55 protein-coding genes, 1 tRNA gene and 1 pseudogene (2 of these 57 cut by a window edge) are annotated in these 57,671 nt (G+C 58.5%); 19 read left to right on the forward strand and 38 right to left on the reverse strand.

The window, feature by feature from the left end; translation table 11 throughout:
• A protein-coding gene (locus tag M5J06_RS02630; RefSeq protein ID WP_250223892.1) for an FAD-binding and (Fe-S)-binding domain-containing protein crosses the window boundary here: on the forward strand, positions 1 to 2,460 show its 3' portion. It extends 462 nt beyond the left edge of the window; 2,460 of the gene's 2,922 nt are visible here — the last part of the coding sequence; its start codon lies beyond the left edge, outside the window; it ends in the stop codon at positions 2,458 to 2,460.
• Positions 2,461 to 2,528: 68 nt separating this feature from the next.
• Here M5J06_RS02630 and M5J06_RS02635 read toward each other — a convergent pair whose 3' ends face one another.
• The 7 genes from M5J06_RS02635 to M5J06_RS02660 all read right to left on the reverse strand — a co-directional run bounded on the left by M5J06_RS02635 (position 2,529) and on the right by M5J06_RS02660 (position 9,356).
• A complete protein-coding gene (locus tag M5J06_RS02635; RefSeq protein WP_250223893.1) occupies positions 2,529 to 3,659 on the reverse strand; it encodes an ABC transporter ATP-binding protein in 1,131 nt (376 codons plus the stop codon).
• Positions 3,660 to 3,685: 26 nt separating this feature from the next.
• Positions 3,686 to 4,996: an ABC transporter substrate-binding protein gene (locus M5J06_RS02640; protein ID WP_250223894.1), complete on the reverse strand. Its 1,311-nt coding sequence runs from the start codon at positions 4,994 to 4,996 to the stop codon at positions 3,686 to 3,688.
• Positions 4,997 to 5,069: 73 nt separating this feature from the next.
• Entirely contained in the window at positions 5,070 to 6,041 is a 972-nt protein-coding gene (locus M5J06_RS02645) for a carbohydrate ABC transporter permease (RefSeq protein ID WP_144677133.1), read from the reverse strand.
• Positions 6,042 to 7,016: a carbohydrate ABC transporter permease gene (locus M5J06_RS02650; protein ID WP_070532765.1), complete on the reverse strand. Its 975-nt coding sequence runs from the start codon at positions 7,014 to 7,016 to the stop codon at positions 6,042 to 6,044.
• A 238-nt stretch (positions 7,017 to 7,254) separates the two neighbouring features.
• Complete coding sequence (locus tag M5J06_RS02655; RefSeq protein ID WP_250223895.1) at positions 7,255 to 7,710, reverse strand: glycerophosphodiester phosphodiesterase; 456 nt, start codon at positions 7,708 to 7,710, stop codon at positions 7,255 to 7,257.
• Entirely contained in the window at positions 7,650 to 7,973 is a 324-nt protein-coding gene (locus M5J06_RS12435; protein ID WP_367615186.1) for a glycerophosphodiester phosphodiesterase, read from the reverse strand. Before M5J06_RS12435 ends, M5J06_RS02655 begins: the two co-directional genes overlap by 61 nt.
• 60 nt (positions 7,974 to 8,033) lie before the next feature.
• Positions 8,034 to 9,356 carry a class I SAM-dependent methyltransferase gene (locus tag M5J06_RS02660; RefSeq protein WP_227485771.1) on the reverse strand — a complete coding sequence of 441 codons (1,323 nt, stop codon included), beginning with the start codon at positions 9,354 to 9,356 and terminating at the stop codon, positions 8,034 to 8,036.
• Positions 9,357 to 9,512: 156 nt separating this feature from the next.
• Between M5J06_RS02660 and M5J06_RS02665 the strand changes: the two genes are divergently transcribed.
• Entirely contained in the window at positions 9,513 to 10,856 is a 1,344-nt protein-coding gene (locus M5J06_RS02665) for an NAD(P)/FAD-dependent oxidoreductase (protein ID WP_070532759.1), read from the forward strand.
• A 98-nt stretch (positions 10,857 to 10,954) separates the two neighbouring features.
• Positions 10,955 to 11,791, forward strand: coding sequence for a bifunctional hydroxymethylpyrimidine kinase/phosphomethylpyrimidine kinase (gene thiD, locus M5J06_RS02670; RefSeq protein ID WP_250223896.1), 837 nt, complete (start codon positions 10,955 to 10,957; stop codon positions 11,789 to 11,791).
• Here the strand turns inward: thiD and M5J06_RS02675 are convergent.
• A complete protein-coding gene (locus M5J06_RS02675) occupies positions 11,788 to 12,390 on the reverse strand; it encodes a class I SAM-dependent methyltransferase (protein ID WP_070520425.1) in 603 nt (200 codons plus the stop codon). The genes thiD and M5J06_RS02675 overlap by 4 nt on opposite strands.
• Before the next feature lie 83 nt (positions 12,391 to 12,473).
• Between M5J06_RS02675 and corA the strand changes: the two genes are divergently transcribed.
• A complete protein-coding gene (gene corA / locus M5J06_RS02680) occupies positions 12,474 to 13,547 on the forward strand; it encodes a magnesium/cobalt transporter CorA (RefSeq protein ID WP_070532752.1) in 1,074 nt (357 codons plus the stop codon).
• Positions 13,548 to 13,551: 4 nt separating this feature from the next.
• On the opposite strand, the gene M5J06_RS02685 is transcribed toward corA, so the two are convergent.
• Entirely contained in the window at positions 13,552 to 13,998 is a 447-nt protein-coding gene (locus M5J06_RS02685; protein ID WP_070520420.1) for a PaaI family thioesterase, read from the reverse strand.
• 43 nt (positions 13,999 to 14,041) lie between these two features.
• Between M5J06_RS02685 and gnd the strand changes: the two genes are divergently transcribed.
• A complete protein-coding gene (gnd, locus tag M5J06_RS02690) occupies positions 14,042 to 15,499 on the forward strand; it encodes an NADP-dependent phosphogluconate dehydrogenase (protein WP_070520417.1) in 1,458 nt (485 codons plus the stop codon).
• A 109-nt stretch (positions 15,500 to 15,608) separates the two neighbouring features.
• Positions 15,609 to 16,709: an HNH endonuclease signature motif containing protein gene (locus tag M5J06_RS02695; RefSeq protein WP_250223897.1), complete on the forward strand. Its 1,101-nt coding sequence runs from the start codon at positions 15,609 to 15,611 to the stop codon at positions 16,707 to 16,709.
• Positions 16,710 to 16,940: 231 nt separating this feature from the next.
• Here M5J06_RS02695 and M5J06_RS02700 read toward each other — a convergent pair whose 3' ends face one another.
• On the reverse strand, positions 16,941 to 17,735 hold the full coding sequence (locus M5J06_RS02700; RefSeq protein WP_232748497.1) for a hypothetical protein: 795 nt from the start codon (positions 17,733 to 17,735) through the stop codon (positions 16,941 to 16,943).
• 115 nt (positions 17,736 to 17,850) lie between these two features.
• On the opposite strand from M5J06_RS02700, the gene M5J06_RS02705 reads away from it, so the two are divergent.
• From M5J06_RS02705 to M5J06_RS02715, 3 genes and pseudogenes are all read left to right on the forward strand, one after another.
• Positions 17,851 to 19,140 carry a DEAD/DEAH box helicase gene (locus M5J06_RS02705; protein ID WP_250223898.1) on the forward strand — a complete coding sequence of 430 codons (1,290 nt, stop codon included), beginning with the start codon at positions 17,851 to 17,853 and terminating at the stop codon, positions 19,138 to 19,140.
• Positions 19,137 to 19,987 (forward strand): annotated as a pseudogene (locus tag M5J06_RS02710) (3-methyladenine DNA glycosylase). The gene M5J06_RS02705 and the pseudogene M5J06_RS02710 overlap by 4 nt, the downstream one beginning before the upstream one ends.
• 55 nt (positions 19,988 to 20,042) lie before the next feature.
• A complete protein-coding gene (locus M5J06_RS02715) occupies positions 20,043 to 20,885 on the forward strand; it encodes a vWA domain-containing protein (RefSeq protein ID WP_250223899.1) in 843 nt (280 codons plus the stop codon).
• A 107-nt stretch (positions 20,886 to 20,992) separates the two neighbouring features.
• On the opposite strand, the gene M5J06_RS02720 is transcribed toward M5J06_RS02715, so the two are convergent.
• From M5J06_RS02720 to secA2, 5 genes are all read right to left on the reverse strand, one after another.
• Positions 20,993 to 21,553 carry a MerR family transcriptional regulator gene (locus M5J06_RS02720; RefSeq protein WP_154762730.1) on the reverse strand — a complete coding sequence of 187 codons (561 nt, stop codon included), beginning with the start codon at positions 21,551 to 21,553 and terminating at the stop codon, positions 20,993 to 20,995.
• Between the two features lie 300 nt (positions 21,554 to 21,853).
• Positions 21,854 to 22,447 carry a bifunctional nuclease family protein gene (locus M5J06_RS02725; RefSeq protein WP_250223900.1) on the reverse strand — a complete coding sequence of 198 codons (594 nt, stop codon included), beginning with the start codon at positions 22,445 to 22,447 and terminating at the stop codon, positions 21,854 to 21,856.
• A 101-nt stretch (positions 22,448 to 22,548) separates the two neighbouring features.
• Positions 22,549 to 23,304, reverse strand: coding sequence for a transcriptional regulator FtsR (ftsR, locus tag M5J06_RS02730; RefSeq protein WP_070563527.1), 756 nt, complete (start codon positions 23,302 to 23,304; stop codon positions 22,549 to 22,551).
• A 107-nt stretch (positions 23,305 to 23,411) separates the two neighbouring features.
• Complete coding sequence (odhI, locus tag M5J06_RS02735; protein WP_010186533.1) at positions 23,412 to 23,843, reverse strand: oxoglutarate dehydrogenase inhibitor Odhl; 432 nt, start codon at positions 23,841 to 23,843, stop codon at positions 23,412 to 23,414.
• An 87-nt stretch (positions 23,844 to 23,930) separates the two neighbouring features.
• Positions 23,931 to 26,222 carry an accessory Sec system translocase SecA2 gene (gene secA2 / locus M5J06_RS02740; protein ID WP_250223926.1) on the reverse strand — a complete coding sequence of 764 codons (2,292 nt, stop codon included), beginning with the start codon at positions 26,220 to 26,222 and terminating at the stop codon, positions 23,931 to 23,933.
• A gap of 96 nt (positions 26,223 to 26,318) precedes the next feature.
• On the opposite strand from secA2, the gene M5J06_RS02745 reads away from it, so the two are divergent.
• From M5J06_RS02745 to M5J06_RS02755, 3 genes are all read left to right on the forward strand, one after another.
• Positions 26,319 to 27,497 carry a bifunctional alpha/beta hydrolase/OsmC family protein gene (locus tag M5J06_RS02745; RefSeq protein ID WP_154737139.1) on the forward strand — a complete coding sequence of 393 codons (1,179 nt, stop codon included), beginning with the start codon at positions 26,319 to 26,321 and terminating at the stop codon, positions 27,495 to 27,497.
• 6 nt (positions 27,498 to 27,503) lie between these two features.
• Positions 27,504 to 27,902, forward strand: a complete 399-nt coding sequence (locus M5J06_RS02750; RefSeq protein WP_070624605.1) for a YchJ family protein — start codon at positions 27,504 to 27,506, stop codon at positions 27,900 to 27,902.
• An 87-nt stretch (positions 27,903 to 27,989) separates the two neighbouring features.
• Positions 27,990 to 28,063 (forward strand) — tRNA-Pro (locus M5J06_RS02755).
• A gap of 78 nt (positions 28,064 to 28,141) precedes the next feature.
• Here the strand turns inward: M5J06_RS02755 and M5J06_RS02760 are convergent.
• The 4 genes from M5J06_RS02760 to M5J06_RS02775 form a co-directional block, all read right to left on the reverse strand.
• Positions 28,142 to 29,242 (reverse strand): hypothetical protein, encoded by a 1,101-nt coding sequence (locus M5J06_RS02760; RefSeq protein WP_250223902.1) that lies wholly within the window; start codon positions 29,240 to 29,242, stop codon positions 28,142 to 28,144.
• A 401-nt stretch (positions 29,243 to 29,643) separates the two neighbouring features.
• Complete coding sequence (locus tag M5J06_RS02765; protein WP_250223903.1) at positions 29,644 to 31,317, reverse strand: prolipoprotein diacylglyceryl transferase; 1,674 nt, start codon at positions 31,315 to 31,317, stop codon at positions 29,644 to 29,646.
• Between the two features lie 416 nt (positions 31,318 to 31,733).
• On the reverse strand, positions 31,734 to 33,143 hold the full coding sequence (locus M5J06_RS02770) for a TetR/AcrR family transcriptional regulator (RefSeq protein WP_250223904.1): 1,410 nt from the start codon (positions 33,141 to 33,143) through the stop codon (positions 31,734 to 31,736).
• Positions 33,144 to 33,420: 277 nt separating this feature from the next.
• The gene (locus M5J06_RS02775; protein WP_070524820.1) at positions 33,421 to 33,600 is read right to left on the reverse strand and encodes an antitoxin; all 180 of its coding nucleotides are present in this window, start codon (positions 33,598 to 33,600) and stop codon (positions 33,421 to 33,423) included.
• A gap of 472 nt (positions 33,601 to 34,072) precedes the next feature.
• Between M5J06_RS02775 and M5J06_RS02780 the strand changes: the two genes are divergently transcribed.
• Positions 34,073 to 35,371, forward strand: a complete 1,299-nt coding sequence (locus tag M5J06_RS02780) for a site-specific DNA-methyltransferase (protein ID WP_083299174.1) — start codon at positions 34,073 to 34,075, stop codon at positions 35,369 to 35,371.
• Between the two features lie 18 nt (positions 35,372 to 35,389).
• On the opposite strand, the gene M5J06_RS02785 is transcribed toward M5J06_RS02780, so the two are convergent.
• Positions 35,390 to 36,172: a CE1 family esterase gene (locus tag M5J06_RS02785; protein WP_227486307.1), complete on the reverse strand. Its 783-nt coding sequence runs from the start codon at positions 36,170 to 36,172 to the stop codon at positions 35,390 to 35,392.
• Between the two features lie 94 nt (positions 36,173 to 36,266).
• Between M5J06_RS02785 and M5J06_RS02790 the strand changes: the two genes are divergently transcribed.
• The 6 genes from M5J06_RS02790 to M5J06_RS02815 all read left to right on the forward strand — a co-directional run bounded on the left by M5J06_RS02790 (position 36,267) and on the right by M5J06_RS02815 (position 40,876).
• On the forward strand, positions 36,267 to 36,470 hold the full coding sequence (locus M5J06_RS02790) for a hypothetical protein (protein ID WP_232748500.1): 204 nt from the start codon (positions 36,267 to 36,269) through the stop codon (positions 36,468 to 36,470).
• 13 nt (positions 36,471 to 36,483) lie between these two features.
• Positions 36,484 to 37,326, forward strand: a complete 843-nt coding sequence (locus tag M5J06_RS02795) for a class I SAM-dependent methyltransferase (RefSeq protein WP_083303794.1) — start codon at positions 36,484 to 36,486, stop codon at positions 37,324 to 37,326.
• Positions 37,327 to 37,414: 88 nt separating this feature from the next.
• Positions 37,415 to 38,353, forward strand: a complete 939-nt coding sequence (locus M5J06_RS02800; protein ID WP_250223905.1) for an ABC transporter ATP-binding protein — start codon at positions 37,415 to 37,417, stop codon at positions 38,351 to 38,353.
• 11 nt (positions 38,354 to 38,364) lie between these two features.
• Positions 38,365 to 39,162, forward strand: coding sequence for an ABC-2 transporter permease (locus tag M5J06_RS02805; RefSeq protein WP_070562617.1), 798 nt, complete (start codon positions 38,365 to 38,367; stop codon positions 39,160 to 39,162).
• Positions 39,159 to 40,265, forward strand: a complete 1,107-nt coding sequence (locus M5J06_RS02810; RefSeq protein WP_250223906.1) for a sensor histidine kinase — start codon at positions 39,159 to 39,161, stop codon at positions 40,263 to 40,265. The genes M5J06_RS02805 and M5J06_RS02810 overlap by 4 nt, the downstream gene beginning before the upstream one ends.
• A 2-nt stretch (positions 40,266 to 40,267) precedes the next feature.
• Positions 40,268 to 40,876: a response regulator transcription factor gene (locus M5J06_RS02815; protein ID WP_101736314.1), complete on the forward strand. Its 609-nt coding sequence runs from the start codon at positions 40,268 to 40,270 to the stop codon at positions 40,874 to 40,876.
• Positions 40,877 to 40,914: 38 nt separating this feature from the next.
• Here M5J06_RS02815 and der read toward each other — a convergent pair whose 3' ends face one another.
• From der to M5J06_RS02905, 18 genes are all read right to left on the reverse strand, one after another.
• Positions 40,915 to 42,528 carry a ribosome biogenesis GTPase Der gene (der, locus tag M5J06_RS02820; protein WP_250223907.1) on the reverse strand — a complete coding sequence of 538 codons (1,614 nt, stop codon included), beginning with the start codon at positions 42,526 to 42,528 and terminating at the stop codon, positions 40,915 to 40,917.
• Between the two features lies 1 nt (position 42,529).
• Positions 42,530 to 43,231: a (d)CMP kinase gene (gene cmk / locus M5J06_RS02825; protein WP_070562629.1), complete on the reverse strand. Its 702-nt coding sequence runs from the start codon at positions 43,229 to 43,231 to the stop codon at positions 42,530 to 42,532.
• Positions 43,231 to 44,148 (reverse strand): pseudouridine synthase, encoded by a 918-nt coding sequence (locus M5J06_RS02830; protein WP_070562633.1) that lies wholly within the window; start codon positions 44,146 to 44,148, stop codon positions 43,231 to 43,233. The genes cmk and M5J06_RS02830 overlap by 1 nt, the downstream gene beginning before the upstream one ends.
• Before the next feature lie 87 nt (positions 44,149 to 44,235).
• Positions 44,236 to 44,850, reverse strand: a complete 615-nt coding sequence (scpB, locus tag M5J06_RS02835; RefSeq protein ID WP_070562636.1) for an SMC-Scp complex subunit ScpB — start codon at positions 44,848 to 44,850, stop codon at positions 44,236 to 44,238.
• Positions 44,851 to 44,866: 16 nt separating this feature from the next.
• Positions 44,867 to 45,664: a segregation and condensation protein A gene (locus M5J06_RS02840; RefSeq protein WP_070562639.1), complete on the reverse strand. Its 798-nt coding sequence runs from the start codon at positions 45,662 to 45,664 to the stop codon at positions 44,867 to 44,869.
• Positions 45,665 to 45,673: 9 nt separating this feature from the next.
• On the reverse strand, positions 45,674 to 46,552 hold the full coding sequence (locus M5J06_RS02845) for a ParA family protein (protein ID WP_180952111.1): 879 nt from the start codon (positions 46,550 to 46,552) through the stop codon (positions 45,674 to 45,676).
• Between the two features lie 165 nt (positions 46,553 to 46,717).
• Positions 46,718 to 47,848 (reverse strand): hypothetical protein, encoded by a 1,131-nt coding sequence (locus M5J06_RS02850; protein WP_250223908.1) that lies wholly within the window; start codon positions 47,846 to 47,848, stop codon positions 46,718 to 46,720.
• Positions 47,849 to 47,894: 46 nt separating this feature from the next.
• Positions 47,895 to 48,773, reverse strand: coding sequence for a site-specific tyrosine recombinase XerD (xerD, locus tag M5J06_RS02855; RefSeq protein ID WP_070532589.1), 879 nt, complete (start codon positions 48,771 to 48,773; stop codon positions 47,895 to 47,897).
• Positions 48,774 to 48,814: 41 nt separating this feature from the next.
• Complete coding sequence (locus M5J06_RS02860; protein ID WP_250223909.1) at positions 48,815 to 49,453, reverse strand: NUDIX domain-containing protein; 639 nt, start codon at positions 49,451 to 49,453, stop codon at positions 48,815 to 48,817.
• Positions 49,454 to 50,413 carry a copper transporter gene (locus M5J06_RS02865; RefSeq protein WP_070524790.1) on the reverse strand — a complete coding sequence of 320 codons (960 nt, stop codon included), beginning with the start codon at positions 50,411 to 50,413 and terminating at the stop codon, positions 49,454 to 49,456.
• On the reverse strand, positions 50,413 to 51,597 hold the full coding sequence (gene steA / locus M5J06_RS02870; protein ID WP_070524788.1) for a putative cytokinetic ring protein SteA: 1,185 nt from the start codon (positions 51,595 to 51,597) through the stop codon (positions 50,413 to 50,415). The genes M5J06_RS02865 and steA overlap by 1 nt, the downstream gene beginning before the upstream one ends.
• Before the next feature lie 26 nt (positions 51,598 to 51,623).
• Entirely contained in the window at positions 51,624 to 53,300 is a 1,677-nt protein-coding gene (gene recN, locus M5J06_RS02875; protein ID WP_250223911.1) for a DNA repair protein RecN, read from the reverse strand.
• 38 nt (positions 53,301 to 53,338) lie between these two features.
• On the reverse strand, positions 53,339 to 54,250 hold the full coding sequence (locus M5J06_RS02880; protein WP_250223912.1) for an NAD kinase: 912 nt from the start codon (positions 54,248 to 54,250) through the stop codon (positions 53,339 to 53,341).
• Complete coding sequence (locus M5J06_RS02885) at positions 54,247 to 55,056, reverse strand: TlyA family RNA methyltransferase (RefSeq protein WP_250223913.1); 810 nt, start codon at positions 55,054 to 55,056, stop codon at positions 54,247 to 54,249. Before M5J06_RS02885 ends, M5J06_RS02880 begins: the two co-directional genes overlap by 4 nt.
• 39 nt (positions 55,057 to 55,095) lie before the next feature.
• Positions 55,096 to 55,257 carry a hypothetical protein gene (locus tag M5J06_RS02890; RefSeq protein WP_250223914.1) on the reverse strand — a complete coding sequence of 54 codons (162 nt, stop codon included), beginning with the start codon at positions 55,255 to 55,257 and terminating at the stop codon, positions 55,096 to 55,098.
• Positions 55,248 to 56,231, reverse strand: coding sequence for an HAD-IIA family hydrolase (locus tag M5J06_RS02895; RefSeq protein ID WP_250223915.1), 984 nt, complete (start codon positions 56,229 to 56,231; stop codon positions 55,248 to 55,250). Before M5J06_RS02895 ends, M5J06_RS02890 begins: the two co-directional genes overlap by 10 nt.
• On the reverse strand, positions 56,231 to 57,169 hold the full coding sequence (locus tag M5J06_RS02900) for a tetratricopeptide repeat protein (RefSeq protein ID WP_070685034.1): 939 nt from the start codon (positions 57,167 to 57,169) through the stop codon (positions 56,231 to 56,233). The genes M5J06_RS02895 and M5J06_RS02900 overlap by 1 nt, the downstream gene beginning before the upstream one ends.
• A gap of 131 nt (positions 57,170 to 57,300) precedes the next feature.
• On the reverse strand, positions 57,301 to 57,671 hold the 3' portion of the coding sequence (locus M5J06_RS02905) for a hypothetical protein (protein WP_250223916.1). The gene runs 460 nt beyond the window's last position; 371 of the gene's 831 nt are visible here — the last part of the coding sequence; the start codon falls outside the window, past its right edge; the stop codon is at positions 57,301 to 57,303.

The raw sequence follows: 57,671 nt of genomic DNA on the forward strand, positions 1-57,671 counted from the left end.
TTCATGCTGGGGCCGGACCCGGGTTCCACGTCCGTGTGCACCATCGGTGGCGTGCTGGCCGATAACTCCGGCGGCATGCGCTGTTCCTTGGAACGCGATAGCTACCACAGCATCGAAGAGCTCATCTTCGTCTTACCATCCGGCACCATCGTAGATACGTCTCGTGGGGACGAGGCCTTCCGCAAGCAGGAGCCAAAGCTCCACGCCGATCTGCTGGCCTTCCGCGACAAACTACGCGCCAACACCGAGATGGTGGAGTTCCTGCGCACCAAGTTCTCCATTCGCAACACCAACGGCCTGCGTATCGATGCTTTCCTCGACGAGGACGAGCCCGTGCACATCCTCAAGCGCCTCCTCATCGGCTCCGAGGGCATCTTCGGTGCTATTACCGAATCCGTCATCCGCACGGTGAAGCTACCGCGCGTGAAGGCCACGACATGGGTCGAGCTACCCAACCTTCGCGATGCCGCCAACTACGTGCACCCCATCATGGAGACCGGCGCGGAGGCCTGCGAGCTCCTAGTTGCCCCGGTGATGCGCCGCTCGGCCGAGCACTACTCCCACGCCCCGGAATCCTGGCGCAACCTCGATGACGATGCCGCAGCACTCCTCGTGGAGGTCGGCGGCAGCGACGAGGCAGACCTAGACAAAGCCATGGATCGCCTGCGCGCCGTGCTTGCCGACGCCCCACTACTGCGCCCCCTCGAATTCCTCACCACCGCAGAAGGTATGCGCGGCGCGTGGGAGCTACGCAACGGCCTCTACGGGCTGCTGGGTGCGGATCGCCCGAATGGCACGGCTTATATCACCGAGGATGTCTGCTTCCCACCCTCCCAGGTCGGCGAGGCTGCAGCGGACCTGTTGGACTTGCAGGCCAAGTACGGCTACCCGGAATCCGTCATGGGGCACGCTGCCTTTGGCAACCTGCACTTCTTCTTCACCCCGCGCTTCGACGTTGAGGAGGAGCGCGAGTCTTATGCCGCGTTCTTGGATGATTTGGCTGAGCTGGTCATTGATAAGTACCAAGGCTCGATGAAGGCCGAGCACGGCACTGGCGTCAACATGGCGCCCTTCCTGGAGCACGAGTGGGGCACGGAGGCCTTCGAGCTCTTCTGGGAAGTCAAGAACATGATCGATCCCAAGGGCATCCTCGCACCGAACGTAAAGCTCACGCGCGACCAGACCATTCACCTGCGCAACTTCAAGTCCTTCCCCAAGGTCGAAAGTGAGATCAACCCCTGCGTGGAGTGCGGCTTCTGCGAGCCTGTCTGCCCCTCCCGCCACGCCACGGTGACCCCACGCCAGCGCATCGTCTTGCGCCGCGAGATGGCTCGGCAGGAAGAAGGCTCGGAGGTCTTGGCGCAGCTGCAGAAGGAGTATCAGTACGACGCCGTCGACATGTGCGCGGCCGACGGCACGTGTTCTATCCCCTGCCCGATCAGCATCGATACCGGTGCCGTCATGAAGAAGCTACGCTCTCAGCAGGCAACCCCCGCCCGCGAAAAGGTGGCGCTCACGACGGCACAGCGCTGGGAGCTGGTGGAAAAGCTCGCCCGCGCTGGCATCGTCTCCGCCAACAAGGTTCCTCACAAGCCTCTGGAACTGGGGGCCAACATGGCGCGTAACGTGGTGGCCCCCGACTTGCTGCCGACCGTCCCAGGCCCACTTCCGAAGGCCGCATCGCGTCTGCCGGAAACTCCGCGCGAGGGTGCTGGTGCACTTTACTTCCCGGCCTGCATCAATCGCATCTTCGGCCGTCCTGCTGGGGCAGCTAAGGATTCGGTAGACCTCCCGCGCGCCATTGTGGAGCTTGGTCGCCGGGCTGGCCAGCCAGTGTGGATCCCCGAAGATGTCGCGGGCGATTGCTGCGGCACCCCGTGGTCATCCAAGGGCTACAAAGAGGGATTTGAATATCAAGCTCAAAAGATAGTTCGCGATCTCTGGCACTGGTCGGAGCACGGCCGCCTGCCCATCGTGGTTGACGCGGCAAGCTGCACCCACGGGCTGCTCGACTCGGTTCCGGAGGTGCTCTCCCCCGCCGACCGCGAGCTCTGGGAGGACTTAAAAATCCTCGATGTCGTGGAGTGGTTGCGTGATGAAATTGCACCACACCTGCCAATCGTGAAGAGCATGGGCAGCATCGCCGTCCACCCGACGTGCTCGACAGATCACATGGGGATTAGCCAGGACCTCCTTGACTTGGCCAACCTCTGCGGAGACGCCCAGATCCCTGAGGGGGCACAGTGCTGTGGCTCCGCTGGCGACCGCGTCATGCTTCACCCGGAGCTTGTTGAGTCCGCTACCCGCGAGGAGCGCGCTTCTCTCGACGCCGAACACTTCGACACGTACGTCTCTGATAACCGCACCTGCGAGATGGGTCTAGAAATGATTGCGGGCAAGACCTATGACTCAATCGCGGTGCTCCTTGAGCGCGCGTCTCGACCGGTCGTCACTCCATAGCACCATGCCGGTGGCGGCACCCCTCATGGGAGTCCTGCCACCGGCACGTTAGTTGTGGTGGAAGCAGCTTAGAGATAGTCGTAATTGATTTCGGTGTCTGGGGCGAAGAACACGCAACCTCCCTTAATCGGGCGCAGGTAAATCGTGTCGCCTTGTCGCACGTCAACGCCTCGGGGCACCTTCACTGAAATACGGTCACCACGGACTGCGATGACGTCATCCGCCGACTCCTCTGGGCCGCCGTAGACGTACAACTCGGAGCCAAGGTGCTCCACAATGTCGACCCGAACTGGTAGCCCATACTGCTCACCAGGTTGGTTCACGCCAACGATTTCCCAATTCTCTGGCCGCACTCCCACGATGACGCGATCTGCGGCCACCTTCGCGGCCTGCTCCGCTGGCATGAAATAGTCCAGGGCATGGTCTTTGCCGCCGACGACGCGACCGTCGACGAAGGGGACGTTGTCGATGAGAGTCATAGCCGGCGAACCGATAAACGTCGCCACGAAAGTGTTGCCAGGGTTTTCATACAACGTGTTGGGCGCGTCAACCTGTTGAATAATGCCTTGTTTGAGGACGCACACGCGGTCCCCCATGGTCATTGCCTCAGTCTGGTCGTGGGTGACGTAGACCGTGGTGGTGTTGAGCTCGCGCTGCAGCTGCAGGATCTGCGCACGCGTCGATACGCGCAGCTTCGCATCCAAGTTGGACAGCGGCTCATCCATGAGAAAGACCTTGGGCTGGCGGACGATGGCGCGTCCCATGGCCACGCGCTGACGCTGGCCGCCCGACATCGCGGAAGGCTTGCGATCAATGAGGTCTTCCAGTTCCAACATCTTGGCGGCATTATTAACGCGCTTTTCGATGGTTGCCTTATCCACCTTGGCGTTCTGCAAAGCAAAGGCCATGTTCTGGCGCGCTGTCATGTTGGGGTACAGCGCATAGGATTGGAACACCATAGCTACATCGCGATCCCGCGAGCGGGCTTCAGTAACGTCAACCCCGTCGATGAAGATCTGGCCTTCGTCGATTGGCTCAAGGCCAGCGAGCATGCGCAATGTCGTAGATTTGCCGCAGCCCGAAGGCCCGACGAGTACTAGGAACTCGCCGTCCTTGATATCTAGGTTTATGCGGCTAACCGCCGGGGGCTTCTTCGGATCATAAATCCTGGAAGCTTGACGGAATTCAACTGTAGCCATGGTGTCCTTTCAAACTATCCGAAGTGTTACTTGAGCTTCGGGGTGATGTCGCGGTCGATAACGCTCTGGGTCTCCTTCTGCAGGTCACCGAAAGCGGTCTCCACGTCCTCATTGCCCACGGTGATGCGATCGAGAACGCCACCGATGCGCTGGCCGCCGCCTGGTACGAAGACGCGAGCATAGTCCTGCGGCTTGGTGTTCTCGTTGAGCTGCTCGATAGCGGTCTGCGCGTTCGGGTTCTCCTCCAAGAACTTCTTCTCTTCCGGATCGTCCAAGGCGTCCTTGCGCACCGGCATATAGCCCGTCTTCTGGGAGAACTTGATGGTGTTCTCGGTATTAGTCAGGAAGTCAATGAACTTAACCGCGTTAGCCTTGCGCTCGTCAGAAATGCCAGCCGGCACAGCCAGTCCGGCACCGCCAGTCGCTGCCGAAGGACCAGGGCCCGGCAGGTAAGTGGTGATGAACGGAATCGTTGCCGTCTCCTTCAGGCCACCCAAGGAACCGGTGGACTCCAACAGACCAGAGGCCTTGCCGGAGCCGAATGCGACGGTCGGGTCAGTGGAGATTTCGATGTGGCCTACCTTGACCTGGTCCTGGAGGAACTTACCTGCCTCGATGGACTCCTTCGAGGTAAAGTTCGGTTCCCACTCATCAGAGTAAGAACCACCGAAGGCCCAAATCATGCCCTGGAAGTACCAGTCGAGATAGCTGGAGCCGTCCGGAACAGTAACAGCCGGCTTGTTGAGCTTGTCCTTGATCTTGGTAGCCCACTCGTCGAACTCTTCCCAGTCCTTCGGGCCACGATCGGTAGGAAGCCCCGCTGCCTTGAGGTCATCGGTGTTCCAATACATCAGGTTCGTGGATCGGGAGTACGGCACACCGTAGTGCTTGTCCTTGTACTTGTAGTCCTCACGCAGGGTATCGACGTAGCTCTCCGAGTCAATGTCGTTCATCTCCCAGAGGTCATCGAGCGGCGTGGTGGCCTCATTCAGTGCGAAGTTGAACCAGGTGACGTCGGAGGCAACGAGGACGTCAGGCAGATCGCCGCCTGCGAGGGCAGCATTGAAGCGCTGCGCAACTTCCTCATAGTTGGATCCCGCGGTGACCAGTTCAACCTTGAGATCCGGGTTTTCCTTCTCAAATTCATCAATGAGCTCTTGCTCTAAGTCGCGCGAGGATCCCGGGTGATTGGACCAGAAAGTGATGGTGTTGGCATCGCCGTCATCTTTCGAGCCGTTGCTTGCGGTGGTCGATCCACCTGCACAAGCGGTCAAGGACACGGTGGTCAGTAGTGCCGCGCAGGCAGCGACGATGCGAGTAGTGGTCTTACGAGACATGGGGAGGTTCTCCTTTGGAGGTGAAGAGTTGGGGACTTGATTGAGTTGGGCATAGAGACAGCAGGCAGACGGACTAGCCTTTGACTGCGCCCGCAGTCAAACCCTTGATCATCGGCTTCTGGAGTATGAGGAAGATGATGATCATGGGCAGGGTTGTCAACACCGTACCGGCCATCACCGGCGCCCAGTTTGTGACGCCTTCCGCATCCTGCAAGCGGGTCAGGCCCACCGGCAGCGTGGCTGCAGCCGGTGTATCCGTAATCAGGAAGGGCCACAGGTATTGGTTCCATTCATTGACCACGGTGATGAGGACGAACGCGGACAGCGTTGGCCATGACATCGGCAGGACCACTCGGAACAAGGTGGTAAAGAAACCTGCTCCGTCCATGCGAGCGGCCTCGAGAATTTCCGGGGGCAATGACTGGAAGTGATTGCGCATGAGGAAGGCACCGAACGCCACGCCCGCCAGTGGGATGATGACGCCAGCGTAGGTATCTCTCCAACCCCACGACGCAACCAACGAGTAGTTCGAAATAATGGTGATCTGGTTGGGAACCATCAGCGAGGCGATGATAAGCAGGAACAGTAGGTTTCGGCCGGGGAAACGAATGAATGCGAAGGCATAGGCAGTCAGAACGCCGAGGACTACCTCTACCACCGTCAGGATCAGAGTGATGATGACGGAGTTTTTCAGGTAGCTCGAGAAGCCAGAGGTCTGCCAGACGTAGGAATAGTTCTCCGCCTTGAAAGGATTAGGCCAGAAGGAAATTGGATCCGAATACACGTCCTGGAAAGACTTGAAGCTGGTGATGAAAATAAAGTACAGCGGCACCATAATCATCAGCACTGTCAGTACCAAGGCGATGTAGCCGATGACCTTCGTCGCTGGATGACTGTGATCAATTGGCTCGCCTTTGCGTTTTCGCTGGGCATCAGTAATGACCGGCGCTGCGAGGGATTGGGAGCCAGGAACGGGCGGCAGTTCGCCTTTGGCTTGCGGGAGACCTACCTGGACGGAAGCCGGAATTGCGCGTCTTTCGGACATTTACTTATCCATCCTTTCCTGCAACTTAATCTGCAGCACCGTAATGACAAGCACTACGAGGAACATGATGGTAGCTACTGCTGCGCCATAGCCGGCACGGTTGTTGATGAAGGTCTCCTGGTACACCTGGAAGACCATTGTGGAAGTTCCGTAGCCGAACGGTCCACCACCGGTCATCGCATTGATGATGTCGAAGACCTGGAAGGAATTGAGCAGCACGGTAATCAGCAAGAAGAAGGTGGTGCCGCGAAGCTGCGGCAGGACCACACGGAAGAAGTGTCGCGCGGCCGGGGTGCCGTCAATCTCCGATGCTTCGTCAAGATCACGGCGCCGTCCTTGCAAGGCAGCCAGATAGATAACGAAGACGTAGCCTACGTTTTTCCAAATATAGGTCACCGTAATCATGAACAGCGCCCAATTCTGTTGTTGGTAAAAGTTCGGCACATCAACCCCGATGATCCCCAAGAAGTATTGGATGAGGCCGTAGTTGGGATCGAAGACAAACTGGAAGGCCACGCCAATCGCCGCGCCTGCGATGACGTAGGGAGCGAAGACCATCGAACGCACCGCAGCGCGACCAAAAAGCTTTTGGTCCAGCAGCAATGCCAGAGCCAGTCCCAAAACCATCGAACCGGCCACCGCGAAGAAAGTAAAAACGACAGTGTTGAACACCACGCGTCCGGTATCCGGTGCTTGGAACCAGTCGATGTAGTTCTGAAGACCGACAAAGGTCATCGTCGGCGATGAAATATTCCAGTTAAAGAAAGAGATGCGAATGTTATCGACCAACGGCCGATAAGTGAAAAGAACGAGAAGGAGAAGGTTCGGGCCAACGAGCAATGCCGCAAGACCGATCTGTTTCCAATCGAGCTTCCGTTTGCGTGGATGACGCGCGAAGTCCTCGGAGACGACCGGCTTCTCAGTGACTGCAGGGATCGCAGCCGTTAGCCCGCTTGCCGGGGTGGAAATTGCCATGCAGAAGAAACTAGACCAAGGCAGTAAACAAAAAGTTTATTGAAAGTATTGACTTGATAAACAGCAGGAAAATTTCCGGAGCCGAGCACTCGAAAACCCGTGCTGCGCGTGGGGAACATCACAAGCAACACAATGGAAGACCTCACATCACGTCGCGTCAATGAGAGAACTCCGCCATCAATTTAGATAGACCATTTCGGTCCATGACGGATCAGATGAGGATGTAGCCTAACGCTGGCTAACTGCGCGAAAGCACGTCGATTGCCAGCTCTGGCAGGTCGGTTGACATGAGCGATACTCCGTTTTCGCGGCACCACTCCATGTCCTTCGGCAGGTTCACCGTCCACACGTAGGACGGGGCATCAACACCGACAAAGAAGTCGGCGTCCCTCCGCGCTTGGTGAATCGAAGGCCCAAATCCCGTTGCACCCTCGAGCATTTCCGGGACTCCCTCATCAGGTTCAAGGAGAAGGAATGACCGCAAGGACGGCAAGAAGTATCGAAACCGAGCAATTGCTTCGGGGTTGAAGGAGATCAGGCTAAACCGTGGGTCGGCATCGAGCTGTCGGCCGCGTAGGACTTCCGCTACCGATTCTTCAAGGCGTGCACCAAAAGGAGACGGATGCTTCGTCTCTATGAGCAGCTGCTTTCCAGGGTATGACATGACGAGGTCCACGAGTTCGTCGAGAAGCATGATGCGTTGCGGATCCCGTGGGTACCGAAATTGAGTGTGCGCAGCTCCTCTAGGGTCATGTCGCCAACAGCGCCGGCGCCATTCGACGTCCTGTCCACCGTCTGATCGTGGATAACTACGACTTCTCCGTCTTTGGTTAGGTTGACGTCGCACTCCACACCAGCCACGTCGAGTTTGAGGGCTTCTTCGAAGGACCGGAATGTGTTTTCGGGGTACCAGCCGTTATAACCTCGGTGCGCGATAATTCTTGGGCACTCCGACATACTCTTATCCTCCGGGCGGCAAAGTGAATTGTGACGTTGGCGCCGCCCCAGTGTAGACCGCTAACGCCGGCCGCCGCGGTGGCGGTGGGTCGCCACCACGTGCACGGCATCCAGCATGCCCAGGCTGAGCAACGCCTCGCGCAGGGCAAATTGGAAGGTCCACAGGCGTCGAAAGACCTGATCGAACCCGGCTGCCCCGGCTTCGCGGTGGCGGCCATCGAAAAAGCTGCGCTGGTAGCGAAGCGTTTCGAGGTAGTGGCTTCCGGTGTGGGTTTGCGCGATGATTCGCAGGTTGGAGCGCTTATCGAAGAGCCTATGGGTTTCTTCCAACGACGGGTATTCCAAGCCAGGCCAGATATAGGCACGCAGAACCTGAATCGCCGAACGAGCCGCCGGAGTCATGGCATCCGTGGCAAAAAGCGAAGCTAAAGCCAGACGCCCGCCACTGACCAGCGAGCGGTCCAGCATCTCGACATATCGGCGGCGTTCCGGCGGCGAAAGCGTCTCCAGCTTTTCGACGCTCACTATCGCGTCATACCGCCCGCGCCACTTCTTTGGGTTAGGCAAGGCCGTCTCTATGCCCTGCACGTGAACCGAATCAGCGGCACCTTCGAGAAGCAGTTGCTCGTCGAAAAGCGCCTTCTGCTCCGTGTCGCCCGTAAGCACGTCCACCGTAGCGCGCCGGGCCACCGCCTGAACCGCTACTTGCAGCCCAGTGGCTGGGTAGACCAGGAGGTGGGTTCCGGCGCCGGTGCGGGTGGCGTCGAGAAGCCACTGCGCAGCGCGACGCTGTGCGTCGCCCAAGTCCTCGCGGTCCGTTGATGCCGGCTCGGTCACCGTGGTTACATCGACGAAGTGCTCTTTGGGTTCTTTTCTGCCCGCACGCGCGCTATAGCTACGCACCGCCTCGCGCACCGTAGTGGGTACGCCACTTGCAAAAATGCCGCCCGAATGGCTCAACGAGTCACCTGCGTACAGTTTCACAACGTCAAGTGGTAGTTCACCAGGGCTCGATGTCTCCACGGCAAGCTCCTTGGCCTTCGGCCGATAACCCACCTCCACCAGCCGCGTGAGGACTTTGACAAGGCGCTCAGAATCGGGAGTTGTCCACTCGCCTGCCATATAAGACTCGGCCAGGCCCAGCCAGCCCGAATCGGCGGTGCGGGAGAAAAGGGCGTCGTGAAGCACGGTGACATCTGGGTCTTCGCCTTCCAGCTCTACCCCAGCCTTGGAACAGGCCTGCGCGAACTCCGCCTCAGCCCGGCCAGCTTTCATACGCAGTAGGCGCGGTGAAGGGACAGTAGCCACGCCGGGCCACACCGCAGCATCGATCGAAGCCAAGTGGGGATACACGCTCAAGTCAGCCTTCCTCATCGCACGCATGTGTCCTCCCAGACTAAAGCCAACGGGGCCCGCGCGGGTGGAGGCGCGGCCCAAAAAGCCAGTTAATAACCCATAAAGTATGCATGTACCGCTAGAAAGGTTTAGACTGACTCGGGTAAAATAATCTGGCTTTCTTAAGGAAGGTAATCAAACACCATGGCGCAAACTCCCCACCGTCCTAGTAACGGCCGCCACCACGTCGTTGTTATCGGTGCCGGCTTCGGCGGTATCAACGCCGTCAAGAAGCTCAAGGACGCGGATGTTGAGATCACCCTCATCGACAAGAAGAACCACCACCTCTTCCAGCCGATGCTCTACCAGGTAGCCACCGGCGTCATTTCCGCCGGCGAAATCGCCCCGTCTACGCGTCAGATCTTGCGTCACCAGGACAACGTTAACTTTGTCAACGGTGAGGTCACCGACGTCAATATCAAGGATCAGACCGTCACCGCGGAACTCGATGGCGCTGTTCGTACCTACGGCTACGACTCCCTCATTGTGGCAGCCGGCGCTGGCCAGTCTTACTTCGGCAACGACCACTTCGCCGAGTATGCCCCGGGCATGAAGACGCTGGATGATGCCCTAGAGATCCGCTCCCGCATTATCTCCGCTTTTGAGAAGGCGGAGCTGGAAGAGGATCCTGCAAAGCGCGAGAAGCTGCTGACCTTCGTCATCGTGGGCGCTGGCCCGACCGGCGTTGAGCTGACCGGCCAGATTGCCGAGCTGGCACAGCGCACCTTTGCTGGCGAATACTCCAACTTCGGTTCCTCCTCCGCCAAGATTTACCTCTTGGACGGCGCTCCGCAGGTCCTTCCGCCATTTGGCAAGCGCCTCGGCCGCAAGGCTCAGCGCACGCTGGAGAAGCTGGGCGTTGACGTGCGCCTCAACGCCATGGTTACCAACGTCACCGCTGACGCCGTCACCTACAAGAACATGAAGACCGAGGAAGAGGTCACCATCGAGGCCGCGACCAAGATCTGGTCCGCAGGTGTCGCCGCTTCCCCGTTGGGCAAGCTCATCGCCGACCAGGCTGGCGTGGAATCCGACCGTGCCGGCCGCGTCTCCGTCAACGAGGACCTCACGGTTGGCGAGTACAAGAACGTCTACATCGTCGGCGACATGATTTCCCTCAACCGCCTTCCGGGCGTGGCCCAGGTGGCCATCCAGGGCGGCAACCACGTGGGCAAGCTCATCGAAGCCAAGATCGATGAAGAGTCCACCGCGAACGAAGCCGAGCCGTTCGAGTACTTTGACAAGGGCTCCATGGCCGTCATTTCCCGCTTCAACGCCGTCGTCAAGCTGGGCAAGACCGAGTTTGCAGGCTTCCCGGCGTGGATCTCCTGGCTCGGCCTGCACATCTTCTACATCGTTGGCTTCCGCAGCCGTACCCTCGTGGCGCTGCACTGGATCCTCAACGCCTTCTCGCGCGACCGCGGCAACCTGGAAATCACCCAGCAGCAGCGCGTCGCTCGCAACGTCATTGACCGCGACCTTCACTAGGTTCTACGCTCTTTAAGGGAGAGAGGAATCACCCTCTCTCCTTTTCTTTGACCACATACGGTAGAACGGAAGAAGTCCCTAGCGTAAAGGAGAAAACCGTGAACCGTCCTGCCCTTCCTCGCGTCCTCAGCATTGCTGGCACCGATCCCACGGGAGGGGCGGGAATTCACGCTGACCTTAAGTCCTTTGAGGCGGCCGGCGCCTATGGCATGGCAGTGGTGACGGCCCTCGTCGCGCAAAACACGCAAGGGGTGCGCGCCATCCACACCCCTCCGGTGGAATTCCTGCGCGAACAACTGACAAGTGTGAAGGAGGACGTGACTATCGACGCCCTCAAGATCGGCATGCTGGGCTCGGTGTCCATCACCGAAACGGTGAGCGAGTTCGTCTCTACCCTGCCCGAGGGGGTTCCCATAGTCTGCGATCCGGTCATGGTCGCTTCCAGCGGCGACCGCCTACTCGAACGGGAGGCAGAGCGCGCTGTGCGCGAGCTCGCCCGCCGCTCCACCGTGGTCACGCCGAACTTGCCGGAGCTCGCTGTCCTCGCGGACGTCGCACAACCGCGCACCCTCGAGGAAGCAATCGATATCGCCACTCAGTGGGCTCACGACAACGGGACCTGGGTCGTGGTCAAGGGCGGACACCTCGACGGCGCCCAAGCCGATAATGCAACGGTAAGCCCGTCCGGCGCGGTAACCCGCGTGCCCTGCCCGCGGATTAACACGAAGAACACGCACGGCACCGGCTGCTCGCTCTCTTCCGCGCTCGCAGCACGTTTAGGAGCGGGGGAAACACTCGACGAGGCATTGGTATGGGCCACCGAATGGCTCCACGAAGCGATAGAGAATGCTGATGCGCTTCACGTCGGTCGCGGGCACGGCCCCGTTGACCATGGTCACCGGCTGCGGCGCCTCGCCGCAGGCGCGCAGCGCTAACCCAATAGGTCTGCGCCGGGGCGGGTAAGCACGGCCACCATGAAGGTGGAGTTCTCCTTAAAGACCTTCATGTCCCAGGATGCGAAGATGAAGTCGACTCGGTAGCCCACCGCGCGGGCGAGGTCGAGGAATTCATCGAAGCCCCAACCACGACCTTCACCAAAACCAACGACGAACCGACCACCCGGGCGCAAAGCGTTAAAGACGTTGCGCAGTGCGGCCTCACGTCCTTCGATGGCAATGAAGGTCATTACGTTGCCTGCAGCCACAGCGATATCAAAGTTGCCCTCCGGGATTTCCTCTTCCGAAAGGTCCCCCACTTCCCAACGGGCCTCCGGATAATCATTGACCGCATGCTCGATCAGGATGGGATCGACGTCCACGCCCAACACCGTGTGGCCGCGCTTTGCCAATTCACCGCCGAGGCGCCCGGAACCGCAGCCGGCGTCGAGGACGCGGGAGTGGCGTTCACTCATCGCGTCGATAAGCCGGGCTTCCCCATCGATGTCCTTGCCCTGGGCCCGAAGTGTCTTCCACTTCCGCGCAAAGTTATGGGAATGGGCGGGATTCGCTGCAGTAACTTCTTTCCAGGTAGGCATGACAACGATTATATGCCCTTACAGGTGTAAGCTTTAGCCGCCATTACAAAACGCCTATACGAAACGAAGGAGGCTGAGACACGATGCCATCTGTACCGTCACCATTCAAGCCACGCAAGAAAAATACTTCTGACGACAGTGCTCCGAGTTTTTCCGTTCCCGTCGAACGTGCCATTGAACACTGCCGCGTGTTCGTCGATGGCGAGGCTCTTCCCGGCGAGTTTTCGCCGCACAGCGCGCTGCAAACCGTAGAAGAGTACGGCCGCGGCTTCGTGTGGGTAGGCCTCTACGAGCCGCTCGAATCACAGATGACGAAGGTGGCGGCTGAGTTTCGTATCCACGAGCTCATCGTCGAGGACGTCGTCCAAGCACACCAGCGCCCGAAGCTGGAACGCTACGATGACCAGCTGTTCGTGGTGGCGCGGTCGGTGAACTACCGGGATCACGACGAGGTAGCCGATAAGCGCCAGATTATTTCCACTGGTGAGATGCAAATGATCATCGGTGACACATTCATCATCACGGTGCGTCACTCGGCTAAGCTACCCAACTTGGCCTACGTGATCGAGGATGAGCAGGACCTCGTCGAACAGGGCCCCGTGTCCCTAGCGTGGAAGATCCTAGACATGATGGTGGACCGCTATTCGGAGATCTGCCGCCTCATCGCCATCGAGGTCGACGAGCTCGAGGAAGAAATCTTCACTCCGAATTCGCTGCCGAACATCGATCGCATCTATATGTTCAAGCGCGAGATTCTGGAGATGAAGCACGCCATCGTGCCGCTTTCGCCTGCTTTGCGCTCGATGGTCTCTGACCACAAGGACCTCATTCCGAAGGCGATTCGCTCCTACATCAGGGACGTCAACGATCACCAGCTGGTGGTCCAAGACCACGTGTCGGGGTTCGATGAGCGCTTGACCTCGCTTATCGACGCCTCCGTGGCCAAGATCAGCATGCAGCAAAACTCCGACATGCGCACGATTTCCGCGGTGGTTGGCATGTGGGCCGCACCAACGCTCGTCGCGGGTATCTACGGCATGAACTTCGATGTCATGCCGGAGCTACATTTTCCTTGGGGCTATTACGGCGCAATCGGCCTCATGGTGTTAGTTGTGGCCGGAATGTGGTGGTGGTTCCGCCGCAACAACTGGTTGTAAGAGGCTACTGCACCACCATCGTGCGCAGCGTGGACGCGGCGAGGAGCACATCCCCCTGGCTGATCTTAACCTCCCACAGCTGCGTGCGGCGCCCCTTGTACAGCGGTGTAGCAACGGCGGTCACCGTGCCCGAAGCCACCGGCTTGAGGAAATCCGTGTTGTTGTTGACACCGACAACGGGCTTGCCTGCGAGGATTAGGCTGCCGACGGATGCAGTCGATTCCGTAATTGTGCAGTACAGACCCCCATTTGCAACGCCCCAAGGCTGGTGGTGATCTGGGACGACTTCCACCTCAGATCGAACCTCGTCTGCAGAAATGTGCGTGTAGCGCAGGCCAATAAGCCCTGCGAGCCCCTGCGGGTTGGAGTTGATCAACTCGAGTTCTTCCGCGTTGAGCGGACGCGACTGGGAAACGGCCAAGAGCTTTTCAAAGATTTCAGAGTGGTTCATGCCACAACAGGTTAGTGGAATTCGGTGACGTAGGATGGTGAACATGACTCAAAGTGCTGAAAAGACAGATCTCGCTCAGATTGGCGTTGTGGGGCTTGCTGTGATGGGCTCCAACCTTGCGCGAAACTTTGCTCGCAACGGCAACACGGTCGCGGTGTACAACCGCAGCCCGGAAAAGACTCGCGCGCTCATCAGCGAGCACGGCGATGAAGGAGCGTTCATTGCCTCCGAGAACGTCGAGGACTTCGTTGCCTCCCTCGAGCGCCCGCGTAAGGCGATCATCATGGTTAAGGCTGGCGCGGCTACTGACGCCGTCATCGAGCAACTCACCGAAGCCATGGATGAGGGTGACATCATCATCGATGGCGGCAATGCACTGTTCACGGACACCATTCGCCGCGAGAAGGAGGTGGCCGCTAAGGGCCGTCACTTCGTCGGCGCAGGCATTTCCGGTGGTGAGGAAGGCGCGCTCAATGGCCCGTCCATCATGCCTGGTGGCCCAGCTGAGTCTTGGGAGACCTTGGGACCAATCCTCGAGTCCATCGCCGCTAATGTCGACGGTACTCCGTGCGTGACCCACATCGGACCCGATGGCGCTGGCCACTTCGTCAAGATGGTGCATAACGGCATCGAATACGCCGACATGCAGGTTATCGGTGAGGCTTACCAGTTGCTTCGTTATGGTGCGGGCATGGAACCGGCTGAAATCGCCGAAGTCTTCCGCGAATGGAACGCCGGAGACCTAGACTCCTACCTCATTGAGATCACCGCCGAAGTACTAGCACAGAAAGATCCGGAGACAGGTGCCCCGCTTGTCGACGTCATCGTGGACGCCGCCGGTCAGAAGGGCACCGGCCGCTGGACCGCCATTAATGGTCTCGAGCTGGGCGTGCCGATCACCGGCATTGCGGAATCCGTTTTCGCGCGTGCGCTCTCTTCTGCCACTGCTCAACGTGCAGCTGCCCAGGAAGGCCAGCTGCCTTCCGGAACCATTGCCGAGCTCAATGTGGACAAGGCTGAGTTCGTCGAAGACGTTCGCCGTGCACTGTATGCCGCGAAGCTCATTGCCTACTCCCAGGGCTTCGATGAGATCAAGGCTGGCTCCGAGGAGTTCGGCTGGAACGTGGACCCACGCGATTTGGCCACCATCTGGCGCGGTGGATGCATCATTCGCGCGAAGTTCCTCGATCGCATCCGTGAGGCCTACGACAACAATGCCGACCTGCCTGCCTTGATTCTGGACCCGTACTTCAAGGGCGAGCTGGAGAACCTCATCGACCCCTGGCGTCGCGTCGTGGTTACTGCAACGCAGCTGGGCCTGCCGGTTCCGGTGTTTGCCTCTTCCCTGTCCTACTACGACAGCTTGCGCGCCGAGCGCCTCCCAGCTGCTCTGATTCAGGGCCAGCGCGATTTCTTCGGCGCCCACACCTTCAAGCGTGTGGACCGCGAGGGCACGTTCCATATCGAATGGTCAGGTGACCGCTCGCTTACCGAGATGTAGCTGCTAAGCCCCTCCCCTGAGGGGCTTTTCTTATCCCTCCGCTACCCGCGACCAGAATTTTTCTTCTTCCGGTTGCGGGGCCCACGGTGCTGTTTTAGTCTCTGTGCCCATGGGGGATATCGAAACCTACATCCGCCTCCGCAACTCGGGGATTGCGCTGGTGGAAAACATTCCTGGCTCACCCGACGAGCTCCGCGCGCTCGGCGCGGATGCCTCCGATGCCGCCGAGCTTGCAAACCTTAACCAGGTGTATTTCGGTCCCACCCGCTTTAGCGGCAAACAACGCAAAGCCCGCCACGCAGCCCTTCAACAACGCCACAGCCTCGGCACCCTCACACTCATCGAGTCCTACACCGCAAAAGTCAAGAAAACCCTCGACGCCTGGAACCTGCGAATCAAACTCGCCGCCACCCCCGCACACCGCATCCCCACCGTCGCCGCCACACGCCTGAAAGAACTACGTTCCAAACGCATAGCCAAACCAGGCGTACGCATCACCTACCGCACGCAAGGCCCCAACACCCTCTCCATAACCGACGATGCCACCACGATCGCCAACATGCGCGGTGTCCTCGAATCCACCAACAATACTGACCTGCTTCAAGCCGCCAACTACATCTTCTTCAACAAAGAAACAAGCGGTTCCAAACCGGCAGTGCGCACCCAAGTCATCGTCACGTTGAACGAGTTGGACCAGATCATTAACGGCGAGGGTGATGAAATCGAGCTCAACCTCACCAACGGCGGGCGCATGACCGGGGCGGAATTCCTCACCCACAAATTCGCCGAAATAGGCTATGCCACCATAGTGCACCCTATTGAAGGACCCATCGACACCTGGCGACTAGAGCGTGGAGCAAACTTCAAACAGCGCCTCACCCTGCACGCTGAATTCCACACCTGTTCTAGGCCTGGCTGTAATAAACCCGCTGATTACTGCCAAGTCCATCACCTCATCCCCTGGCAGGCAGGAGGCTACACCAACATCAAGAACCTGACCTTCCTGTGCGCCTACCACAACGGGATCAATGATGATGACCCACAAAGGCCTACCGGACGCGGCTACATGTACCGGCTCAACACCGGGGTCAGCTTCATCCCACCCTGGGGCACACCAATCACCGCAATGCCCGAATACCAAGAAGCAGTAACCAGACTCAACGCCGAACAAGCAGGACAACCACCAGAGGAACCACCCGACTGCAGCTAACACCCACAACCACCACACGCAGCAACAGCAGAAAGGACACCGCCAGCCACCGATCCCGCCAACCCAAAGATGGTTGACGGGCAGATCGGTGATCCTTGATAACACTTCAAATACCGGCAGGAACAACGTGCATTTAAGCCCTTAAAGAACGAGACCCACCAACCGGATGAGGGTTGACGGGCCACTTGGGGTGGGTGAAGCGTCGTCAAGCGCGTGCGGCGCCGAAGATAGCTAGGCATTCACCGACGAACCACCCAGAGCCGAGTCAAGGATTCCCGCACCCACGAGATAGTTGGCCAAATCATTCAAGTCCGCTTCGTCCCCGTTGGCATCATAGCCGTCCATGACGTACTCGATAACCGCATTGCCATCCTCAAGCACTTCAGCTATCACATACTCATCTTCCTCACTAAAAGCACCAATCTGGGAGCCGCGGGCCGAGGTGAAATCCTCGACGGTGCCGGCCAGCCCAACGCTTTCAGTATCGCGTATAGCATCCTTGTTCTCTGTGTACTGAGCCACGAATTCTCTGTCCGGACCATAGATGCAAGAAATCGTCGGAACCCACTGAACATCTAGGCCCAGATAGTCCGCCTGCCCGAAGAATGACGTGTCCTCATAGCACTCGTCCGAAAGGTCAATGAGCGGAGCGGGCACCGGGGCAGAAACCTCGGAGGCGCGGATCCTGTCAACCTCATCGGAGTCATATGTGCTGTTCCAATAGGCATTGTCGGAAGCACTTGCGTCTTGTGGCGCATCATCAAAATCGGCAGCAACATCTTTGAAGAAAGAAACTGCAGCAATAATAGCGACGACTGCGATGATGGCGAATACAAGAACAACCGCCAGAACGATCCACAATGCTTTCTTCGAGCTTGGCTTCTTTTCGGGCGCCTGTGGCATCGCCGGTCCGCCGGCGTGAGCACCTTGATTTTGATTGATAAAGCCAGGCGGTGCTTGGTTGTGCTGCGGGTTCTGGCCAAATCCACGGGGCTGCTGCTGCGGGCTACTGAAAGGGTTCGTCATGCCGATCAATTTAGCAGAGACCTACATCACATTACTGCCAACAGTGCAGGATGCGAGGCCCATTCCCCGCACTGGCTTTTCTATCTGGCAGCGAACCGAACTAGACTTCCTCCCGATGAATACTTTCGCCGACCTCGGCCTCCCCCGCGATGTTGTCCGCGTCCTCGACAAACAGGGCATCACGACCCCCTTCCCTATCCAAGAAGCCGCGATTCCCGACGCCCTCTCCGGCAAGGACGTCCTAGGCCGCGGCCCCACGGGCTCGGGAAAAACCTTCACGTTCGGCCTTCCCATGCTCACTCGACTTGCCGAATCCGGGGTCTCCCGACCGGCGCACCCCCGCGGTCTCGTGTTAGCACCAACGCGTGAGCTGGCAACGCAGATCCAACAACGCCTGGATGAACCCGCAGCCGCGCTGGGACTGCGTGTGTTGGCAGTTGTCGGTGGTGTCAACATCAACAACCACATTCGCTCATTGGCCCGCCCGGTTGATCTACTTGTTGCTACGCCGGGCCGCGCACTGGATCTCATCGACCAAGGCAAGCTTTTCTTCGACCAGATCACCATCACTGCGCTCGACGAGGCCGACCAGATGGCGGACATGGGCTTCCTTCCCCAGGTACGCAAACTGCTCAATCTCACCCCACCAGACGGCCAACGCTTACTCTTCTCCGCCACCCTCGACGGTGAGGTCAACAAGTTGGTTGAGCAGTTCATACACGACCCCGTAACCCACTCCACAGCCCCCGTCGAGGCCGCCGTGGACACGATGGAGCACCACCTCATCTTCATCGGCACCCGCGAGGCACGCAACGACGTCGTCCTGCGGCTCGGTGCGCGCAAGGGCAAAACCATCATGTTTATGCGGACCAAGCACGGAGTCGACAGGCAGGCAAAGAAGCTGCGCAGAGTCGGCATTAACGCACTGCCGCTTCACGGCGATAAGGGCCAAGGTTCACGTACCAAGGCAATTGAGGGCTTCGCCGACGGAAGCGTACCCGTGCTCGTCGCCACGGACATCGCCGCGCGCGGTATCGACATTGCGGATGTCTCCCTCGTCGTCCACGTAGATCCACCCGCCGAGCACAAGGCTTACCTACACCGTTCCGGCCGCACCGCCCGCGGCGGTGAGTCAGGCACCGTCGTCACACTCGTTACCGACGAGCAGCGCGACGAGGTGGCCAAGCTCATTGCAAAGGCCGGAGTGGACCACACCGACCTCGACATCAGCGACCGCGCCAACCCCGCCAGCAGCCCCGAACTTGCCCAGATGACCGGTGCACGCAAGCCGAAGGGCGAGCCGCTCGGGCCACCGAACCAACAGCAGCCTAAGCAGGAAGCACCGGGGCACCGCCGCCGCGGCCGCAACAACCGCCACCGTCGAGGCAGTGCTGGACAACGATGATTCTCGAGCCCAAGGATTGGCAAGCCCGGATGCGACAGCACGAGGAGGAAGCACATGAGTTCCTCGCTCGCTATCGCCACCCAGGCTCGTATCACCCTGTCTACGACTTCCTTTTCGAGTACTACCCCGTCCGCCCCTCTCATCTACGCCGTTGGCACCCAGGCGTAGGGGTCACCCTGGAAGGGAACGCTCCGCACAGCGAATGGCGCTACTACCGCCGCACTGCCGAGGGCATCACGATGGACACCGAGGCCTTCCTCGAACGCCGCGGCGGAACCGTGCGCTACATCCTGGAACTTCTGGAAAAGACGGCGCACAATCCCACCCAATTTGATTGTTTTGGCCTGCATGAATGGGCCATGGTGTACCACACCGATTCCCCTCGCCATGACCTGCCGCTGCGGTTGGGAGCGGAAGGGACGAACGCAGTCGTCGACAAGCACCGCATCAAGTGCACGCACTACGATGCCTTCCGTTTCTTTACTGAGCCCGCCCGCTTAACCTCACGGTGCTGACCCGTGAGGACCAACCGGACAACGACCAGGCTGGCTGCGTCCATGCGACTATGGATTTATATAAATGGGCGTGGAAATTAGGCCCGTTGGTGCCAGGTGACTTGTTCCTCGATACCTTCCGGTTGGCGGTGGCCGCGCGCACGCTCGACATGGAGGCCTCGCCATATGACTGCCGCGAGTGGGGCTTTGGGGTTGTCCCCATCGAAACACCGGAGGGAAAGTCGGAGTATGTGCGGCGCCAACGCGCGCTTGCCGACGCCTCCGAGCCACTCCGCGCGCGGCTTGTCTCCCAAATTAGAGCAGCGCTGAGCGCTACAATGAGAGACCATTGATGTGACCCGTCGGGGCGCCCTGACTGCCCCGAGACCCCAGCGCGGAAGGAAAAAGATGGCCCGGCACTCGGATGGAAAGAATAACTATGCAATCGCACCGTGGGTCATCATCGTGGCCGTCCTCGCGGTTTTGGCGTTGGTTATCGGCGCATTCTTCCTCTTTCGCGGAGGGGAATCCGATTCGAGCGAGCCAGTAGCGGCGGATAAAACCACTGAGTCATCGGCTGTACAGAAACCGACGAGTGAAAGCGCTAGCACTACGTCTGCATCGCCCACGCCCTCGGAGTCAGTACAGCCGTCCGAATCGGTATCAGCCACGCCCAGCACTGAAAACAAGGAAGATCAAGGGGTGGCACCGAATACGTTGTTCCTTCTTGATACCTCCGACAACCTTGCGCCGTACTTCAATGAGGTAACCGAGGGCGTGGCGGAGGCGGCGTCGGCAGTCGGCGCGGAGGGAAGCCAGGTGGCTCTCTGGAACTATTCCTCACCCATTTCAGCCACGGCTACCGTGGGCTTCCGTCAGAATGTAGCCTATGGCGACGCCGAGAACGTGGCCTTCGCAGTACGGCAATTCGGCACTGGTGGCGTTCCTCAAACTCGCAGCGCCGTGGTCGCGGCACTGGATAACGCCACGGACCAAGAGGCAGAAACGGGCAAAGACGCCCGCGTCGTGCTCGTTACTACCGGGACCCAACAAGATATAGATGACGCAAGCTTTACAGAGGCAGTCAAAGCCGCGCGCGGTCAGGGCGTTAGCTTGAGCGTGGTGCATATCGGTGAAGGTGAAAAGGACGCCGAGCTCGAAAAGCTCGCTGACTCCTACAAGACCATCTCGGACCCTTCAAATGCCCAAGAGGACAAAAAGGCCATCGCCAACGCCGCCGGGGCACGATAACCGGGACATTTCAGGCGCATCGACGCCGCACATCAAAAAGCCGCCGCTTCCTCTAGAGCACTGACGTGAGCTGCAGTGACTAAGAGGAGCGGCGGCGGATGGCTTCCTTAGGAGGTTTTGCGCTTGCGCCGAGCAGCCAGTTCGTCGAGGCCAAATACAACGTCGACTTCTTCGTCCTCCACAACGCGCTCGGCCGGGAAGGAAGTGATGGTTCCGGAAAGCTCCTTCAGGATGCCTGGGACAGCAATGCCAAACACGCCCTGTCCACCGGCAAGAAGGTCGATGACTTCGTCGTTCGAGCGGCACTCATAAACCGTGGTGCCGTCGGAGACGAGGGTGAGCTCAGCAAGATCGTTAACTCCGCGATCCCTCAGGGATTCCACCGCGAGGCGGATATTCTGCAAAGAAATGCCGGTGTCCAAAAGGCGCTTGACAATCTTAAGAACCAGCACGTCCTTAAAGGAGTACAGGCGCTGGGAACCAGAGCCGCGAGCAGTGCGAATCGAGGGCTTCACCAGGTCCGTGCGCGCCCAGTAGTCCAACTGGCGGTAGGTAATGCCGGCTACCTGGCAAGCGATGGGCACGCGGTAGCCCAGCTCCTCGTCGGGCCCGACATCAAAAAGGGATTCCTGAACGTAGTCGTTGGCTGCGAAATCTTCGAGCGGCAGTGCGCTGGACTCGGGACGGTTATTCTTACTGCTCACGTAATTACTCCAGTGATACTTGAGGGGAGTTCTATTTTTCTATTAAAGGGCACGTCAGCGACCGCGTCAAGAGTCGTCCTCCGTGAACCTCTAGTAGAACTTTAGACTTTTTGAGTCACTTTGTCATCATTAGTCACACGCGTGTCATTAAAAAATTCAGTGGTAGCACGACTAAAGCGACGCCACAAAGGGCGCCGCTTCTAATGTCTAGCTGGGATCAGGGCTTAGGGCTGAATTATGTGGAAGGGAGCTTAAACTCCCCTTTTACTCCTCTTCACCATCTTTGCCGCCGAGCAAATCTTCCTCGGAGATTCCGGAATCACGCATCATCTGCTCGAAGTCATCGTCCTCCAGCGCGCTCTGCTGGGAATGGCGCTCCTTAAACTCGCGCATGCGCTTCTCCGGGAACGTCTCCGGGGATTCTGCCTCGCGTTCTAGGCCGTAATATTCTTTAAGGTCCTCATCGCTAATGTAAATGGCTACCTCGTCGAGCACATCCTTCTCAAAATGAATGGGCAACCCATAGTGATCTGCGAGGACAAGAGCGTCGCACAAGCGGGCATCGTGCTCTTCACCGGTTCCATCCAGGAGATCAACCATGAAAACGCCCTTACGGTACTCGGACACGCAAATATGCTCGATGCCATCTAGCAGATCCGCAAAGGCGATGAGCAGTTCATACGTGCTTGGGCGCGCATTAAAGTGCCGCTCGAGTACTTGGAGGACACGCGCGCCGTCGATGGGTGAGACCCACACCGGCACGTGCCGGTCCGCCTCCGCCCAATAGAAAAGAGCACATAGGTTATTTTCGGGGCCAACGGGGTGGATACCTAGAAATTTCAATACTTCAGTGTTCATGGAATCCACTTTTACACACATTCCTTGCACATGGTTGTCGGGCCGGTTAAGTGGCGTAGAAAAGTCGGCGCCAAACTTACGGAAATAAAAGCCCGTATGATTTAAGGCCGGAATTCGTCACGAAGCTCGGTCTTGACCAACGTCCCGTGAAGCGACAGAACAAGGGCCGCCATCTGCTGAGAAAGCTCCTCGGCCTGTTGCGGGGCAGTATCAGACTTCGAATGCGCCACCGGCGTTGCCACCTGCGAAATCATGTCCGCCTGGCGGCGGGCAGCATTGCGCAGCGACTTCAACTGTCGCGCCTCAAACCCGAAGGATTCCAGCGCCACGGCCGCGGACACGATGGACACGTCATCCGTATCAAAGAAGCCCGCCGGATCCGGCTTAATCAGTCCCACAGAAACCAGCTTGGCGATGTTTTCCTGCGTGGTGCCTGCTTGGTCGGCCACATCGGCGTCGGTAAGCCGAGTGACCACCGGCGCGCGCAGCTGCTCGGCGCTGATGAGGGCCTCGGCCTGGGAGGACACGATGGCGGTAACTTGCCCCGAATCCATCGCGTCTAGCTGTTCCCGAATAACCTTGAGCGGCGTATAGTGATCGCGCTGCGCGGTCAGAATATAGCGAAGACGATCAAGGTCCTTCTGGTAGTAGCGGCGGTAGCCCTTCGCGGTGCGCTCTGGAGTAATCAGCCCCTCAGATTCCAAGAAGCGAATCTTCGACACCGTCACATCCGGAAATTGCTTCTGCACGTGCTTCAGCGTTACGCCAATAGACATCGGCTTCTGCTTAGCAGGCTTGGTCTTCTTGACCACGGAAGACGCTGCTGCGGCAGCGGCGGTGGACTTCTGTGCGCTCACGATAGGACTACTACTGCTTTCTTCACGATTTCACTATGACAAAAAGGGGAGCTCAGGAGGAAGCTTCCCCCGGCCTTCTCCCCTAGTTCTTTAGGACAGGCACTGCCTTATTTCGGGGCAATGAATACCAAGCGGAATTTACCGATCTGGATTTCATCGCCCACTTCGAGTACCTGAGCATTGCGCGGCTCGCGGTTCACGTAGGTTCCGTTGAGCGATCCGACATCGACTACCTCGAACTGACCGTCCTTCGCGCGGAACTCCGCGTGGCGACGAGACACGGTGACATCGTCCAGGAAGATATCAGCCTCTGGATGGCGGCCGGCGGTGGTGGTCGGCTGATCAAGCAGGAAGCGAGCGCCTGCATTGGGACCGCGCTTGACGACGAGCAGTGCCTGGCCCTCAGCCAAGTTCTCAGCGCCAGCAACGGAGGCGTCAGAACCCGCCGCGGTGCCGTTTTCCATCTCCTTGAGAAGATCTGCGCGGAAGACAGAAGTAGTTTCTGCCTGCGGTTCCGGCGTTCCGGTATTCTCGCTCATTTTTACCTCCGAAGGGTCGGATCAATGTTGACTCATTCCATATTAGCGACTCCGCCGCCCGCGCGAGTCGCCTCTCCGCAATTTACATCAACGGAAAATGTTTCCTATGCCCTTGAGCACGGAGTTTCCGCCCCCTGATAGTGGGTTATCGGAGACCATATAAGTCCACGTTGCGCTCGGGCGGGACAGGCCGTGATCCTCTAGATGGGCGCCATCTGAATCGATAAGCACGGTCTTAAAAGTATCAACTGCGTCATTAACCGCGCGCTGCGCTAGGTCTTTAAACTCGCGCACCGCGATGCGGTGGTATTCGTCGATTGGCGTCTCGCGGGCGATGGCACGTAGGTGGATAGATTCCCGCACATCATCCATCAACTCCAGGTGGTCGGCCCACGCCTGGTCGAGGTGGAAGAGCATAATCTCACGGGCCGCCCGCTCGCGCGCTTCAGCGGGGACGTCACGAAGCTCAGCAGCACGCTCCGGTGCCCGCTCAGCCAGCTCCTGCCAGGCTTGGTCGGTATCGAGCAGCTTAGCTCGCCGCTCATCAATGATGATGCGCTGATCTGCGAGCAGGTGGTTGTACTTCCAGGTCTGCGCGTGAATCTCTAGAAGCTGCCCCTCGGTCACGCGCTGACAGTGCGCAATGAAATCACGAACCCTTTTGGATTCGATGAGCCCGTCGGCATCGGGGCGGGCGGACAAGGATCCATCTTCCCCACCCTGTTTAACCACGTCATCTTCTAAGGAAACGAAGAAGATGGACTTGCCCGGATCTCCCTGGCGGCCAGCGCGACCGCGCAACTGGTTATCCAGACGCGAGGAACGGTGCCGCGAGGTGCCGAGCACCGCCAGACCACCCTTCTCGACGACGGCATCGCGGTCAGACTCATCAGCGCCACCCAGCTTAATATCCGTGCCGCGGCCCGCCATCTGGGTGGAAACGGTGACACGGCCGACGTCGCCAGCCTCCGCCACAATGCGCGCCTCGTCCTCGTCATTCTTCGCATTAAGGACGTTTACCTCGATCCCCCGTTCGCGTAACGCAGCGGCGAGATCTTCGGATTCGGCGACGTCGTGGGTGCCCACCAAAACTGGTTGGCCGGTGCTGTTGATCGCGACGATTTCGTTCACGATGGCGCGGGACTTCTCATCCACCGAGGCATAGATGCGATCCGCCTCATCGAAGCGCTGCAGTTCCTTGTTTCTATCGATGACCGAGACGTGGAGGTTATAGAACTGGCGCAGCTGATCGGTCGCCTCCACAGCGGTACCGGTCATCCCGCACACCAACGGGTAGCGGCGCATGAGTTCCTGGAGCGTAATGGTGTCGAGGATGCGCCCTCCTTCCGATACCTCCAAGCCTTCCTTGGCCTCCACAGCGGCCTGCAGGCCGTCGGGCCAGCGCTGCAGTTCGGCTACGCGGCCGCGGGAGGCGTCGATAAGCTGCAGCTTTCCGTCCGTGATGATGTAGTGAATGTCACGAATGAGCAGCGCCTTCGCGTGCAGCGCCAAGTTCACTTTGACTAGTACGGAGCCGATATTCTCCTCGGAGTAGAGCGAATCAATGCCCAACTCGCGCTCGACTCGCGCCGCTCCATCGTCGGTCAGCGCCACCGTGCGCCCATCCTCCGCGATGACATAGTCCTGCTCCTCACGCAGGCGCGAAACCACGTTGGTGATGTGGCCTGTGGACTCCTCACCCGGGCGGTTTCCGGCGAGGACGAGGGGAACGAGGGCTTCGTCGACAAGCACGGAGTCCGCCTCATCCACCAACGCAACATCTGCGCGCGCCTGTACCGTCTGCTCGCGGGAGGTGATCTGGTTATCCCGCAGAACGTCGAATCCCAGCTCGTTGACGGGAGCATAGATGATATCGCTCAGGTAGGCCGTGCGACGCTCCTCTGGGCCTAGCTTCTCGGTGACCGAGGCCACCGTGAGGCCGAAGAACTCCACGAGCGGGCGCATCCACTCGGCATCGCGCGCCGCTAGATAGTTATTGACCGTCACCAGGTGGACGCGTTTTCCGGTCAGCGCAAAACCAGTCGCGGCCATTGCGCCCACCAGGGTCTTTCCCTCGCCGGTGGCCATCTGGATGACGTCACCCTCAAGCAAGCGGAGAACGGCTTGGGACTGGACATTAAATGGGCGCATACCGAGCTTGCGTTCGCTGGCCACAGCCAGAGCGGCGAGGAAACGCGACTTATCCGCAATCGCGCCATCCTTCACGCATTCCCGTGCGGTGGTGGCAACGTCTGCATCCGATAAGTTGGCAATTTCTTCCACCGCGGAATCCGCAGCCGTGACGACAGCTTTCGACTTTTTATTGTTGCGCTCGGACTGCGCGCCCATTGCCTTCCAGAACCAATCGAATGCGCCCATGAGCACTCCTCCATCCTTGTGCGTCATACAGGTCTTCTATCGACTTTAGTCAACCCCGGTTCGCAGGCGTGCAGTTGCCCTTATATCCTTGTGGGCATGCAATCCGTGAACGTGTCGCTCCCCTCCAGCACCGGTACCACGATGGCCGGAACCATCGATTTCCCAGACTCCCCTCCGCAAGCCTTCGCCATCTTTGCGCACTGCTTTGCCGGCTCGCGCCATACCCCCGGCGCCGCCCGCGTGAGCAAGCAGCTGACAAACTTTGGCATCGCCACCCTACGCTTCGACTTCCCAGGCTTGGGACAGTCCGAGGGAAATTTCGCTGATACCTGTTTCAGCCAAAACGTTGCAGACATCCAGGCCGCCGCCGAGTGGCTGGCCCAGAACTACTCCGCACCGCAGCTCCTCATGGGGCACTCGCTGGGCGGCGCCGCTGCCCTCGCGGCGGCCAACGGCATTCGTTCCCTTAAGGCCGTCGCCACCATCGGCGCTCCTTTCGATCCCGCGCACTCTGTACTGCACTACGCCGACAAGATTGGCGAGGTCGACGCCAATGGCGAGGTAGAGGTCACCTTGGGCGGCCGCGCGCTAACCATTTCGCGCCTTTTCCTCGAAGACCTTGCTGAGACCAACCCGGAGGAGTACCTTCCGCGCCTACGCAAGCCCCTGATGGTGCTGCACTCCCCCATTGATCAGACCGTTGGCATCGACAATGCGCAGAACATTTTCCGCACCACGCGCTACCCCAAGTCCTTGGTCGCCTTGGATAAGGCTGATCACCTCGTCACCAAGCAAGGCGCCGCCGCACGCGCTGCGGACCTGATTGGCGCGTGGGCGGAGCAGTTCATCGTTCCGGAGAATCTTCCCGCGCCGGTCGCAGATGACTCCGCGGTGGCAATCCCTGCGGTGGGCACGAGGATGGGCGTCGTAGTACGCCACAACGACCGTTCTGTGACCGCTGACCGCACGAAGAAAAGCGGCGGCAAGGGCCAAGGTTTTACCGCTGAAGGCCTCCTCATGTCCGCACTGGCTGTGGCAAGCACCCAGGCCATCAAGGCGGCGGGCAAGGCACAGAAGATCGGCGCGAAGGCTCTCGAAGCTGTGTCCGTCAGCATTACCCAAGAGTCCGAATCCCGATTCACACGTACGGTGACACTTCCTGCCTCCCTTAGCGCGGATCAACAACGCGCGCTTGGCGACGCCTCCACGTCCACCACCATCGACTCCCTCCTCACCGTCGAGGTGACCACCACCGTGACAACCGCGGCACAATAGATTCACATGATTGTTCTCAACCCTCTTGATCCGGCTGCCCGCTGTCCCTGCGGAACCGGCTTGACGTTTAGCGAGTGCTGCTCGCGCTACCACGCCGGCACGCCCGCACCCTCGGCGGAGGCACTCATGCGCTCGCGGTTCAGTGCTTTCGTGACCGGCGATGAGGACTATTTGCTCCGTACCTGGGACCCAGAGACCCGCCCTGAGCGCCTCAACCTCGCAGATAACGGCATCCGCTTTTACCGCCTCGATATTATCGATACCGTCGCCGGCGGCCCCTTGGACGATACCGGCGTAGTTGAGTTCGAGGCCTTCTATAAGGGCGCCGCACAAGGCTCTCAGCGGGAACGCTCCTTTTTCCGCAGACAAGACGGGCAGTGGGTCTACTCCACCGGCGAGTTCTAGAGCCTTCAAAACACGCGTCAACCTGGGATTTGTCGAAGCGAATACCGCTGGTGTAATCTGTAGCAGTTGCACCAAATGGTGCGGCGGCGGACTATGGCGCAGTTTGGTAGCGCACTACACTGGGGGTGTAGGGGTCGCAGGTTCAAATCCTGTTAGTCCGACAGCATCCAGGCTGGTCAGAGCTTTTCTGACCAGCCTTTCTTTTTCGCCCAGTTTATTGGCGGCCCTGTTTAGCGGATCTACTTCTCTTGGCTAAGGACGTGGCCCAGGGCGTCGATAAGCGTGCGGTGAGAATCCGGAGATTGTTCATTGAGAAAGGCCTGCCATTCCCCGCTCGGCGCTAATGCTGCAAGCAGCAAACACAACTGAGCGCCGGCCTCATATGGCAATCGATTGCGCAGAAAGTCATTGTCGATCTGCCCGGACTCTAGGAACGGAACAACGTCGGTGAAACGCGCTTCCTTAGTATTGTCGAAGTACATGGGGCCAAAGTCATACCCCACCGCACGTGAGGCCATTATCCCGAGGTAGGTAGCCGTGCCTTCCACGGTTTCCATCCAGTGTTCTTGGCTGACGTAGTCAGGATCTGCAGCTAGGCGTTCCTTTTCCAGAGCGAGCAATTCTGTGGCCAGTTCTCTCAGCCGAGCTTGGTCTGCACCCGCGTCGCGGACTGCATCGAGCAGCCGCATTCTCTCGTCGAGCAGCTCCACCCCATGCGGGGAGAGCTCGCCGAAGACACGCGAGTCCAAAGCCCACCGAGCTTGACCGTAGAAGTGGAAGGACTCATGCGCGAAGAAGGTAATGAAATGCTCTGAGGAGAATTGCTTGTCGAAATTATCCTCACCAAATTTGAGGTAGTAGACATCGCTGCCCTGGACCGTCGTGGTCTCGCCCACCGTGTTGAAGTTGCCGCCGGCAATCTTAATCGGCCACAGCCTCGGGTAGATGCGGTCCAACCGATAGACTTCGAGGCCGGCGGGGTTATCGCCCATGTCTACAGGGGCAGCGAAGGGCGAAGAGACTTCTTGGGAGGGGTTGATCAGGTAGGAAAAGTGGGTCTTCCTGCTGATTAGCAGCGTGGGGTACTCGGTAGCAGCCGCATTGAGCCAGGCCGCCGACTCCGGACGATCTGCGACGGCAGCGGCGTATTCCGAGTACTCCTCTAAGGCGCGCCGATCAATCGGGTCCAACTCTCCCACGGATAGCCCTGCGGTATTACGCGCCACGTGTACGCTGCCGGCGATGATCACGACGACGAGCAGGATTACGCCGATTTCCCACCACCGGCGCGGCCGCCTCCGCGAATGCTTCATAGTTGCGAGCTGAGATGATTTGCCCACCTACTTCACCTCCAATGGGTCGGCGGCACCGCGGACGGCGTGGCGCATGAAAAAGAAACTAGTGCTTAAAGGACTGTTGCAGTCACGCTTCCCACAATATAGTCCGGTGTTTACGACCTACTCATCGCCTAGAACCGCCACAGGAATGCTGCTCTTATTGCGATAAACCATCTGGTCAACACCGCTGTGTTCGTTGTGCCATCCCGACGGGAGGGTAGACGCCATCACGGGCAGCTCTGAAACGCGCACTCACGCTGCTATAAACAGCGAGCTTTGCCCCAATGCTGCGCTTGCCTACCCTTCAATCGCTCATGCAAACAGCCCCACTGCGGATGCAATGGGGCTGTTCTGTAGTGCTCTGCCTGAGATTTCTCTGCTCAGGCTGGAACTACGAGTTGGTCTTAGCGGTTAGCGCGCCACGGAATGCCTTCCTTGGGCAGGTAGCCCAGCAGGTAGAGGTAATCAATAGCGCCGAAGATGGAAACGATTAGACCGCCACCGAGAATCGCTCCAAGGAATGAGTAACCAACAGCGGAGGACATATCAGCGTCTTCGCCATCTTTACCATCTTTGCCGTCGACGCCATCGCGGCCGTTGATGCCATCCTTGCCGTCACGCCCATCGCGGCCGTCGCGACCGTCACGGCCATCCTTGCCGTCGGCGCCGTCCTTGCCATCACGCCCATCGCGGCCGTCGCGACCGTCACGGCCGTCCTTGCCGTCGGCGCCGTCCTTGCCATCACGGCCATCGCGACCATCGCGGCCGTCCTCACCGTCGCGTCCATCGCGGCCATCCTTGCCGTCGGCACCGTCCTTGCCATCACGGCCAGGCTCCCCGTCTTCACCGTTATTATCCTCATCATCGGAATCTACAGGGGCCGAGGTAGTGGAAGCAGGCTCGGATTCCTCCGTCGGATCCTCAGGTTCGGCCGCCTCGGACTCAGTAGATTCAGGCGCAGTCGACTCTGCGGACTCAGAAGCCTCATCTGATGCGGAGGGTTCACTCGACTCGGAAGGCTCAGTGGACTCGGAGGGCTTCTCGGAATCAGAAGGCTCGGCGGACTCAGAAGGCTCGGCGGACTCGGAGGGCTTCTCGGAATCAGAAGGCTCGGCGGACTCAGAAGGCTCAGAGGACTCGGTTGTCGAGGTGGAATCCGGCGCTTCGTCGCTGACCTGCTTGCCATTGAGCATGTCCGCACACTTCTGTCCAGCCGGTGCGTTAACCTCGGCCAACGCAGAAGCCGCGGTCGAGATACCAGACAGGGTGGACTCAATTTCCTTGCGCTGAGTATCGCTCAGCTTCAAGTCCTTAGCGGCACTAGCGCCCGGGAAAAGGCCAGCAATCGTAACGGCGGCATTAAAAACCTTCAATACGGTAGCGACTCCAGTACCGAAAGCACCATCAGCAAACTTGATGAGCCCAGAGACGGTCTTCTTCGCCGCATCCGGGTTCTTCAAATCGACATCAGCATCGGAGTTCTCGATCTTTGCGATAGCCATGCCCTGCGCACGTGCGAGGTCCCACGTGACATCCTTGTCTTTCTCGCCTTCACGGACCATTTCAGCGATCCGCTCCCACGAGCTTGCGCCAATCTTCTTGATGAAGTCCGACGGGACGAGATCGCCGACAACAGGAATAACTTCCCATACGGTCTGCAGCAGCTTGTTGCCGCCATCATAGAATGCACGAGCTAGGTCGAGCTTGCGCTCAAGAATCTCGCCTTCCTTACCAGGAGCATCAGAAATCTCACAGACCAGCTTGCCGTCCTTCTCGACGACCTTGATCGAAGCGTCAGCCGTCGATGCTTCAGTGCTCTTCAGCTCATCAAGCGTCGTCGGTTTGCTGTTTTCCGCGTCATAAAAGCTGATGTCGTTGTTGCGAGAGTCACGGTCAAGCTCTTCAATCGCGTTATCACCAGCGTTGTCTTCGTCAACCAGGTCGCCGTCTTCGTCGAAGGCAGTGCCGTTGACATCAAGAGTGCCAGTGCCATTCTCCTCGTGAACGAAGGAAGATTCTGCCGGTTCCTCTACCGCAATTGCCTGAGGAGCGACGATCACGGAAGAAAAGGTAGCCACTGCCGCTACAGTGGCGACAATGCGAGAGCGAGTAGGGCGCATAGTTAGTCTTTCTTAAACTGAAGTGAAAACCCGATTAGCCTTATAAGGCTTGCAATTAAGGTTCGGACGTGGCCACCATACAACCCGCAGAGTATATTTTCTACACTTGAGTAACTACTTGCTACCCCCATTCAGAGACACCGGCCATCGACATCTTTGCAGTTCACGCCGTAAACATTAGTCGATTCAGACCGATTTCTACCCCCTTCACGCAATGAATGCGCCCAGCCAAAGCCCACATCCACACCACCCCGACAAGGTGCAGCCAACCTCAGATATTGACAAAAGAATCCCCACTTTCACTCTAAGAAAGTGGGGAGAAATATGATGCGAATCACTCTCAGTTGAGCATCCCGCACGCTCATTTCACTGAACTAGCCTGCCATGCCATTGAGGCTTCGCATGATGCCACCGAGTTCGATATCCATATATTGAGTCAGAATTTCAAAAATAAAATCGGAATTATACCCACGCAATGGCCCGTTGGTGCTCAGCATGGCAAGACCGTGGGCGCCAGCCCACACTGAAATCACTAATGTGAAAAGAACCCATGGAGTGCGCGGCCCGTCCACCTCATCGATAGCCTCGCGTACGAGAGACATAATGAACCCAAAGGCTCGGCCGAACTCGCTGAAATCACGTTGAAGCTCGACCGCTTTATTCGCGTTTGGCAGGAAGTCATCCTCGAATGACATGGGCACAATCGGGCCGGATGCGATCTTAATGAGCGCCTCAAATCCTTGCGGGTCATGCAAAGCATGTGAGACATATCCATAGCCCGTAGCTTTGATCTTCGACACTGCGCTAGCGTCCTGCGGCAACGCGGCTACCTGACGGTAAATGAACTCGTAGTTGATTTTGTCCAAATAGCGCTCCAGGAAACTTGCCAGCTCTTGGTCGCTTTCAATAAGGTGTTCAGCCTCTTGGACGCTAAGCCCTGCTCGTTTTGCGGCGCCACCGATATGCAAGCCAGTCACGCCGTGGTCGAGAGCCTCCTCCACAGCACCTCGGAGCAGAGCTGTTCGCTGCTCATCCTCTGTGCTTCGTGGAAAGTCTTCTGCACTGATTAGGAGTGTTTCAGGCTGCTCCCCTGCCAGGCCGCAAGGTTCGGCGCGCTTGATACGCTCGCCCCTAAAGAAGGGATAAAGACCAACGCTCAGCGTATCCATGACAGCACTAAAGGTTTGCTTTTTCGCCGCTGGCGAGAGGTAGCGCAGAATCCCTTCGGCTGCAAGCTGTGTAACGCCGTGTAGGTGGGAGAATATCGACAGAGCAGAGAGCAGCGTCCCATAGGCATCGAGCTCCGTGCCGCCAGATTCTTTAATAGCGTCTTTAGTCAGGTCAAAAAGAATACGCATAATGGGGCAGGTGTCAGCCTCTCCATCACGGCTAGCAAAGTCCTCAGCCGTCAATCCCGTGCGGGGAGAAGCGTAGACAGCAGTAAAAGCCGCAAAAGAGGATGGGTCCTCGACCGCAAAAGAAAAGTAGGACAGCGCGGTAGCACGAAGCTTATCTACCGCGGTCGCATTTTCGGGCAACCCTTGTAGGTGCACATCAATAGTTGACGTCAGTGCATCATTGAGAGAGTGCTTAGTTGCCTCGACGAGTTCCGCTTCGGAAGCAAAAAGTGCCTGAGCTTCCGCAAGAGGCACATCAACCTGGTCAGCAACCTCCCGAAGGCGCACTTCATCGATGCCCGCCTTAGCAATGACCCGGCCAGCTTGCTCAATCAGAAGCTGCTTAAAGGGCTGGCTACTTTGTTCCACACCTACTGAAGTATTCACAGTGTTCAGCCTACCTATGAAATGACCGATTTTATATTCATAAACACAACATAGGAGGATTTAAAGGTTTCTCTCAGATTCCTTTTCTCTATCAACTCGCCCATATTATGTCCCAGCCAAAGCCAAATATACATTGCTACAAAACTTATACAGTCCTGCCCACATCGTGGACAGGACTTATAGAGCGCGCCTAGCGTGGCATTTCAGAGGCAGTGGGCTCTTATTCCTGCAACGTCAGGTTCCCAGGCACACTGCTTCCGCACTCAATCTTTAGGACTTAAGCGCCCTCGTTACCGATACGATCATCGAGCTGGTCGCGAGCAGAGTCAATCTTGTCGGCCTTATCTTCGCCGAGCTTACCCTTAGCAAGATCAGCGCCCTTGTCCAGTGCGCTGTCCGAAACCTGCTCGCCCTTATCGGAGTTCAGCGCGTCCTTTGCCTTGTCAAAAATACCCATTCCTACAATCCTTTCGTTACTTCTACTCTTTCTAAGCGTGCTAGCTACCAACGTGTCGATACGCCTGCGGCTACAACCGATCAGTAGGCGTGAACCCCATCGATCGGCTCCGCACACTACGAACAAGTGCACTATCGACCGCTGCATTCACGTTGCGAGCCGTCACGAGACTCCACCGTACCGACGGTCCAGAGTCTTCGCCACACGAGTTATTAATCACCCTAGTTATGAGACGTACCGTTCCCACACAAAGCAGCACTCTAAGAATTCTTAGGGTCGGCGCATCCGTTTACCCCCTCCACCTACCCCTTTTCGTTCAACAACTTGCTAAAAGCAGGCGCGCTTTCGTTGGCATTGCTGTGCACTCTAGGACACACTTCTTTGGCTGCGCTCCGCGCTCAGTTCTTTGCGCAATAATTAACGCACATGCCCTCGTCCGTAGATCAATCGCCAAAGTACAAGCCTGCCCACAATGCCTTCTCCTCATTCTGAGCCAACTCCCCGACCCGCTACACAACCTGATTCTTCGACGCCCTCTCGTGGGTTAGAAATACCCACAAGCGATGACTCAGCCTTTGGCTTAGTGTGGCCGGGAAAGAATGCTGCCGCTGCGCTTGCTGCCTCTCAAGCTGCGGGGAGGCACACGTTGATAAGCGGCTCGGATTCCACCACCAATTCAGTCACCGTGGCCGATAATCTATCCGCGCTCAAGAGCTTTGTTGCCCGCGGTATGAAAGCCGACGTCATCTATATCGACCCGCCGTATAACACCGGCAAGGATTTTGTTTATCGCGACAACTTCCGCCAACGGCGAGAAATGCGCTCAGAGCACTTTGGTCAATGGCATGCCGAATGGCTTTCTATGATGCTTCCACGACTGATCCTTGCGCGTGAAGTACTCGCAGACACAGGATTCATCGTGGTTTCGATCGGCGAATCAGAGTGTGCCCATGTACGCCTCCTCCTCAACGAGGTTTTCGGCGAGGATTGCTTTGCAAGCCAGCTCATTTGGAAAAAAGGCGGTACTGGAAAGAATGATTCAAGATATGCCGTCCAAGAGCACGAATATGTCCTTTGCTACGCCAAATCTCCGGAAAACTCCGGGTTCAATGTTGATCTAGGGGCGCAGACATCGACCCGCTACAACCATCGCGATGAGAAGGGTAACTATTCCCTCGTTCGCCTAGATTCCAAGACCTTGGGTTATCTACCAAGCCTCGACTTTCCCATCGTCGGTCCGAATGGTGATAAATACTGGCCTCATCAACCCGACGGGAAGTCGAAGGTCGCGCGCTGGCGTTGGGGGCGGGACAAAGTTGATAAGCACTATGACGACCTGGTTTTCAGACGCGGCTTTGTCTATACCAAGAACTATGAAAAGAAGGGTGCGCGCCCACGCTCCATACTGGACGGGGAACGATTCGGTGTAACCCGTACAGGCCGTCGTGACGCTGAAGAGGCACTCGGTGTTAAAGGCGTATTCGATTTTCCCAAACCAGTGCGGCTTATCAAGCACCTCATCGCAATCGCCGGCGGCCCCAACGCGGTAGTCCTCGACTTTTTTGCTGGCTCTGGCACCACCGCGCAGGCCGTCGTCGAGCTCAATCGCGAGGATGGCGGCCAGCGCTCCTTTCACCTCGTACAGATTCCGGCCCCCACGGAAACCACCAGTGCCGCGCACCAAGCTGGGTATGAAACGGTGGCAGACATCTGCTTAGCGCGGGTTCGCTCCCTCGGCATCCCCTTTAATCACTACACGCTCAGCGAGTAGTCCACGAAGGAATCAATCCTAGGCCACTCCGTGTTCCTCGGTGTCTGCAGGCCGGCCGGGGATACCGAAGAAGTCTAGTACCGCGTCGGTGGCAAAACCTTTACCCACCTCAGTTTTCGTAGCGTTGTTTCCACCAGGCCAAACGTGGGATCCGCCTTCGATGCGAATGTGCTGCAGCGGTGCTTGGCAGGCAGTCCATGTCTCTCTGGTGGCACCGTTTGTGAGACGTACGGACTCGACGTCGCCACGACACTTGTTACGACGCTGATGCTGCCCGAGCACTTCTGCGACCGAAGCATAAGCAGTCTCGTGCCGCACGCCGCCCTCATAGTTGACAACGGGGTCTTTTGTACCGTGAATATCCAAACGGCCAACAGGCTTGTCTGAGCAATCCGTATGGATGCCTTCGTAATAAGCCGCCGATACAGTAGCTACCGAGCGAAACGTCCCCGGCATACGGCAGGCTAAGAATGCCGCGAATCCTCCTCCATTGGACAGGCCCGCAGCGAAGATAGCGTTATCGTCTACCTCATAGGTAGCGCGCAGGCTGTCCACGATTGCTCGCACGAATTCTAGGTCTTCTTCCGCGCTGGTAGCAGCATAAGGCGCCGGAGCCCACGCCGCATTTTCCCCTGCAGGGTAGGCGACTATGGCGTCAGCCGCATCAAACTGGCTGTATTGCTCCATGTTTTCCGGAGAATCTGTATAACCGTGGAAGGACAACAGGACCGGCCAGGATCGATCTGCAGTGTAGTTTTCGGGCACGTGGAGGAGAAAACTACGTCCAGAGGCCAACTTCATTTTTTTCGTGTGCCCTGGGTCGGGGCCAACGAGCATAGGGGCGACGGGGAAACCGAGGTCACTTGTCCACTCTGCTGTTGATGGAGAAGTAGTCGTGTCTTCTTCAGGCGAGCTGCACGAGACCAGCGCCATGACGCAAGCTGCGGTTGACATGATCCCAGCCAGCGTGCGCGAACACCGCAGCCATGCTGCGGAATCTTCACTCATCATTTGCCTCGCCACGCTCGCCCTCGGGAAAATATCCTCGTCCACCTTAAAACATCCCACCGACATCCACGAACCTGCAGCACCACGGTAGATTTAGGAGCATCATGAGCCCAACTCCTTCCGAATCAACTGATTCCCCCAGCGTCTCATCCCCTTTCCCGGTCCCCGAGCATTACCCCAGCTATCGCCCGGCTTCGGGGAAAGAGGCACCGAGCTTCAGCACAGCTCAGCAGCGTCTTCGTTCTGCCCAATCATTCAGCCACGGTGCTGACGCCTATCATGACGTGCGTCCTGGCTATCCGCAGGAGGTATCACGGCTCATTGCCTCCGCGCGGACTGTCCTCGATGTTGGCGCAGGCACCGGAAAGCTCACTGAATCACTAAGCAACCCCGTTGTCTACGCCAGCGATCCATCCCCTGACATGACCCGAGTCCTAAACCGCCTCGGGGTGCCGTGCTGGCGTGCAACTGCCGAGAACACTGCGCTTGCAGACGCCTCCCTCGACGCCCTCACCTGCGCGCAGACCTGGCATTGGGTTGACGTCCAACGAGCCTGTGCAGAATTTGACCGGGTTCTCCGCCCCAACGGAAAAGTCCTCTTGGTGTGGAACACTCTGGACGTCAATGCGGACCCGTGGGTCCTGCGTCTTTCCCGCATCATGCATTCCGGAGATGTCCACCGTCCCGGTTTCTATCCCGCTTTTTGTGAACCATGGACGCTTCGCCAAGAGCTCCGCTTGACGTGGGAACACAAGCTGAGCCCCGAAGGCCTTCATTCTCTTATGCATACTCGCTCATATTGGCTTCGCAATGGCCAAAAGATCCATGAACGCATGACACATAACCTCAACTGGTACCTCTACGAACACATGGGCTTTCGCCCCGGCCAAGTCCTTCGCATTCCTTATCGGACAGATGCTTTCTTATTGGCCCGCGCTGGCGAGTAGCCAGCCCGCCCCAACCATGACAACTGTCACGTCTAATTGGTGACACCACGTCTACGCTGCACATATCTGCCCACCATAGCGTGAAGATATGAGCACAACACGCACTCTCCCACCAGTCATTGACGTCAATGACGTCAGCAAGGTTTTTAATGCGTCATCGCCCAATCCTGTACAAGCGCTTCACGACGTCTCCCTTTCCATTCATCGGGGCGAGATCGTTGGCCTACTGGGAACTAACGGCGCCGGGAAAACGACGCTTATTGATCTCATCCTGGGCCTGACAACACCGACTTCCGGCACTATCCAGGTGCTCGCAGAAAGCCCACAGACCGCTATTAAAAGCGGACGCATAGGAGCCGTCATGCAATCCGGCGGGCTTCTTCCTAACATCACCGTCAAGGAAACCCTCGAGCTCCTCGGCGCGGCCTTCCCATCTCACCGTGCGTTTGACGACATCATCGAGCGCGCAAATCTAGGAGATATCCTGTCGCGCCGCGTGAGCAAATGCTCCGGTGGTGAGCAACAACGCCTCCGCTTCGGACTGGCCCTCTTAGGAGATCCGGAAGTGCTGCTTCTCGACGAGCCAACTACTGGCATGGACGCCGGTGCCCGACATCACTTCTGGGAAACTATGCGCGAAGAGGCAGATGCCGGCCGAACCATCGTGCTCACCACCCATTACCTTGAAGAAGCCGAGACCTTTGCCCAGCGCATCATCATGCTCAACAAGGGCCACATTCAAGCCGATGGCTCGACAGAAGAGATCCGCAACTCCAACTCCACCCGTGTCATCCGGGCCGCCTTTCCCTGCGAGGTCCCACATGCGCTTACGGCCAACCTACTTCCCGGAGTTATCCACCAAGAGCAAACAGACACGGGGCTGGTCATCACTGCTCGAGACTCTGATGCGGTGGCACGCTACCTGCTTAACGAAACCACTGCTCGCGACATCACTATCACAGGACACAGCTTGGAGGATTCCTTCCTCGAGCTCTACAACGCTACATCCAGTAACACCACGCGATAAGGAGATTTCACATGAGCCCCCACACCGCTGCGCACCCCACTCTTCGCACCACCCTGAACTACGCTGCCCACGACCTAAAGCGGCTACGTCGCGACCTGCCCACGCTCTTTTTCAGCGTTGGTCTTCCAATCATCTTCTATATTCTCTTCGGCGCCATGCAAGAATACGGCCAAGTCGAGTTTAACGGCGGAAATGTTGCTGCCATGGTGATGATCGGCATGGCTCTCTATGCCGGTGCTACAGGTGCTGTTGGCGCCGCCGGCTCCATGGTTGCAGAAAACCGTGCAGGATGGGGCCGACAATTGGCACTCACTCCCCTACGCTCTTCCCAGCTAGGGATTTCCAATTTCCTCAATATCGCGGTCCGCGCAATCTTACCGATCGCCGCTGTCTTCATTACCGGTGCACTCACCGCAGCAAGCATGCAACCGACCCAGTGGGCATTAGCATTTCTTGCTACCGTCGCCTGCGCTATCCCCTTCGGCTTCTACGGCATGGCCTGTGCCATGCTCTTTCCCTCAGAAAACACCGTCTCTATCACAACATCCACTATCGTCATTCTCGCCTTCGCCGGAAATGTCTTCATGCCGCTAAAGGAATCGCTACTCGCGGTCGGACGATTCACTCCGATGTACGGCGCACAGGCTCTTTCTCGTGGGCCTTTGTCTGAAGGCGCCCAAATGATCAATAGCGAGCAGCTCTTTATTGAAGACCCGCTATGGTACGCATGGGTTAATATCGCTGTATGGACAATGGTTTTCGTCGGGTTGTGTCTGATTCTTCACAAGCGCGACAAGAACCGAGCATGATGAGTAGCTTCAAGGTTCGCAATGCCGCTTTCGCAGCTATTTGGTTGATCTTTCTCCTGCTTGTCCTTCTCCAAGTCTTGTTCCTTCCCACTTATACGCCTGCTCAGCGGACCTGGGCTGTGGCCATCACTGTCTTTTTCTGTGTGGCCTACTTTCTCTCCTTTGGTTCTGTCGACTTCTTTCCGCACGGCTGGACCTTGGGTCAACGCGTAACCCTTCGGTGGGTTATCCTCGCGCTACTCGCCCTAGCATCTATTCCGGGATATGGTGCTTGGGCTGTCGCCTTCGTCCCATATCTCGGAGCGCTCGTAGCCTATACACAACCGTTCAGGACTGCCGCGACGGTTATTATGCTCACCGGCATACTTGCTGGTATCCCCGCATGGATTTACGAGAATCCTCGCTTTATGGACCTTGCGATCATCCTCTTCGGCTGGCCGCTTCTCATCTTGGTCCTCGGAGCATTGTCCCAGAGAGAGGACACTGAGATAGCTCTTCGCCATGATTTAGATCTGGCGCATCAACGCGAGGATATTGCCTCTGATATCCATGACCTTCTCGGCCACTCGCTTACTGCTATCAACCTCAAATCCGAAGTAGCCCGTCGGCTAATCGAACACGACCCCGCCAAGGCAGCTGCCGAGCTCGAGGAGATTAGCGCCCTGTCAAGGATGTCACTCGCCGAAGTCCGCTCGACTGTTACCCGCATGAAGAACCCTACCTTTGCCGGCGAGATCCACGCCGCGCGCCGGATCCTCGAAACCGCCGGAATACAAACTCACCTTCCGGATACCCTCACGCGCCCCCAGTCTCATGAAGATCTGTTCTCCTGGGCGTTGCGGGAGCTTAGCACCAACGTCGTGCGGCATTCTGGAGCTACTGAATGCTGGGTACTACTCACGGAGAACTCCCTCAAGGTTACGGACAACGGCTGCGGCTTCACAGAAGACGCTTCGCGTGCACTTGCCTCCGGTCTCACGGGCCTCGCAGGTCTTCGCCGCCGGGCAGAAGCCGCCGGCGGTGAGGTCACAATCGAGCGCGCCGGCGGTTTGACCACAGTCCGCGTGACGCTCAAAGGCCCTGATACGCAGGAGGTTAAGTAGCTTTGACGAACGCCATCCGGGTGCTCATTGCCGAGGACCAGTCTCTAGTTCGCGGCGCGCTGACCGCGCTCCTTAATACCGAGCCGGACATTGAAGTCGTTGCAGGCTGTGGCTCTGGGACAGAGGTCGCGGAGCTCGTCGCTAAGCACAGCGTTGACGTGGCTTTACTCGATATTGAGATGCCTGGCATGAACGGCATCGATGCTGCCAAGAGTATCGCCGGCACCGACTGCCGGAGCCTTATCGTCACCACATTTGGACGGTCCGGTTACGTCAAACGCGCTCTCGAAGCAGGTATAGATGGCTTTCTCGTCAAAGACACCCCTCCCGATGAACTCGCTGATGCCATCCGCCGTGTCCATTCGGGTTTGCGCGTTATCGATCCGCAGCTTGCTCAGGACATTCTCTTCGCCCCCGACAACCCACTGAGCGAACGAGAAATCGAGGTATGCCGCCTGTTAGTCCGTGGACTCGGCTCCGCTGATATCGCTTCGCAACTTCACCTCAGCGGCGGAACAGTGCGCAACCACGTCTCCGCCATCATGGCGAAGACGCGGGCTGGAAATCGCTTCGAGGCTGCACGGCGCGCCGAAGCAAACGGGTGGATTTGAGGCCTCTTCGTGGTCCCGCCTTCAGCCCGCTAGCGGAGCTATCGGCGTTGACGGCGCTCGCGCACGCGCACCGCGATGCGCACGGGCGAGCCGTGGAAACCGAAACGCTCACGGAATTTACGCTCTAGGTAGCGACGATAGCCAGCGTCCAAAAAGCCGGTTGTAAACAGCACGATGGTCGGTGGTTGCGTCGACGCCTGAGTGGCAAAGAGCACTCGCGGCAAGCGGTTATTATTCATCGGCGGTGGGTTCGCGGCAATTGCGTCACGCATCCAATTGTTAAGCTGACCGGTGGACACGCGCTGATCCCAGCTTTCTAGGGCCTCGATCATGGCGGGCTCTAGCTTTTGCAGGGCGCGCCCGGTCTCAGCAGAGATATTCACACGAGTCACCCACGGCAGGTGGCGCAGGTTCTCATCAATTTCGCGCTCCAGGTAGTAGCGGCGATCCTCATCCACAAGGTCCCACTTGTTAAAGGCAATAACCAAAGCCTTTCCGGCCTCAAGAATCATGTTGAGGACGCGTTGGTCTTGCTCCGAGACTTCTTGGGAAGCGTCGATAAGCATGACGCACACCTCGGCCGCATCAATCACGCCGCGCGTGCGCAAGGAGGCGTAGTACTCGTGGCCCTGCGCGTTTTTAACCTTCTTGCGCAGACCTGCAGTATCAATGAACTTCCACAAACGCTGGTCTAGCTGCACCAGGGAATCAACTGGGTCGACCGTGGTGCCTGCAGCATTGTCCACCACGGAGCGCTCCTCCGCCGTCAGCTTGTTCAGCAAGGAGGACTTGCCCACGTTCGGCTTGCCCACCAACGCCACGCGGCGAGGGCCGGAGGTAATCGAGGAATGACGCGGTTCCGCAGGGAACAAACGGAGGATCTCATCGAGGACGTCGGCACCGCCCCGACCATGCTGAGCGGATACTGGCCACGGATCGCCCAAACCAAGCGCGTAGAACTCGGCCATGTCTGCATACATGGTTTCCGAATCAAACTTGTTGGATACCAGGATGACTGGGACCTCGGAGCGCTGCAATTTCCGAGCCATAACCGCATCGGTCTCAGTGATGCCCACCTTGGTGTCCACCACGAATACGATGACGTCAGCGGTCTCCATCGCCTGCTCTGCCTGACGGGCGATGGCGGCATGGATTCCCTTGACGTTCGGGTCCCAACCTCCGGTGTCCTGAACAAAGAAGCGCTGGCCGTTCCACTCCGCTACATAAGACACGCGGTCACGGGTCACGCCTGGGTGGTCCTCTACAACAGCTTCACGGCGCCCAAGGAAGCGATTCACCAGGGAAGACTTGCCCACGTTCGGGCGGCCCACTACGGCCACCGTGCACAGGTTTTCCTCCGTATGGCCTTCACCGACACCAAAGGCGTGGGATAGGGCTTCCCATTCTTCCTCGCTCAGCGGAGCCTCATCATCGAAATCGGTCTCATCCTCACCAAAATCGGCCTCGCTGAATTCAGAATCGTCGAATTCATAGTCAAAGTCTTCAGAGTCGAAATCCTTCGGAGCCCAGCCGCCGTGCGGATCGCGTACGACCTCTTCTTCAAGTTTTCCGGCCGGATAGTGAAATTCCGTCTCAAAGTCTTCCGGCTGCTGCGCCGGATCTACATCCGGATTCTGCGGTTCATTAGTCATGTCAGGCCTCCTGTGCAGCCGATTCTTTGACGACGGCGATGAGAGCGTCAAGGACCTCATCTCGGGTCATCTCGGACGTATCAACGAGTACCGCGTCCTCCGCCGGGCGCAGCGGCGATGTAGCGCGGGAAGAGTCGGCGGCGTCGCGCCGTTCGACGGCGGCAAGCACGGAGTCAAAATCCGAGTCAATGCCGGCAGCTAGGTTTTGGTCGTGACGGCGCTGTGCTCGGACCTCGGCGCTAGCCGTCATGAAAGCCTTCGCGGGGGCGTCGGCAAGAACAACCGTGCCGATATCGCGCCCTTCAACAATCGCGCGGTGAGCCTGGGCGGCAAGCTTACGTTGCAGTTCAACGAGGTTTTGGCGTACTTCCGGAATGGCGGAAACTGCCGAGACATTGCGGGTGACCTCATCTTCTCGGATGACGCGGGAGACATCCTCGCCATCAAAGATGACCATGGTGGAATCTGGATCATCAGACACCTCGAGAGGCAGGTCAGCAGTCGTGGAAATCACCGCCTCAGTATCCGCTGGGTCCACACCCGCGCGCAGCACAGCAAGCGTTGCCACGCGGTACATTGCACCGGTATCGACGTACTTGGCGTCAAGCTTCTTGGCCAGTGCTCGGCACGTCGTGGACTTACCGGTTCCGGAGGGACCGTCAACAGCCAGGATGAGGCCTTGATTGGGCATATTTGAAATCATTACATCCCCACCGCCTTGTACAGGCTGGTCAGTTCGTTGGAGTTCAGTGCACGCAAGGAGCCGGGCTTCATATCACCCAACTGCACCGTGTGGAGTTTGGTGCGCACGAGACGCTGGACCGGATACCCGGCTTCCTTAAGCATGCGGCGCACGATGTGCTTCCGGCCTTCGTGCAGCTCGACGCGCACCAGCGAATAGCCCTGGTTCTTGTCCACGATCTGCACATAGTCCGCCTGCGCAAGGCCATCATCCAATTCGATGCCGTCGCGCAGCTGACGAACGAGCTTCTTATCTGCTTCGCCAAGGACAGTCGCGAGGTATGTTTTGGTCACCTCATATTTGGGATGCATGAGACGGTTGGCAAGTTCGCCGTCGTTAGTCAACAAGAGAAGCCCCTCGGTATCCGCGTCGAGGCGCCCGACGTGGAACAAGCGCTGGCCTGCTACCACGCGATCAGCCACCACATCTCCCACGCAAGGACGGCCCATGTCATCCGACATCGTGGACTGCATACCGCGCGGTTTGTTGAGCACGAAGTATTGGGTCTCCTCGTTGACGTTGATGCGTGTGCCATCGACGCGAATCACGTCCGTGTTGGGATTGACACGAGTGCCCTGCTTGATGATGACCTGGCCGTTGACCTCAACGCGGCCTTCATCGATGAGGATCTCTGCATGGCGGCGCGAAGCAACGCCGGCCTTTGCCAAGACCTTTTGCAGGCGCTCGCCTTGGTTCTGGGAGCTCTTCTTATCTTTACCGTCTACCAGCCAGTCCGCGCCCAAGTCTCGGGCGATAGATTCTGCGGTGGCCTTCTTCTTCACATGCTGATGGCGGGCCGGCTTAGCGTTCGACACGATCATGTCGCTGTCACGCTTTTTCTTTTCCGGTGTGCCATCGCGGCGAGCGGGTGGAGTCACGGGAATGTGTCCTCTCAATAGTTCTTCAATTTGCGGCGCGCGGAAACACGCCGATGTCCGGCCGCAATCCTACCGCAGACAGCGCCTTTATGAGTAGTCCTCGTCGATCTGCTCGATGTCTGGCAGCAGCGGAGCGAGATCCGGGAGGCGCTCGAGGGAATCAATACCGAGTAGCTCTAGGAAAAGCTCAGTAGTCTCATAGTGATGTGCGTTGCCAGCTGAGGGCTCTGGGCTCTCTATCTCCCGGATGAGCCCCCGCAACATGAGCGTACGAACTACTCCGTCGACGTTGACGCCGCGTACGCCAGCGACTTGGGCTCGGGTGACCGGTTGGCGGTATGCGATAACGGCCAAGGTCTCCAATGCCGCGCGGGAAAGCTTGGTTTGGGTGCCATCGAGAACAAACTGCTCGACGGCATCTGCGTTCTCTTTACGCGTATAGAAGCGCCAGCCCTCCGGCGTCTCCCGCAGATCGATGCCAGAACCGCGCTCGCTCAGCTCGCGCTCTAGTGCACGCAGAGTATCACTGACGACGGTGACCTCCGCATCCAGTACACGGGCCAGCTCCTCCACGCTGGCTGGCGAATCAATAACGAGGAGGATGGACTCCAGGCGTGAGCGCAACTGGGAAATAAGAGGTAAAGCTCCCTGTCGGCTCGGGGCTACGAGGTCTCTGGGGGCCAAGGATGACGTATCGTCCATGACTCGGTAGCTTACCCTAATCCCAGTTCGCCGCCGCGACGACCGCCGGGTCCACGTCGAGCCCGGTCCAGGACAATTCAAGTGGCCCCAAAGACTCTGACTGGGAAGCATCAACCGCTTTGGCTTTGTAGAGCTCCAACAACGCCAGGAAACGTCCAACGACCTCCATAGAGATGGTGCAGTCCCTGGTTAAGGCTTCGAAACTCATCCATTGGCCCGTGCCCAGCATCTTGAGCGTCGTGAGGATCTTTCCGGCTTGCTCCGGCACGGAGACAGCAACCTGGTGAATATGGCCTGTGGCAACCTCTTCCGGGGGTTTGGGCCGGAAGACACCAGCTGCGAGTTCGGCGAACGTGGCCGGAGTATGCCCAATCTTGACTGGCGGAAGAAGGTTGCTAAAGCGCTCCTCCATCGCCACCGCACGCGGATAACGCCGCTGGGCCGCGCGCTGCCATTGCGCGAACTGGTCGGCAACCTGCTTATAAGCCTTGTACTGCAGAAGGCGCGCAAAGAGGAGATCGCGAGTCTCCAGGAGCTCAAGATCTTCAAAATCATCGACTTCGCCACGCGGCAATAACCGAGCCGCCTTCAAATCCAGAAGTGTTGCAGCGATAAGAAGGAACTCCGTGGTTTCATCCAGATCCGCGGTTGCCCCTAAAGCACGCGTATAGGCCACGAACTCATCGGTAACTTCAGACAGCGCCACCTCCGTAACGTCCAGCTTCTTCGCCTGAATCAGCTGCAGCAGCAAGTCGAAAGGGCCCTCAAAATTGCCCAGGGCGATGCGAAAGCCGGTAATCTCCGGTTGGGTCATAATGAGCGGCTAGCCGTTAGCTCGCTCGATGACCTCTTTAGCCAGGTCGCGGTACTGCTTGGCTGCCTGGGAGCTGGGCGCCCAAGTAGTAATGGGCTCGCCGGCTACCGACGTCTCTGGGAAACGAACGGTACGTGTAATCACCGTGTCAAAAACCTTGTCCCCGAAATACTCCACCACGCGGTCCATGACTTCCCGGGCGTGGCGGGTGCGGCGATCAAACATGGTAACCAGAATTCCCATGACCTCGAGGTCGAAGTTAATACGGTCCGCGACTTTCTCCACGGTATCGGTCAACAGCGCGAGGCCGCGCAGGGAAAAGAACTCGCACTCCATGGGGATGATAACTCCCTGCGAGCAAGCCAAAGCATTGACCGTGAGCAAGCCCAGTGAAGGCTGGCAGTCGATGATGATGAAGTCATAGTCCTTGCGTACCGGGCGAAGGGCACGAGCCAGGGTATGTTCGCGGCCCACTTCATTGACCATCTGGATCTCAGCGGCGGAGAGGTCGATGTTGGCGGGGACGAGGTCGAGCCCGGCCACGCCGGTGTGCACGATAGCGGAATGCACTGAGACTTCGCTATCAAGCATGACGTCATAAATGGTGTCCTGGATCTGGTCGTGGGTCAGTCCCAGGCCGGCCGAAAGAGCACCCTGCGGATCCAAGTCAACGAGGAGGACTTTACGCCCCAGCTCCGCCAAACACGCGCCCATATTGATGGTGGACGTGGTTTTTCCGACGCCACCCTTCTGGTTGCACATGGAAATAATCGTGGCGGGACCATGCTTTTCCAATGGCTCCGGTTCCGGAAGCTCCCGCAGTGGGCGGCCGGTTAGCCCGACCTGTGCTTCCGAGGCCTCAAACAGTCCCTCGTCGCTCACAGTCACACCTGCTTCCTTGACCTGTACGGCCCCTGTGCGGTCTTTCCGCTTCGGCTTTGCAGCAACACGAGGCGCCGCATTCTTACATCCTTGTGATTATAGGGTACCCCGTGGGTGCCTGCGCCGCGATTATAGCTAAGGAAAACCGGTGAATAAAGTCCATGGCCTAGATTAGGCGTCCTCCTGTGCTCTCTTCGACCGGCGTCCCTTAAGCGCGAGCCACACGATGAGCGCGATAACTCCGAGGCCCGCGATACCTGCTGCAAGTGCGCCAACTCCAAGCCCCGATTCTCCTTGTTCCTCTCCGCCGGCCTTGTCAGCTGCATCAGAATCTAGCTGTTGCTCCGCAGGCACCTCACTCGCGCTCTCACGGGTTGGATCGGTAAGCGTCACTACCAGCTCAGCGGACTGAGTGTCCTTGTTCACGAACTGCATGATGAAAGGATTGTCCGGCTCCGCCCCCTCTGGGTAGGTCAGGGTCATGGTGCGCGAGCCTTTGTCGATCTCCCGTTTGACCCCCTCTACGAACTCGCCTTCCGCGTTGAGGTAGCGCAGCGTAACTCCGTCTTCCTCAAGGTGCTTGAAGCGGTTGTACAGGTCGAGAGCCTGTTTGAGCCCAAGCTTGGCAGTGATTGTTTGGCCGTCAATCGTGGATTCCAGGTTCACATAGGAAGTATTCGAATCATCAATTCCTTCCCACCCGCGGCCTGTTCGCGGAGGAGGCACGTGGCCTTGACCAGAGTCATCCACAGCGGGCGCCGAGCCGTCGGCGGGAGGCTGTCCTCCGTTCTGCTCACCACCTTCTGCGCTGTCATCGGAGTTCTCGTTCCCCGCTGGTCCCCCGTTGCCCCCGGGGTTGTCCGGGTTCTCGTTGTCCTGCTGCTCACCGCCGAGCTGGCCCGGGTCTCCGTTCTCAGCTGCGTCGTTGAGTTCATCGGCGGTGACGTCGGCGTCGGCCACGAGCACGATGGTCATGGTCACGCCTTGGTAGGTCACCGGCACACTGATTTGTCCTCCCGCGGGTGGTGCAGTCACCGTAGCGCTGCCGCCAGAAGCAGTGACGTTCCAACCATCGGAGGCCACGTTGACGTCGACAGGAACTGGCAGCGAAACGGTCGTGGTCTGACCAGCCGGCACCGGAATGGTGGCGTCTTGTGCATAGGCGGCGGCCGTGCCGGACCCTGGCAGCACCCCAGTTGCGCTCACGATGCCCGACGCGACGCCGGAAAGGGAACCTACGGAGAGCACGGAAGCTAGCGCAACCGCTCGATAGGTTTGGGACAAAGCAGTGGTTGAAGCCATAAATATCCTTTTCATTAGGTTGAAGTCGTGACGATTCTAGGCGCTCTTAGGCGCGTGGATGGGCAGTGCGCCACACTTCGCGGAGTGAATCCGCAGTGACGTGGGTATAAATCTGTGTCGTCGTCACGGAAGAATGCCCCAAGAGCTCCTGTACGGTACGCACATCAGCCCCGCCCTCGAGCAGATGGGTGGCAAATGAGTGACGCAGTGTGTGCGGAGAAATTTTGGTACTCAGGTGGGCGCGCTGCGCTGCGGTCTTGATCACGGCCCAGGCGCTTTGCCGCGATAAAGACTTGCCCCGAGTGTTGAGGAACAGGGCGTGAGAGGCTCCCGTAGCCAGCACTGGGCGGGCACGCACTAGGTAGTTCTCCACCGCTGTCACCGCATGTGAACCCAGCGGAACTAGCCGTTGCTTATCGCCCTTGCCGCTCAACAACACAATGTCACGAACTGAAGCACTCCCCTCACCCGTCACATCGTCCACATTTAGCGCGATGATTTCGGAGATACGTGCGCCCGTACCATACAGCATCTCCAATAGAGCGCGATCTCGGATATCAATGGGCGTTGCAGCATCACCGCTAGGGATGGCATCGAGGAGTGCCTCCACATCCTCCACGCTGAGAGTCTCCGGCAGCGGTTGCGCCCGCTTGGGTGGGGAAACCTCCGCCGCGACATCTTCCTCAATCATCCCCTCGGCCAGGGCAAACTTATGCAGTCCTCGAGCGACAACCAAAGCGCGACTAGCAGAGGACTGCGCAAGACTCTTACGCAAGTAAACGAGGTAGTTCTCCACGTGCGAGCGGGTTACGTGGCGCAAATCCGTGATCCCAGATTCCGCAAGCCAATTGACGTAACGGTTAATGTCTCGACGGTAATTGCTTACCGTATTCTTCGAGGCACCTTTTTCCACCATGAGGTGCATCAACCAAGCTTGTCCGGCGGCTGCGGCGGGGTTAGAGGGCGTCACAGCTGCTTAAGATCCGAACCCGGGCGCCGGTGAGCGATCGATTCCGGGCGCAGCTCGAAAGGAGAGTCAACTGAGCGCGGGGTGGCGTCCCCACGCACGCAGACATAAGCCGCAAGGATTCCTGCCACCGCAATGGAGTTCACAATCTCCCCCACCAGGATGCGCTCGACAGCCTCCGCAAGGGGAACCCACGCAAAGCCCATGTCTGCTTCTTCGTCGCCTTCGGCGTTGAGTTTGGGCACGCTCGACAGGCCTCGCGCCAAGAACACGCGCACGGCTTCCTCGCAGAATCCCGGGGAGGTCACCAGATCAGTCAACACTGCCCATTCCTCGGCGGCCAGGCCGGCCTCTTCCTGGAGCTCGCGTTGCGCGCCACTGAGCTCGTCTTCGCCCTTCACATCGAGCAAGCCGGCCGGCAGCTCCCACAGGCGCTTGCCGACGCTATGCCGGTACTGCTCCACCATGGCGATACGGTTGTTCTCATCCAACGCTACAACGGCCACAGCACCAAGGTGCTCGACAACTTCTCGCTGAGCAACAACCTCCCCCGGCATGACGACATCATCGCGGCGGACGGCGATGATGGGGGCGTCGACAAGCAGCTCGGTTCCCACCGTACGAAAATGGTGTGACATCTAGAGATCCTTCGGCAGCGCCGGCGCTGCGCTGTCAGCATTCGCCGCAGAACCATACACACCGTGGCCACCATCGAGTTGTTCCTTCACGGCTAAAACGCTGGCCATCTGGGACACCGGGTGATCAATGGAGTCCACGGTGCTGATCTTCGTCTTGTCGGCTCGGAGTTTATCCAAGACGCCGTCGTCACCGGCGGATTCCACGCGCCCGGCATAAACCATCGCGGTATCCACCGAATCAAAACCTTCTAGGAAGTTGACCGTCGTATCAATGGCATACTTCGCAGCAGCGCTGTCGTCTTCCTCTCCCGGGGTCATGCCTCCACCCACGACGACCACGGCCTGAGCAGGAAGAATAGTGCCATCCTTGTAGTCGATGTAGCCGGCATCGCGCAGAGCCCGCAAAAGGGTCGCGCGATCATCAACTGATGCAAGCGGCTCGGTGGTCTCAGCATCCATCATCAACCCCGCCGCAAGTGCCTGACCAGCATGTGTGCCGGCATCAATCTTCTTTTTATCGAGCTTCGCTCCCGCCGGCAATGTGGTGGTAACGAGGGACAAAAGCTTGTCCGCGGATTCTTGGGCTACAAACTTCTCAGTCAGCTTGATGCTTCCTGCATCGGTGGAATCTGCAGAACCCAGCAAATCCTTGACGGCCTTGACGTCGGCGTCGTCGGCGTCGGGCATACTCACGACCATGACCGGGCGCTGCGCCAAGGAACCATCTACCACGTATCGGCCGAGATCTCCCATAACGGAATCAGCAGAGTCTAGCTGGGCCTCCGCGATGTTATTGTCAAGAACCAGCTTTCCGTACTTCTCGCGCACCTCACTGGTCGATTCACCCCCGGGACCCGATCCGGAATCCATATTTGGAGCAATCACCAGCGTGCCCAACGCAATGCCAAGGGCTGCGCCGAAACCGAGGCCGGTGATAATGAGGGACTTAGGCGACATCATTACTTAAACCACTCCTGCACGCTTAACGCGAAGTTATTCCAGGTATCGATCAGGTTCTGGAGGAAGGATTCATCGCCGCCCAAGCCGACGATCAAAATAACGACGGCAAGTGCTACGAGGATGCCAAGCAGCGCCCACAGCCATCCCATAGCTCCGGAATTTGGCGCGGAATAAAGGTTGATAACAGCGTCCGCATCCACCAGGCGCGTGCCCGCCTTCATGTGGCACAGCAAAGCCGCGGGCGTAGCATTCGGCTCGTTAGCAAAGATGTCGTCGAGGTCGAGGGATCCGCCAACCTGAACAATCATCTGAGCCTCGTGGTAGTCCGCAAGCAACAGCGCGAGATCGGTAGCTGAATCCGTAGCGGCAGGGAAGGTCATCGCACCAATCCCCAAATCCTGAATGCGCTCGAGCCCGTCAGCAGTGCCGTCCGGCTCGGCGGGGAGAATAACCTGGGCACCGCTGCGCAGGGTTTCCGAGCTCACCTCGGAAGGGTTACCCACGATGAAGTGAGGCTGGTATCCCAGCTCAACCAGGGTGTCCGCGGCAGCGTCCACGCCGATAATGATGGGTTCATACTCGCGGATAAAGTTGCGCAGGAGCGTCAGCTTCTTGCGGTGTTCCTCAGTGGGCGAGACCACGAGAACTTTGCGCCCGGCCATGACGGACCCTGCATCGGGAACACCCAGGCCATCGATGAGTAGCGGACCTTCGGAATGAATGAACTCAATGGAGTTACCGAAATATGCCTCCATATGATCGATGAGTTCCTGCTGGGCAGAAGCAAAATTCTTTTCCGCCCGGTCGCGGGTAACCACCGTTCCCGAAGAAAGCTGGGTATCGCCCGCAAAAATGGCGCCGTCTTCGGTCAGACGCGCCTTCTTTCCATCCTTGAAATTGTCCACAAAATCTTGGCCTACGCCCTCGATGAGGGTGACATCGGCGTCGAGAAGCATGTGGGGTCCATAATTCGGGATAGAACCAGTGGAGAACTCCGCGACGTTGATCACGGCGGCCGGCTTCATATCCACGAGGGTCTGGGCCTCTTGGCGGGAGATATTGGCGGCGTTGATGACTGCGAAGTCACCAGCGCTAAACTTCTTCATGCCCTTGCCACCCGGGGTGCAATCACGCAGCGCGCCGTGTTCTCCAGGCAGATCGGTATTACGGGAAAACAGACTCATGTCTGACAGTTTCCCCTGTTAGGGGCTCAAGGTGTGGAAGGCGCGCGGAAAGTCTCGACTTCTGCTTGAGCCCTATCGAAGAGCTCTTGTGCATGCGCGCGGCCCGTCTCGGTGTCATCGAGGCCAGCGAGCATACGCGCGAGCTCCTCAACGCGCTCCTCGGCGGTCAGATCCGCAACACCCGACGTGAATTTCTCCTTCGACACGTGCAAGTGTGAGTCCGCATAGGCGGCCACTTGCGGCAGGTGTGTGACACAAATGACCTGGTTGGTGGTGGACAGCCGCGCTAGACGACGCCCAATCTCCACCGCCGCGCGGCCACCGACGCCGGCATCCACCTCGTCGAAGACCAAGGTGGTCCCGTCGCCGCTGGCCAAAACTACCTCCATGGCCAGCATGACGCGCGAGAGCTCACCGCCCGAGGCCGCGGAAGCCAAGGGCTTGCCGTTGAGTTGAAATTCGACCTCATCCGCGCCGGACTTGGAGTACTTCGTCTTCTTGACGGCGGCCGTCAAGGTGGAGTTCGGCATGGCCAGGCCATGAATTTCTTCGGTGACCTGAGCCCCGAGCTTCTTCGCGGCCTTGGTACGGGCGGCAGTGAGCTTTTCGGCTTTGGACACCATCGTCTTTTCGGCCTCCATTACCTCTTTCTTTAAGGCCTCAAGGGCCTCGGTAGAGGTATCCAACGTAGCGAGTTTGGCCTCAGCGGCATCCCGCCAGGCCAGGACTCCATCGATATCAGCAGCATATTTGCGGGTAAGCCGCTTGAGCTCCTGTTGGCGCTGTAGGGATTCCTCGAGGAGGTTGGGATCGGCGGGTAGATCGCTCAAATACGTCGTGAGGTCGGCAGCGATGTCGGTCAGCTGCGCGGTGACTTCGCTAACGCGCTCCCCTAGGCGAGCGAGCTCGGTATCACTTGCCCCAGCGAGTGCTGATTCGGCGGCGCCGACAAGATTGACGGCGGTGTCCTCATCCCCAAATCCTTCGCCCCCATCCAGAGCACTGAGAGCGGTGGCTGCGCCCTCACGCAAAGCATCAACATCTTGCAAGCGCTTAATAAGGGTCACGAGTTCGGCATCTTCGCCTGGTTGCGGATCGAGCTCGGAGATCTCCTTAATAGCGAACTGCAACCTGTCAACTTCCTGTGCCATCTCGCGCCGTGATTCCGTACGACGCTGATAGTCCTTAGCCAACGCGCGCCAGTGGCTAAACGCATCGGTATATGCGGTGCGAACCTTGTCAATCGCAGGTTCAAAGCGATCGATCGCTGCCAATTGTTGATCGGCAGATAGCAAACGCAGCTGGTCGTTCTGACCGTGCACAGTAATCAGGTGGGAGGCGAACTCCCCCAATGTCGCCGCCGGCACTGAACGCCCACCCAAGTAGGCGCGTGAGCGTCCCGCCGCCGACACCGTACGGGAGGCAATGAACTCGCCGTTTTCATCTGGCTCCCCGCCTGATTCTTCGACTACCTTCGCTACGGCAGGAGAACTGGAGGAAAAATGCCCTTCTACGGCTGCTTTGGCGGCGCCATCGCGCACACGTGATGCATCCGCGCGACCGCCGGCGAGAAGGCGCAGGCCGGTTACCACCATGGTCTTACCAGCGCCGGTTTCGCCGGTGAGCACGGTGAGTCCTGGCGATAGTTCCGCTGCGGAGCTTTCAATCACGCCGAGGTCAGAGATGCTGATATCAACGAGCACGGTGAGCTATCTTCCTTCCTGAATACGCACTAAACAACCTAGTGACGCGGCCCGCGCCAACCTTCCACGGGGAGGCGCAGCTTGGACACCAGACGATCAGTGAACGGCTGCTGATCTAGACGTACCCAGCGCACCGGCCTTTCACCGCGAACGACCTCCACGCGCGAACCTGGAGGCATCGAGACTTCCCGGAATCCGTCAAGGATGACCACGGCCGGAGTCGTCGCCGACGCCGATTCCACCGCGACTTGCGAATCCGGAGACACCACGAGCGGTTTGGTAAACAAGGCATGCGCGTTGTTTGGCACAACCAGGATGGCATCAAGAGAAGGCCACAGAACTGGCCCGCCGGCGGAGAAGGCATAGGCCGTGGATCCAGTCGGAGTGGAGATGAGCACGCCATCGCAACCAAAAGCAGATACTGGGCGCCCATCCACCTCGAGGATGGCATCCAGTACTCCCGAGCGGTTGAGATTCTCAATCGACGCCTCATTGAGCGCCCAGCTACGCTCACGCAGTTTCCCATCAGCATCGAACACGGTGACGTCGATAGTAAGCCGGTCTTCGACCTCATAGGATTGCTCGATAACTCGTACTAACGCACGGTCGAGTGACTCCGCTTCCCACTCGGCGAGGAAGCCGACGTGGCCCAGGTTTATTCCAAGCACGGGAACATCGACGGCGCGCGCCATATCTGCCGCGCGCAAAAATGTGCCATCGCCACCAAGAACCAGCACCAATTCACAACCTTCGGCAGCAGCTGGCGTATGCCGAACATGCTGCAGGCCCGGAAGGACGGTATCCGCTGCGCACACGCGCACCTTGATGCCTGCCTCCTGGAGCAGCTCCGCCGCGCGATGCGTAGCGGCAAGATTATCCGCGCGGCTCGCGTGCGGAACAAGAAGAATTTCGCGGCGGTTGGTGCCCTCCGCGGCGACACTGCTGCTCACTGGGGTCCTTCCTTGATAGCCGTCTCGATCATTGCATCAAGCCTATCTTCCGGGGTGAACAATCCATCCTTGACCAACCAGAGGAAATACTCAACATTGCCGCTTGGTCCAGGTAACGGCGATGCCGCCACGCCTTTCACGCTGAGCCCGAGCCCCTGAGCGAAGATAGCGACATCCTTGGTTACTTCCGCCCGTAGCTCAGGAGAGCGCACCACGCCACCGGACCCTATCCGGTCTTTGCCCACCTCAAACTGTGGTTTGACCATGGGCAATAGCCACGCGTCATCAGCCATGCACGATGCAATCGCTGGCAGTACAAGCTTCAGGGAAATAAACGATAGGTCACCAACCATGGCGTCGCAGGGACCATTCGTGTGCTCAAGTGTCAGGTGGCGAATGTTGGTGCGGTCAAGCACCGTAACCCGTTCGTCATTCTGCAAACGCCACAACAACTGCCCGTAGCCCACATCGACAGATAGCACCTCCGCGGCACCGCGGCGCAGGCACACATCGGTAAAGCCGCCAGTCGACGCCCCCGCATCCAACACTCGCTTTCCCCTAAGGTCGACATCGAAAGCCTCGAGAGCGCCAAGGAGCTTGTGCGCGCCACGCGAAGCCCAATCATCCCCCTCGCTGGCTTCAACCTTGATAGACACCTCAGGCTCTACTACCGTTGCGGGCTTCATCGCTTTGAAGCCCCCGACGGTCACGCGGCCGGCCTTAATCATCTCAACGGCTTGTTCCCGTGAGCGCGCAATCTTTCGGCGCACTAGCTCCGCGTCGAGACGGCGTCGTTGCGGTGGCATGAAAAGCTCCTCTTCCCTTAGAATCCTCGACGGTCAGCGCTAATTGTCTTGGAGCGCATCCCGCAGCACAGTATGAGCGCGATCCAGCTGAGCAAGTTCTTGTTCAAGGCTCTCAGCTGGTTCACTGAGAATCTCCGCGAGCGACGCATCCAGCTTCTCGGGAGCCAAAACCGCGCGCGGATCATGAGGCTTTACCGCCATGTAGACACAACCCTCTCCGCGGCTTCACTCCGTGGCTGAATGTAGCGAGGCGGCTCATTACCGGCCCAAGCAACTTCGAGGACGGTACGCAACGCCTCGATCGACGTCGATTTCTCGTTCCCGCCTTGAAGAACAATGTCGTAGCCGTCAAACCGTGCCCGGAACCCTCCCTGGGAACCTGGGCGCGCCTGTGCGGCCGACAAGGAGAGCTCGTGGAATCCTGCACCAATGAAATCAGGGCGTTCCTCCGCAGTAGCTTCTATGAGAGCAAGCTCCCGGGACACACCTGTTAGAACGTGGAAGGTATCCATTGCAGCGTTGTTGCCGCCAACAATGTCGGTGTCAAGGCGGTCCCCTACAGCTAGAGGCTTCGTCGAGCCCACGAGCTTAGCTGCTTGAGTGAACATAGCGGGTTCCGGCTTACCTGCCGAAATGGGTTCTACGCCGGTAGTAGAAACGATAGCTGCGACTAGCGAGCCGTTGCCCACAGCCATTCCGCGCTCCGTCGGAAGAGACGTATCCAGGTTGGAGGCAAAGAACTTTGCGCCGTGATTAATTGCCAACGCGCCTTCGGAGAGCTGCTCCCAGCCCACCGACTTATCCATACCTTGCAGGACCGCGGCGGGCTTATCGTCGGCACTGTGCACAACATCAAAGCCCGCCTCACGCGCCAGTGAACGAAATGAGTCCGCGCCGATGACGAGCACTTTCGCGCCTGCCGGAAGTTCTTCACGAGCGATCTTGACCACGGCTTGCGCTGAGGTAACAACGTGTTGCGCATCCGTCTCCAAGCCGATCTCGCCGAGCATACCGGCTACGGTTTGAGGGCTTCGGGATGCATTGTTCGTGACATAAACTGCAGGAATACCGCAGGAATTGACCACGTCGACGACGCACTGAAGAGCCTGTCCGCCCTCCCATACTGTTCCGTCGAGATCGAGGAGCAATGAATCATGGGTTTTGAGAATACTCATTATTTGCACTCGGCCAGACGCTCTGCAGCGTCGGTCCAGTCTCCTTCATCGATGTCAATCGCGTGCTGGAACCACTCCCGGGCCTCTTCCTTGCGGCCAGCCTCCAACAAAGCATTGGCATAGGCGTAGGAAAGGCGGCATGCCGAGAATCCCGTGGAATCCTTAGAAGGCTTTGCGCGTTGGATGGTAACTACGGCTGAATCTGCCTGCCCCATGTCCAATCGCGCCCCTGCAGCAACGATAGCCAACTCGATCGCATCCTCCGCCGCGAGTTCCTTAGCCTCCTCGCCCCGCCACAAATCAACAGCCTTTTCTGGGCGCCCGAGGCCTCGCTCGCAATCAGCCATGACCGCGAGCAGCCCAGGGCCACCGGAAATGCGGCGCGCTGCACGCAGCTCCGCAAGGGCTTCCTTCCACTCTCCAGCCCTATATGCAGCGATTCCGTTCATTTCACGGACGACTGATACACGTCCGGCACGGTCTTTGGCAGCACGTGCATGGCGTAGCGACAGTTGGGGGTCGTCCTCAAGCCACGTTGCCGCCATGATGAGGTGTTTAGCAACGGCTTCGGAGTTTTCCTTGGAGAGCGACGAAAGATCCTGAAGTACCGAAGGATCAAGATCCGTAATGTCGATATCAGATGGCAGGTCTGGATCTGTCATACGACGACTGATGCGCTCCTCACGGTAGCCTGAACGCTGTGGGTGCGAGACCTTATTTTTGCCGCCGCCATGCCCATTGCGGTCGTTGCGGCGAGGTTTAGCGCCTGCGCGGCCACCTCGGCGGTCGTCTCGGCGATCACCGCGACGCTCTTCTCGACGCCCCGCTGCGCCGCCGTGCTTCTCAAACTTGCGGCCCCCAGAGCCGTAGTGCCCACGGTTGCCTTCTGCGGAACCTTCGCGGCCACGGCCGTGGTTACGGGAGTTGGATTCAGACATTAAAGCCATGCACTTTCTGCGGTAGACGTGTCCGTATGTACCGAACCAGTCTACAGGTCACGGCCCCAGAAACGGCAATACGAACCAACTGCTAGTGAAGTGCCCCACAACCTACGGTCCCAGTTCGGCGACTAGACACTATTCGGCGGCCAGGCAACCTCACCCAAACGCCACTCATCACGCACGCACTCTAATCCCGCAGCCACCTGCGAAGAGCTAAGTCCATGCTCTACGCTTCCGTGCTCCAATGGCATACCACGGACGACTGCCCAAAAGGTCCAACCGTTGTTGCACATGGCGTTAAGACGAATCCTTTCGGCATCCCGGGTCATGGCTACGCCCTGCATACCCATCCGGTTTGGGCTAACTCCTTCGACGCGCACTTCAATGCAACGGGAATCTGCATTTGGCGCGAGAACAAGACCCTTCGTCGCATACAGGTAGTGCTTCTTTCCCGTTCGGGGGTGCCCTTCACTACAGAAGAAACTGCCCAAGAGCACAG

The sequence above is a fragment of the Corynebacterium intestinale genome (assembly GCF_023574125.1).
GTDB lineage: Bacteria > Actinomycetota > Actinomycetes > Mycobacteriales > Mycobacteriaceae > Corynebacterium > Corynebacterium hesseae.

Coding starts and splice junctions, on each gene's coding strand:
- M5J06_RS02635 (WP_250223893.1), bottom strand. CDS start 3,659: ATGGCTACAGTTGAATTCCGTCAAGCTTCCAGGATTTATGATCCGAAG.
- M5J06_RS02640 (WP_250223894.1), bottom strand. CDS start 4,996: ATGTCTCGTAAGACCACTACTCGCATCGTCGCTGCCTGCGCGGCACTA.
- M5J06_RS02645 (WP_144677133.1), bottom strand. CDS start 6,041: ATGTCCGAAAGACGCGCAATTCCGGCTTCCGTCCAGGTAGGTCTCCCG.
- M5J06_RS02650 (WP_070532765.1), bottom strand. CDS start 7,016: ATGGCAATTTCCACCCCGGCAAGCGGGCTAACGGCTGCGATCCCTGCA.
- M5J06_RS02655 (WP_250223895.1), bottom strand. CDS start 7,710: ATGCTTCTCGACGAACTCGTGGACCTCGTCATGTCATACCCTGGAAAG.
- M5J06_RS12435 (WP_367615186.1), bottom strand. CDS start 7,973: ATGTCGGAGTGCCCAAGAATTATCGCGCACCGAGGTTATAACGGCTGG.
- M5J06_RS02660 (WP_227485771.1), bottom strand. CDS start 9,356: ATGCGTGCGATGAGGAAGGCTGACTTGAGCGTGTATCCCCACTTGGCT.
- M5J06_RS02665 (WP_070532759.1), top strand. CDS start 9,513: ATGGCGCAAACTCCCCACCGTCCTAGTAACGGCCGCCACCACGTCGTT.
- M5J06_RS02675 (WP_070520425.1), bottom strand. CDS start 12,390: ATGCCTACCTGGAAAGAAGTTACTGCAGCGAATCCCGCCCATTCCCAT.
- corA (WP_070532752.1), top strand. CDS start 12,474: ATGCCATCTGTACCGTCACCATTCAAGCCACGCAAGAAAAATACTTCT.
- M5J06_RS02685 (WP_070520420.1), bottom strand. CDS start 13,998: ATGAACCACTCTGAAATCTTTGAAAAGCTCTTGGCCGTTTCCCAGTCG.
- gnd (WP_070520417.1), top strand. CDS start 14,042: ATGACTCAAAGTGCTGAAAAGACAGATCTCGCTCAGATTGGCGTTGTG.
- M5J06_RS02695 (WP_250223897.1), top strand. CDS start 15,609: ATGGGGGATATCGAAACCTACATCCGCCTCCGCAACTCGGGGATTGCG.
- M5J06_RS02700 (WP_232748497.1), bottom strand. CDS start 17,735: ATGACGAACCCTTTCAGTAGCCCGCAGCAGCAGCCCCGTGGATTTGGC.
- M5J06_RS02705 (WP_250223898.1), top strand. CDS start 17,851: ATGAATACTTTCGCCGACCTCGGCCTCCCCCGCGATGTTGTCCGCGTC.
- M5J06_RS02715 (WP_250223899.1), top strand. CDS start 20,043: ATGGCCCGGCACTCGGATGGAAAGAATAACTATGCAATCGCACCGTGG.
- M5J06_RS02725 (WP_250223900.1), bottom strand. CDS start 22,447: ATGAACACTGAAGTATTGAAATTTCTAGGTATCCACCCCGTTGGCCCC.
- odhI (WP_010186533.1), bottom strand. CDS start 23,843: ATGAGCGAGAATACCGGAACGCCGGAACCGCAGGCAGAAACTACTTCT.
- secA2 (WP_250223926.1), bottom strand. CDS start 26,222: ATGGGCGCATTCGATTGGTTCTGGAAGGCAATGGGCGCGCAGTCCGAG.
- M5J06_RS02745 (WP_154737139.1), top strand. CDS start 26,319: ATGCAATCCGTGAACGTGTCGCTCCCCTCCAGCACCGGTACCACGATG.
- M5J06_RS02750 (WP_070624605.1), top strand. CDS start 27,504: ATGATTGTTCTCAACCCTCTTGATCCGGCTGCCCGCTGTCCCTGCGGA.
- M5J06_RS02775 (WP_070524820.1), bottom strand. CDS start 33,600: ATGGGTATTTTTGACAAGGCAAAGGACGCGCTGAACTCCGATAAGGGC.
- M5J06_RS02780 (WP_083299174.1), top strand. CDS start 34,073: ATGCCTTCTCCTCATTCTGAGCCAACTCCCCGACCCGCTACACAACCT.
- M5J06_RS02785 (WP_227486307.1), bottom strand. CDS start 36,172: ATGAAGTTGGCCTCTGGACGTAGTTTTCTCCTCCACGTGCCCGAAAAC.
- M5J06_RS02795 (WP_083303794.1), top strand. CDS start 36,484: ATGAGCCCAACTCCTTCCGAATCAACTGATTCCCCCAGCGTCTCATCC.
- M5J06_RS02800 (WP_250223905.1), top strand. CDS start 37,415: ATGAGCACAACACGCACTCTCCCACCAGTCATTGACGTCAATGACGTC.
- M5J06_RS02805 (WP_070562617.1), top strand. CDS start 38,365: ATGAGCCCCCACACCGCTGCGCACCCCACTCTTCGCACCACCCTGAAC.
- M5J06_RS02810 (WP_250223906.1), top strand. CDS start 39,159: ATGATGAGTAGCTTCAAGGTTCGCAATGCCGCTTTCGCAGCTATTTGG.
- der (WP_250223907.1), bottom strand. CDS start 42,528: ATGACTAATGAACCGCAGAATCCGGATGTAGATCCGGCGCAGCAGCCG.
- cmk (WP_070562629.1), bottom strand. CDS start 43,231: ATGATTTCAAATATGCCCAATCAAGGCCTCATCCTGGCTGTTGACGGT.
- scpB (WP_070562636.1), bottom strand. CDS start 44,850: ATGGACGATACGTCATCCTTGGCCCCCAGAGACCTCGTAGCCCCGAGC.
- M5J06_RS02840 (WP_070562639.1), bottom strand. CDS start 45,664: ATGACCCAACCGGAGATTACCGGCTTTCGCATCGCCCTGGGCAATTTT.
- M5J06_RS02850 (WP_250223908.1), bottom strand. CDS start 47,848: ATGGCTTCAACCACTGCTTTGTCCCAAACCTATCGAGCGGTTGCGCTA.
- xerD (WP_070532589.1), bottom strand. CDS start 48,773: ATGCACCTCATGGTGGAAAAAGGTGCCTCGAAGAATACGGTAAGCAAT.
- M5J06_RS02860 (WP_250223909.1), bottom strand. CDS start 49,453: ATGTCACACCATTTTCGTACGGTGGGAACCGAGCTGCTTGTCGACGCC.
- M5J06_RS02865 (WP_070524790.1), bottom strand. CDS start 50,413: ATGATGTCGCCTAAGTCCCTCATTATCACCGGCCTCGGTTTCGGCGCA.
- steA (WP_070524788.1), bottom strand. CDS start 51,597: ATGAGTCTGTTTTCCCGTAATACCGATCTGCCTGGAGAACACGGCGCG.
- M5J06_RS02885 (WP_250223913.1), bottom strand. CDS start 55,056: ATGCCACCGCAACGACGCCGTCTCGACGCGGAGCTAGTGCGCCGAAAG.
- M5J06_RS02890 (WP_250223914.1), bottom strand. CDS start 55,257: ATGGCGGTAAAGCCTCATGATCCGCGCGCGGTTTTGGCTCCCGAGAAG.
- M5J06_RS02895 (WP_250223915.1), bottom strand. CDS start 56,231: ATGAGTATTCTCAAAACCCATGATTCATTGCTCCTCGATCTCGACGGA.
- M5J06_RS02900 (WP_070685034.1), bottom strand. CDS start 57,169: ATGTCTGAATCCAACTCCCGTAACCACGGCCGTGGCCGCGAAGGTTCC.